Source organism: Klebsiella sp. G-Nf4, from assembly GCF_002810615.1.
Classification (GTDB): domain Bacteria; phylum Pseudomonadota; class Gammaproteobacteria; order Enterobacterales; family Enterobacteriaceae; genus Klebsiella; species Klebsiella variicola.
In genome coordinates this window covers 115344-171699 of sequence record NZ_PION01000007.1, presented here as the reverse complement: position 1 = coordinate 171699, position 56356 = coordinate 115344, and the positions used below count along the sequence as shown (strand labels likewise).

Annotated in this window: 51 protein-coding genes, 6 tRNA genes, 1 other RNA gene and 2 pseudogenes (2 of these 60 only partly in view); 29 read left to right on the top strand and 31 right to left on the bottom strand. The window is 57.9% G+C overall.

Annotated features, from left to right (window positions below):
• On the top strand, positions 1–1106 hold the 3' portion of the coding sequence (locus CWM57_RS15915; protein WP_100676065.1) for an ion channel protein. Its footprint begins 130 nt before the window's first position; the window shows 1106 of its 1236 coding nt (coding positions 131–1236); its start codon lies beyond the left edge, outside the window; it ends in the stop codon at positions 1104–1106.
• Here CWM57_RS15915 and CWM57_RS15910 read toward each other — a convergent pair.
• Complete coding sequence (locus tag CWM57_RS15910) at positions 1103–2764, bottom strand: alpha-keto acid decarboxylase family protein (protein ID WP_100676064.1); 1662 nt, start codon at positions 2762–2764, stop codon at positions 1103–1105. The two genes, CWM57_RS15915 and CWM57_RS15910, sit on opposite strands and share 4 nt — an antisense overlap.
• Before the next feature lie 180 nt (positions 2765–2944).
• On the opposite strand from CWM57_RS15910, the gene mgrA reads away from it, so the two are divergent.
• A complete protein-coding gene (gene mgrA / locus CWM57_RS15905) occupies positions 2945–3937 on the top strand; it encodes an L-glyceraldehyde 3-phosphate reductase (protein ID WP_074387910.1) in 993 nt (330 codons plus the stop codon).
• 130 nt (positions 3938–4067) lie between these two features.
• Positions 4068–4424: a DUF2502 domain-containing protein gene (locus tag CWM57_RS15900; RefSeq protein ID WP_074387909.1), complete on the top strand. Its 357-nt coding sequence runs from the start codon at positions 4068–4070 to the stop codon at positions 4422–4424.
• A gap of 57 nt (positions 4425–4481) precedes the next feature.
• Here CWM57_RS15900 and CWM57_RS15895 read toward each other — a convergent pair whose 3' ends face one another.
• Positions 4482–5723 (bottom strand): Nramp family divalent metal transporter, encoded by a 1242-nt coding sequence (locus tag CWM57_RS15895; RefSeq protein WP_061153738.1) that lies wholly within the window; start codon positions 5721–5723, stop codon positions 4482–4484.
• A 346-nt stretch (positions 5724–6069) separates the two neighbouring features.
• On the opposite strand from CWM57_RS15895, the gene nupC reads away from it, so the two are divergent.
• Positions 6070–7272, top strand: a complete 1203-nt coding sequence (gene nupC, locus CWM57_RS15890) for a nucleoside permease NupC (protein ID WP_012540950.1) — start codon at positions 6070–6072, stop codon at positions 7270–7272.
• 47 nt (positions 7273–7319) lie between these two features.
• Here the strand turns inward: nupC and CWM57_RS15885 are convergent, their stop codons facing one another.
• The 3 genes from CWM57_RS15885 to CWM57_RS15875 all read right to left on the bottom strand — a co-directional run bounded on the left by CWM57_RS15885 (position 7320) and on the right by CWM57_RS15875 (position 9893).
• On the bottom strand, positions 7320–9491 hold the full coding sequence (locus tag CWM57_RS15885) for an EAL domain-containing protein (protein ID WP_064160739.1): 2172 nt from the start codon (positions 9489–9491) through the stop codon (positions 7320–7322).
• Between the two features lie 209 nt (positions 9492–9700).
• A tRNA-Ala gene (locus CWM57_RS15880) sits at positions 9701–9776 on the bottom strand.
• Positions 9777–9817: 41 nt separating this feature from the next.
• A tRNA-Ala gene (locus CWM57_RS15875) sits at positions 9818–9893 on the bottom strand.
• 219 nt (positions 9894–10112) lie between these two features.
• Here CWM57_RS15875 and CWM57_RS15870 point away from each other — a divergent pair.
• Positions 10113–10466 carry a YfeC-like transcriptional regulator gene (locus CWM57_RS15870; protein ID WP_061153736.1) on the top strand — a complete coding sequence of 118 codons (354 nt, stop codon included), beginning with the start codon at positions 10113–10115 and terminating at the stop codon, positions 10464–10466.
• Between the two features lie 3 nt (positions 10467–10469).
• The gene (locus tag CWM57_RS15865) at positions 10470–10862 is read left to right on the top strand and encodes a MerR family transcriptional regulator (protein ID WP_100631051.1); all 393 of its coding nucleotides are present in this window, start codon (positions 10470–10472) and stop codon (positions 10860–10862) included.
• 52 nt (positions 10863–10914) lie between these two features.
• Here CWM57_RS15865 and gltX read toward each other — a convergent pair whose 3' ends face one another.
• Entirely contained in the window at positions 10915–12333 is a 1419-nt protein-coding gene (gene gltX / locus CWM57_RS15860) for a glutamate--tRNA ligase (protein ID WP_100631050.1), read from the bottom strand.
• Between the two features lie 259 nt (positions 12334–12592).
• Here gltX and CWM57_RS15850 point away from each other — a divergent pair.
• The 5 genes from CWM57_RS15850 (at position 12593) to CWM57_RS15830 (ending at position 13224) form a co-directional block, all read left to right on the top strand.
• Positions 12593–12668 (top strand) — tRNA-Val (locus CWM57_RS15850).
• 45 nt (positions 12669–12713) lie between these two features.
• Positions 12714–12789 (top strand) — tRNA-Val (locus CWM57_RS15845).
• Positions 12790–12835: 46 nt separating this feature from the next.
• Positions 12836–12911: transfer RNA gene (locus tag CWM57_RS15840), tRNA-Val, on the top strand.
• Between the two features lie 4 nt (positions 12912–12915).
• Positions 12916–12991: transfer RNA gene (locus tag CWM57_RS15835), tRNA-Lys, on the top strand.
• A 95-nt stretch (positions 12992–13086) separates the two neighbouring features.
• Positions 13087–13224, top strand: a non-coding RNA gene (locus tag CWM57_RS15830) — RtT sRNA.
• 84 nt (positions 13225–13308) lie between these two features.
• Here CWM57_RS15830 and CWM57_RS15825 read toward each other — a convergent pair.
• Positions 13309–14235 (bottom strand): LysR family transcriptional regulator, encoded by a 927-nt coding sequence (locus CWM57_RS15825; protein WP_100676063.1) that lies wholly within the window; start codon positions 14233–14235, stop codon positions 13309–13311.
• Between the two features lie 88 nt (positions 14236–14323).
• Here CWM57_RS15825 and CWM57_RS15820 point away from each other — a divergent pair, with 88 nt between their 5' ends.
• Positions 14324–15322: a bile acid:sodium symporter family protein gene (locus tag CWM57_RS15820; RefSeq protein WP_074387906.1), complete on the top strand. Its 999-nt coding sequence runs from the start codon at positions 14324–14326 to the stop codon at positions 15320–15322.
• Here CWM57_RS15820 and CWM57_RS15815 read toward each other — a convergent pair.
• The 3 genes from CWM57_RS15815 to zipA all read right to left on the bottom strand — a co-directional run bounded on the left by CWM57_RS15815 (position 15319) and on the right by zipA (position 18673).
• Positions 15319–15537 (bottom strand): DUF3820 family protein, encoded by a 219-nt coding sequence (locus tag CWM57_RS15815; RefSeq protein ID WP_002913440.1) that lies wholly within the window; start codon positions 15535–15537, stop codon positions 15319–15321. The genes CWM57_RS15820 and CWM57_RS15815 overlap by 4 nt on opposite strands.
• A gap of 1 nt (position 15538) precedes the next feature.
• A complete protein-coding gene (ligA, locus tag CWM57_RS15810; protein ID WP_100676062.1) occupies positions 15539–17554 on the bottom strand; it encodes an NAD-dependent DNA ligase LigA in 2016 nt (671 codons plus the stop codon).
• 69 nt (positions 17555–17623) lie between these two features.
• Complete coding sequence (zipA, locus tag CWM57_RS15805) at positions 17624–18673, bottom strand: cell division protein ZipA (protein ID WP_064171320.1); 1050 nt, start codon at positions 18671–18673, stop codon at positions 17624–17626.
• Between the two features lie 230 nt (positions 18674–18903).
• Between zipA and cysZ the strand changes: the two genes are divergently transcribed.
• The 5 genes from cysZ to crr all read left to right on the top strand — a co-directional run bounded on the left by cysZ (position 18904) and on the right by crr (position 23773).
• Entirely contained in the window at positions 18904–19665 is a 762-nt protein-coding gene (gene cysZ, locus CWM57_RS15800; protein WP_061153732.1) for a sulfate transporter CysZ, read from the top strand.
• Positions 19666–19839: 174 nt separating this feature from the next.
• Positions 19840–20811 (top strand): cysteine synthase A, encoded by a 972-nt coding sequence (gene cysK, locus CWM57_RS15795; protein WP_012967478.1) that lies wholly within the window; start codon positions 19840–19842, stop codon positions 20809–20811.
• Positions 20812–21191: 380 nt separating this feature from the next.
• Positions 21192–21449 (top strand): phosphocarrier protein Hpr, encoded by a 258-nt coding sequence (gene ptsH, locus CWM57_RS15790; protein ID WP_002913505.1) that lies wholly within the window; start codon positions 21192–21194, stop codon positions 21447–21449.
• Positions 21450–21493: 44 nt separating this feature from the next.
• On the top strand, positions 21494–23221 hold the full coding sequence (gene ptsI, locus CWM57_RS15785) for a phosphoenolpyruvate-protein phosphotransferase PtsI (RefSeq protein WP_061153731.1): 1728 nt from the start codon (positions 21494–21496) through the stop codon (positions 23219–23221).
• Positions 23222–23263: 42 nt separating this feature from the next.
• The gene (crr, locus tag CWM57_RS15780) at positions 23264–23773 is read left to right on the top strand and encodes a PTS glucose transporter subunit IIA (protein WP_008803873.1); all 510 of its coding nucleotides are present in this window, start codon (positions 23264–23266) and stop codon (positions 23771–23773) included.
• A 41-nt stretch (positions 23774–23814) separates the two neighbouring features.
• On the opposite strand, the gene CWM57_RS15775 is transcribed toward crr, so the two are convergent.
• Positions 23815–24054, bottom strand: coding sequence for a hypothetical protein (locus tag CWM57_RS15775; protein WP_012540941.1), 240 nt, complete (start codon positions 24052–24054; stop codon positions 23815–23817).
• Positions 24051–24917, bottom strand: coding sequence for a pyridoxine/pyridoxal/pyridoxamine kinase (gene pdxK, locus CWM57_RS15770; RefSeq protein WP_074387905.1), 867 nt, complete (start codon positions 24915–24917; stop codon positions 24051–24053). The genes CWM57_RS15775 and pdxK overlap by 4 nt, the downstream gene beginning before the upstream one ends.
• Positions 24918–24999: 82 nt before the next feature.
• Between pdxK and ptsJ the strand changes: the two genes are divergently transcribed.
• From ptsJ to CWM57_RS15755, 3 genes are all read left to right on the top strand, one after another.
• Positions 25000–26298: a transcriptional regulator PtsJ gene (gene ptsJ, locus CWM57_RS15765; protein ID WP_074387904.1), complete on the top strand. Its 1299-nt coding sequence runs from the start codon at positions 25000–25002 to the stop codon at positions 26296–26298.
• Between the two features lie 173 nt (positions 26299–26471).
• Entirely contained in the window at positions 26472–26846 is a 375-nt protein-coding gene (locus CWM57_RS15760; protein WP_100676061.1) for a YfeK family protein, read from the top strand.
• A gap of 22 nt (positions 26847–26868) precedes the next feature.
• Positions 26869–27264 carry a YybH family protein gene (locus tag CWM57_RS15755; protein WP_061153727.1) on the top strand — a complete coding sequence of 132 codons (396 nt, stop codon included), beginning with the start codon at positions 26869–26871 and terminating at the stop codon, positions 27262–27264.
• Here the strand turns inward: CWM57_RS15755 and cysM are convergent.
• The 5 genes from cysM to cysP form a co-directional block, all read right to left on the bottom strand.
• A complete protein-coding gene (gene cysM, locus CWM57_RS15750) occupies positions 27261–28172 on the bottom strand; it encodes a cysteine synthase CysM (protein WP_012540938.1) in 912 nt (303 codons plus the stop codon). The two genes, CWM57_RS15755 and cysM, sit on opposite strands and share 4 nt — an antisense overlap.
• A 118-nt stretch (positions 28173–28290) precedes the next feature.
• The gene (cysA, locus tag CWM57_RS15745) at positions 28291–29385 is read right to left on the bottom strand and encodes a sulfate/thiosulfate ABC transporter ATP-binding protein CysA (protein ID WP_032730874.1); all 1095 of its coding nucleotides are present in this window, start codon (positions 29383–29385) and stop codon (positions 28291–28293) included.
• Positions 29375–30250, bottom strand: coding sequence for a sulfate/thiosulfate ABC transporter permease CysW (gene cysW / locus CWM57_RS15740; protein WP_100676060.1), 876 nt, complete (start codon positions 30248–30250; stop codon positions 29375–29377). Before cysW ends, cysA begins: the two co-directional genes overlap by 11 nt.
• Positions 30250–31083, bottom strand: a complete 834-nt coding sequence (gene cysT / locus CWM57_RS15735) for a sulfate/thiosulfate ABC transporter permease CysT (RefSeq protein ID WP_074387901.1) — start codon at positions 31081–31083, stop codon at positions 30250–30252. The genes cysW and cysT overlap by 1 nt, the downstream gene beginning before the upstream one ends.
• A complete protein-coding gene (gene cysP / locus CWM57_RS15730) occupies positions 31083–32099 on the bottom strand; it encodes a thiosulfate/sulfate ABC transporter substrate-binding protein CysP (protein WP_008803866.1) in 1017 nt (338 codons plus the stop codon). The genes cysT and cysP overlap by 1 nt, the downstream gene beginning before the upstream one ends.
• 200 nt (positions 32100–32299) lie before the next feature.
• On the opposite strand from cysP, the gene CWM57_RS15725 reads away from it, so the two are divergent.
• A complete protein-coding gene (locus CWM57_RS15725) occupies positions 32300–32587 on the top strand; it encodes an endonuclease domain-containing protein (protein WP_074387900.1) in 288 nt (95 codons plus the stop codon).
• Between the two features lie 88 nt (positions 32588–32675).
• On the opposite strand, the gene CWM57_RS15720 is transcribed toward CWM57_RS15725, so the two are convergent.
• The 4 genes from CWM57_RS15720 to CWM57_RS15705 all read right to left on the bottom strand — a co-directional run bounded on the left by CWM57_RS15720 (position 32676) and on the right by CWM57_RS15705 (position 35168).
• Positions 32676–33575, bottom strand: coding sequence for a Dyp-type peroxidase (locus CWM57_RS15720; protein WP_061153722.1), 900 nt, complete (start codon positions 33573–33575; stop codon positions 32676–32678).
• A 94-nt stretch (positions 33576–33669) separates the two neighbouring features.
• A complete protein-coding gene (locus CWM57_RS15715; protein ID WP_008803863.1) occupies positions 33670–34245 on the bottom strand; it encodes an RpoE-regulated lipoprotein in 576 nt (191 codons plus the stop codon).
• A 61-nt stretch (positions 34246–34306) separates the two neighbouring features.
• A complete protein-coding gene (locus CWM57_RS15710) occupies positions 34307–34756 on the bottom strand; it encodes a DUF2919 domain-containing protein (protein WP_061153720.1) in 450 nt (149 codons plus the stop codon).
• Positions 34743–35168 carry a GNAT family acetyltransferase gene (locus CWM57_RS15705; RefSeq protein WP_002913637.1) on the bottom strand — a complete coding sequence of 142 codons (426 nt, stop codon included), beginning with the start codon at positions 35166–35168 and terminating at the stop codon, positions 34743–34745. The genes CWM57_RS15710 and CWM57_RS15705 overlap by 14 nt, the downstream gene beginning before the upstream one ends.
• 211 nt (positions 35169–35379) lie before the next feature.
• Between CWM57_RS15705 and amiA the strand changes: the two genes are divergently transcribed.
• Together amiA and hemF are read left to right on the top strand one after the other, a co-directional pair.
• Positions 35380–36252 carry an N-acetylmuramoyl-L-alanine amidase AmiA gene (amiA, locus tag CWM57_RS15700; RefSeq protein WP_008803861.1) on the top strand — a complete coding sequence of 291 codons (873 nt, stop codon included), beginning with the start codon at positions 35380–35382 and terminating at the stop codon, positions 36250–36252.
• Positions 36252–37151: an oxygen-dependent coproporphyrinogen oxidase gene (gene hemF, locus CWM57_RS15695; RefSeq protein ID WP_074387898.1), complete on the top strand. Its 900-nt coding sequence runs from the start codon at positions 36252–36254 to the stop codon at positions 37149–37151. Before amiA ends, hemF begins: the two co-directional genes overlap by 1 nt.
• Before the next feature lie 43 nt (positions 37152–37194).
• On the opposite strand, the pseudogene CWM57_RS15690 reads toward hemF, so the two are convergent.
• The 3 genes and pseudogenes from CWM57_RS15690 to maeB all read right to left on the bottom strand — a co-directional run.
• Positions 37195–37434, bottom strand: a pseudogene (locus tag CWM57_RS15690) (helix-turn-helix domain-containing protein); the annotation flags it as partial.
• Positions 37427–37639, bottom strand: a pseudogene (locus tag CWM57_RS15685) (BMC domain-containing protein); the annotation flags it as partial. The pseudogenes CWM57_RS15685 and CWM57_RS15690, both read right to left, overlap by 8 nt.
• Positions 37640–37714: 75 nt before the next feature.
• Complete coding sequence (gene maeB / locus CWM57_RS15680; protein ID WP_008803844.1) at positions 37715–39994, bottom strand: NADP-dependent oxaloacetate-decarboxylating malate dehydrogenase; 2280 nt, start codon at positions 39992–39994, stop codon at positions 37715–37717.
• A 294-nt stretch (positions 39995–40288) separates the two neighbouring features.
• On the opposite strand from maeB, the gene tal reads away from it, so the two are divergent.
• Both tal and tkt read left to right on the top strand, forming a co-directional pair.
• Positions 40289–41245 (top strand): transaldolase, encoded by a 957-nt coding sequence (tal, locus tag CWM57_RS15675; protein WP_061153706.1) that lies wholly within the window; start codon positions 40289–40291, stop codon positions 41243–41245.
• 16 nt (positions 41246–41261) lie between these two features.
• Positions 41262–43256 carry a transketolase gene (gene tkt / locus CWM57_RS15670; RefSeq protein WP_100631844.1) on the top strand — a complete coding sequence of 665 codons (1995 nt, stop codon included), beginning with the start codon at positions 41262–41264 and terminating at the stop codon, positions 43254–43256.
• Here tkt and CWM57_RS15665 read toward each other — a convergent pair.
• The 3 genes from CWM57_RS15665 to aegA form a co-directional block, all read right to left on the bottom strand.
• Positions 43246–44292, bottom strand: a complete 1047-nt coding sequence (locus tag CWM57_RS15665) for a DUF1176 domain-containing protein (protein ID WP_100631845.1) — start codon at positions 44290–44292, stop codon at positions 43246–43248. The two genes, tkt and CWM57_RS15665, sit on opposite strands and share 11 nt — an antisense overlap.
• A 63-nt stretch (positions 44293–44355) precedes the next feature.
• On the bottom strand, positions 44356–44952 hold the full coding sequence (nudK, locus tag CWM57_RS15660; protein WP_074387884.1) for a GDP-mannose pyrophosphatase NudK: 597 nt from the start codon (positions 44950–44952) through the stop codon (positions 44356–44358).
• A gap of 58 nt (positions 44953–45010) precedes the next feature.
• A complete protein-coding gene (aegA, locus tag CWM57_RS15655; protein WP_100676058.1) occupies positions 45011–46993 on the bottom strand; it encodes a formate-dependent uric acid utilization protein AegA in 1983 nt (660 codons plus the stop codon).
• Between the two features lie 373 nt (positions 46994–47366).
• Here aegA and acrD point away from each other — a divergent pair, with 373 nt between their 5' ends.
• Entirely contained in the window at positions 47367–50480 is a 3114-nt protein-coding gene (gene acrD / locus CWM57_RS15650; RefSeq protein ID WP_100676057.1) for a multidrug efflux RND transporter permease AcrD, read from the top strand.
• Positions 50481–50607: 127 nt separating this feature from the next.
• Here acrD and ypfM read toward each other — a convergent pair whose 3' ends face one another.
• A complete protein-coding gene (ypfM, locus tag CWM57_RS15645) occupies positions 50608–50667 on the bottom strand; it encodes a protein YpfM (protein WP_100181659.1) in 60 nt (19 codons plus the stop codon).
• A gap of 366 nt (positions 50668–51033) precedes the next feature.
• On the opposite strand from ypfM, the gene CWM57_RS15640 reads away from it, so the two are divergent.
• Genes CWM57_RS15640 through CWM57_RS15630 form a run of 3 tightly spaced genes read left to right on the top strand, consistent with a single transcriptional unit; the run spans position 51034 to position 52748 of the window.
• Positions 51034–51387, top strand: coding sequence for an ArsC family reductase (locus CWM57_RS15640; RefSeq protein WP_008803838.1), 354 nt, complete (start codon positions 51034–51036; stop codon positions 51385–51387).
• 3 nt (positions 51388–51390) lie between these two features.
• Positions 51391–52518: a succinyl-diaminopimelate desuccinylase gene (dapE, locus tag CWM57_RS15635; RefSeq protein WP_061153699.1), complete on the top strand. Its 1128-nt coding sequence runs from the start codon at positions 51391–51393 to the stop codon at positions 52516–52518.
• Between the two features lie 26 nt (positions 52519–52544).
• Positions 52545–52748: a YpfN family protein gene (locus tag CWM57_RS15630; protein ID WP_002913768.1), complete on the top strand. Its 204-nt coding sequence runs from the start codon at positions 52545–52547 to the stop codon at positions 52746–52748.
• 48 nt (positions 52749–52796) lie between these two features.
• Here CWM57_RS15630 and ypfH read toward each other — a convergent pair whose 3' ends face one another.
• The 3 genes from ypfH to CWM57_RS15615 all read right to left on the bottom strand — a co-directional run.
• On the bottom strand, positions 52797–53492 hold the full coding sequence (ypfH, locus tag CWM57_RS15625) for an esterase (protein WP_074387881.1): 696 nt from the start codon (positions 53490–53492) through the stop codon (positions 52797–52799).
• A 76-nt stretch (positions 53493–53568) separates the two neighbouring features.
• A complete protein-coding gene (locus CWM57_RS15620) occupies positions 53569–55572 on the bottom strand; it encodes a tRNA(Met) cytidine acetyltransferase TmcA (protein WP_100676056.1) in 2004 nt (667 codons plus the stop codon).
• 9 nt (positions 55573–55581) lie between these two features.
• Positions 55582–56356: the 3' portion of a neutral zinc metallopeptidase gene (locus CWM57_RS15615; RefSeq protein WP_004201945.1), read on the bottom strand. 101 nt of this gene lie beyond the right edge of the window; only the last 775 of its 876 coding nucleotides appear in the window; its start codon lies beyond the right edge, outside the window — the gene reads right to left on this strand; it ends in the stop codon at positions 55582–55584.

Sequence of the window (56356 nt, the reverse complement as noted above, 5' to 3'; positions counted from 1 at the left end):
ATCTGCCCACCCAGTTGGGGATGAGCGCTGACAGCCCGCTATGGATTATCGCCATGCTCACGGCGACAGGGATCGCCGTGGGCCTGGTCGTCCGCTACAGCCCGGGACACGCCGGGCCGGATCCGGCCACTGAATCGCTCATTGGCGCCCCCATTGCCACCGGCGCGCTGCCCGGGCTGCTGGCCGCGCTGATCCTCGGCCTTGCCGGCGGCGTCAGCCTCGGCCCGGAGCATCCGATTATGGTGGTGAATATTGCGCTGGCCGTCGCCGTCGGTTCACGGCTGTTTCCGCGCGTCAGCTCGCTGGACTGGACCATCCTCGCGGCCTCAGGCACCATCGGCGCCCTCTTCGGCACCCCGGTGGCCGCCGCGCTGATTTTTTCGCAAACCCTCAACAGCAGCAACGAGTCGCCGCTGTGGGATCGTCTTTTTGCGCCGCTGCTTGCCGCCGCCGCGGGCGCGCTGACGACCGGGCTGTTTTTCCACCCGCATTTCACGCTGCCGATCCCCCATTATGGCCAGATGCGCTTCGTCGATATCATCAGCGGCATGATCGTCGCCCTGATTGCTATCGCCGTCGGTATGGTGGCCGTCTGGTGTCTGCCGCGCCTGCACGCCCTGATGCATCGTTTGAAAAATCCTATCCTGACGCTGGGCATCGGCGGGCTGCTGCTGGGGATCCTGGGGACTATTGGCGGTCCCTTAACGCTGTTTAAGGGGCTGGATGAGATGCAGCAGCTGGCTTTCAGCCAGACGCTAACCGCCGCGGATTTTCTGCTCATCGCGCTGGTCAAACTGGCTGCCCTGGTGCTCGCCTCCGCCAGCGGTTTCCGCGGTGGGCGGATTTTCCCGGCGGTCTTCGTCGGGGTGGCGCTGGGGCTGATGCTGCATGCCCACGTGGATGCAGTGCCAGCGGCGATCACCGTCTCCTGCGCCATTCTCGGCATGGTGCTGGTCGTCACCCGCGACGGCTGGCTTAGCCTGTTTATGGCCGCCGTGGTGGTCCCGGATACGACGCTGCTACCGCTGCTGTGCATTGTGATGCTCCCGGCCTGGCTGCTGCTGGCCGGGAGGCCGTTGATGATTGCCAAACGCCATACCGACTAAACGCGGCTGTTTCGCTCCTCCAGCGCCTGCGTCACCACACGCAGGAAATCGGGGATATCCATTTTCGGTAGCATCACTTCGACCAGGGTAAGGGTATCGGAGGTGATGCTTTCCGCCATCGCTTCCCGTAACTCAGCCGTGTGCGTGACCCGCCAGCAGCGAGAAACAACGTCCGGGGCAAAGGCTTCCGGCAGTCGCTGCCAGTCCCACAGGGCGATGTCATTGTAGCGCTGCTCAGGGCCGTGAATCGCCCGCTCCACGGTATACCCTTCGTTATTCAGCAACAGAATAAGCGGTTTTTGCTTATCGCGAAGCATAGAGCCCATCTCCTGAATCGTCAGTTGGGCGGCGCCATCGCCGACGATCAGCACCACCCGCCGCTCTGCCGCCGCGGTTTGCGCGCCATAGGCGGCCGGGAGGGTAAAACCAATCGACCCCCACAGCGGCTGGACGATCAGCGACGCCTCTGACGGTAGCTTCAGCGCCGCGATGCCAAACGCCGCCGTCCCCTGATCGGCGAGGATAATATCGCCGGGGCGCAGCGCATCCTGCACCGTCGACCAGAAATTCTTCTGGGTTAACTCGCCTTCGGCCTCCTCTTCCACTTCCGGCGCCACGACCTGAGGCGCCGCCCACTCCGCCGCCAGCGGGGCGGAAAGCGTCATTAATGCAGCCAGAGCTTGATCCATCGGCACGCCGCTGAACCAGTGGTCGCCAACCCTGACGGCGAAGGGCTGGATCTCTATGGTCTTCTCCCGCGCCAGATGCTGGGTGAATCCCGCGGTGATAGTGTCGGTGAAGCGCGTGCCAATGCAGATGATGGCGTCGGCGTTTTCAATCGCCTCCCGGGTCTGTGGGGCGCTGGCGATCCCGCTGTAGGTCCCGACAAACCCGCGCTGCTGCTCATCGAACAACCCCTTGCCCATTAGCATGGTGGCATGGGCGATGGGGGTTTTCGCCACCCACTCCCGGAGCGTGTTCTGCAGGCCATAGCGTTGCGCCAGGAAATCCGCCAGCAGAGAAATGCGTCGGCTGCCCCGCAGCAGGCGGCTGGCATGTTCGCGGAACCCCGCGAGCTGGTTTTCATCCGCCGTCGCGGCCTCCACCAGCAAGCGCTGGGCCGGGGCAATCGCTGCCGCTCTGGCGACATCGGCCGGCAGCATCAGATAGCCGGGCCGATGATGCGTCAGCATATCGCGCAGAACACGGTCGATTTCATGGCAGGCATTGCCGGCGGTCAGCAGCGCCTGGCTGCAGGTGATCTGCTCGCTCATGCGGGCGAAATGGCGAAAATCGCCATCGCCGAGGGTATGGTGCAACAGTTCGCCGCGCTGCTGGGCGCCGGTAGAGGGCGCGCCGACGATATGCAATACCGGAATATGTTCCGCATAGCTACCCGCAATGCCGTTCAGCGCGCTCAGTTCACCGACGCCGTAGGTGGTCAGCAGCGCACCGGCCCCTTTGATGCGCGCATATCCGTCAGCGGCATAGGCCGCATTCAGCTCGTTGGCGCAGCCGACCCAGCCTAATGCGCTGTGCGCGATGACGCGATCGAGAAACTGTAAGTTGTAATCTCCCGGCACGCCGAACAAGCGGTCAATACCGCAGTCGACGAGGCGATCCAGCAGATAATCCCCAATAGTGTAGGTCGGTTGCATGTCCATTATCCTCATTTTGGTGCAGGTGTAATTTGAGTATTGAATAAGCGATCCGCCTGTCCAGAAGGGGGACGATAAAGCCGGTGTAAAGCAATAGTTACGCCCAAAAAGCAGTGTACTCCATGCAGAACATTGATTAGTGTAAACGTATACACACCCTGTTTTATCTGCGGAGGAAGAATGGTTTACCAGGCAAGCACCACGCGATATCAAACGATGGAATATCGTCGCTGCGGTCGCAGCGGCCTTCAGCTCCCGGCGATTTCTCTCGGCCTGTGGCACAACTTTGGCGACGAAACGCGAGTGGAGACCAGCCGGCAGATGCTCCTGCACGCGTTTGACCTTGGCATCACTCATTTCGACCTGGCCAACAACTATGGGCCGCCGCCGGGTTCAGCAGAGAGCAATTTTGGCCGCATTCTGAAAGAGGCGCTCCTGCCCTATCGCGATGAGTTAATCATCTCCACCAAAGCGGGCTACACCATGTGGGACGGCCCTTACGGCGACTGGGGTTCACGTAAATATCTGGTGGCCAGTCTTAACCAGAGCCTGCAACGCATGGGGCTGGAGTATGTCGATATTTTTTATCATCACCGTCCGGACCCACAGACCCCCCTGACGGAAACGATGCGTGCGCTCGATCACCTTGTACGCCAGGGGAAAGCGCTTTACGTCGGGATCTCCAACTATCCGCTGGCCCAGGCGCAGGAAGCGGTGAAGATCCTTAACGACCTCGGTACGCCCTGCGTCATTCACCAGCCCCGCTACTCAATGTTCGAACGCAGTGCGGAAGAGGGGCTGCTGGATTTTCTGCAGACGGAAGGGGTGGGAAGTATAGCGTTTTCACCGCTGGCCGGCGGACAGCTTACCGATCGCTATCTGAACGGTATCCCGGCCGACTCTCGCGCCGCCAGCAGCAGTCGTTTTCTGCAGCCGGAGCAACTGACCGCCGCCCGATTAGAAAAAATTCGTCAGCTAAATACGATGGCGGAAGAGCGCGGGCAGAAGCTGTCGCAGATGGCGCTGGCCTGGGTACTGCGCGAGGAGAAAGTGACCTCCGTGCTGATCGGCGCCAGCAAAACCACGCAGCTGGATGATGCTGTCGGGATGCTGCAGAATCGTCACTTCAGCGCCGAGGAATGCGCGGCCATCGATGCCATCCTTGCGCTGTAAAGCAAATGTTACTTTAGCAAAACGTGCTCTTTTCTGCGCTTTCGGAGTTCGTCCGATGCGGCGGGTCTTTACCGGCCCGTAATATCAGGTTATCAGGCCGCTTACGGCCCCGATCGTGAAGGAGAAGAGTATGTTCAGGTCACTGATTCTGGCAGCAGTACTGCTGGCCGCAGCGCCACTAGTTGCTAACGCTGGTGAAATCACCCTGCTGCCATCGATAAAATTACAAATTGGCGATCGTGACAATTACGGTAACTACTGGGACGGTGGCGGCTGGCGCGACCGTGATTACTGGCGTCGTCACTATGAATGGCGTGATAACCGTTGGCATCGTCATGACAACGGCTGGCACCGCGGCTGGGACAAGGGCAAAGATAAAGCCTGGGAGCGCGGCTATCGTGCTGGCTGGAGCGACCGCGACGACCACCGCGGCGGCGGCTGGGGACGAGGCCCGGGCGGACGTGGGCATGGACATGGCCATCACTAGCAGACTTAAAGGGGAGCCCATTGGCTCCCCTTAACGTTATCCAGCATGGGTAATGAACTACGCCACGCCGAGCAGCGATCCCACGATTAACCAGCCGTTCAGGCTCACGACAATAGCGACAATTGCCCAGCCAGTGCCTCTCACCCAGCGAGTGTTCACCAAATCCCCCATGAGTTTCGCATCGTTGGTGAATATCAGCAGCGGCACCAGGGCAAGCGCAATACCAAAACTCAGCAGCACCTGACTCATCACCAGGATACGCGTAGGATCCAGCCCCAGCAGGATCACCACAAACGACGGCAGCATGGTGACCGCCCGACGAAACCACAGCGGGATATGAAAACGGATAAACCCCTGCATCACAACCTGCCCTGCCAGGGTACCCACTACCGTCGATGATAAACCTGCAGCGACCAGGCTCAGACCAAAGATGGTCGCCGCCGCGTGGCTCAGCAGTGGCTCCAGCGTTCTGTAAGCCTGATCGAGATCGGCGACGCCGGTATGGCCGTTGAAATGGAATGCCGCCGCGGCGGTCGCCATCATCGCCAGGTTGACGAACCCGGCAATGGTCATGGCGATCGCCACATCCCAGCGGGTCGCGTTATAGCGTTCTTTCCGCGTACCGCCGTGCAGATGCTGGGTAAGCGAGGAATGTAAGTAGATAACGTGCGGCATAATGGTCGCCCCCAGTACCCCGGCGGCTAAGAATACCGCCTCGCCGTTGGGCAGCGTAGGGATCACCAGCCCTTTTGTCAGGGGGGCCAGCGCGGGCTGAGAAAAGATCAACTCCACGACATAGGCCACAGCGACAAACAACAGCAGCCCGCCAATCACCTTCTCCAGCGGTTTTTGCCCGCGCCGCTGCAGCATCAGGATCAGGAAGGTCGCCACCCCGGTCAGCACCGCCCCCTGCAGAAGCGACACGCCCAGTACTAGCTTAAAGCCAATCGCGGCGCCGATAAATTCAGCCAGGTCGGTGGCCATCGCAATGATTTCCGCCTGCACCCAATAGAACCACACCACCGGGCGCGGGTAATGGTCACGGATCTGCTCGGCCAGATTTTTGCCGGTGGCAATGCCCAGTTTGGCAGAGAGCACCTGGATCAGCATCGCCATCAGGTTGGCCCATACCACGACCCACAGCAGCTGATAGCCAAAGCTGGCGCCAGCCTGAATGTTAGTGGCGAAATTACCGGGATCGATATAGCCAATGGCAGCGACGAAAGCGGGCCCCATGAGGGCGAGCTTCACCTTGCGCGCGGCGCGACTACTGCTATTCTCAACGCGACTGCTAGTCATCTTCTGCCTCTGGAAATATAGCCTTTGCTATGTTTCATGCTATCAAAATGCGAATGATTATCAAGTTCATTTAAAATGGAGATAATGATTGCTGTGATAGGCGGGAACAATAGCTGGCCGGAAATGAAAAACGGGCGTTAGAACACGCGAGCGTGCCCAGTACTAAGAGTAGTACAAGAATGCAACTTTTAAAACCTTTACGTAACATAACAAAAGTGGATGTTTGATCACTATTTTTGCCATTGGTCACAGTTCCTTGCAATAGTGTGCAATTGATCTCGTTTTCTTTAAAGCCGTTGCATAGAATGTGCACGGAAATTTAACCTGCCTCATATTTGGAGCAACTATGGACCGCGTCTTGCATTTTGTCCTCGCGATCGTTGTGGTGGCTATACTGGCCCTGTTGGTCAGTCACGACCGTAAAAAGATCCGTATTCGTTATGTTGTTCAACTGCTTGTCATCGAAGTCCTGCTGGCCTGGTTCTTCCTGAACTCCGATATTGGTCTGGGTTTTGTGAAAGGCTTCTCTGAGATGTTTGAAAAACTTCTCGGATTTGCCAACGAAGGGACAAACTTCGTGTTCGGCAGCATGAACGATAAAGGTCTGGCCTTCTTCTTCCTTAAGGTTCTGTGCCCTATCGTCTTCATTTCCGCGTTGATCGGTATTTTGCAGCATATTCGTATCCTGCCGATTGTCATCCGCGCCATCGGTACCGTCCTGTCGAAAATCAACGGTATGGGCAAGCTGGAGTCCTTCAACGCCGTGAGCTCGCTGATCCTCGGTCAGTCGGAAAACTTCATCGCCTATAAAGATATTCTCGGCAAAATGTCGCGCAACCGCATGTACACCATGGCGGCGACGGCGATGTCCACCGTGTCGATGTCCATCGTAGGCGCGTACATGACCATGCTGCAGCCGAAGTATGTCGTCGCGGCGCTGGTGCTCAACATGTTCAGCACCTTTATCGTTCTGTCATTGATTAACCCTTACCGCGTGGAAGAGAGCGAAGAAAATCTGCAGATGTCGAATCTGCACGAAGGTCAGAGCTTCTTCGAAATGCTGGGCGAGTACATTCTGGCGGGCTTTAAAGTCGCGATTATTGTGGCGGCGATGCTGATCGGCTTCATCGCGCTGATCTCGGCGCTGAACGCCCTGTTCGCCACCGTGACCGGCTGGTTCGGCTACAGCATCTCCTTCCAGGGGATCCTCGGCTATATCTTCTACCCGGTTGCCTGGGTGATGGGTGTGCCGGCAAGCGAAGCGCTGCAAGTGGGCAGTATTATGGCCACCAAGCTGGTCTCCAACGAATTCGTCGCCATGATGGATCTGCAGAAAATCGCCTCGACGCTTTCTCCGCGCGCGGAAGGCATTATCTCTATCTTTCTGGTCTCCTTCGCCAACTTCTCGTCTATCGGCATCATCGCCGGGGCGATCAAAGGTTTGAACGAAGAACAGGGCAACGTGGTTTCTCGCTTCGGTCTGAAGCTGGTCTACGGCTCCACGCTGGTTAGCGTGCTGTCCGCTTCGATTGCGGCACTGGTTCTGTAACAGGCGCCAGTCATCTGAGCCGGGCAATGCCCGGCTTTTTTTACCCGTCATTCGCCCAACGGCTGAGGCTTACCGACCAGGTAACCCTGCAGATAATTCACGCCCAGTTCCAGCAAGCGCGCTTTTTGCGGTTCGCTTTCGACGTATTCCGCCACCACGCTCATCTGTTTCGCCCGCGCCATCTCGACAATTGATTTCACCATGATGGCATCCAGCGGGTCCGTCAGAATGTCGCGGACGAAGCAGCCGTCAATCTTAATGATATCGGCCTGCAGATGCTTCAGTCGTTCATAGTTCGCATAACCGGTGCCAAAGTCATCAATGGCGATAGCGCAGCCAAACGCGCGCAGCGCTTCGAGATTTTGCTGGCTGGTGTCGGCATTGGAGAAGGCCTGCTCTTCGGTCACCTCAATGGTGATAAGATCTGGCGAAATGCGATAGCGTTGAAACAGCGCGATAATCTGCGCTGCGCTGTCTTTTTGCATCAGGGTTGAAGGCAGCAGATTGACCGAGAACCGCTGGCCGGGATGCTGATGGAGCGAACTGAACAGGGTCTCCAGCACCAGCATGTCAAAACGCTGGCTGAGGTTAAACTGCACAATCAGCGGAATAAACTGATCCGGCATAATGACGCCGTCACCACAGCGCATGCGCGTGAGGATCTCATGATAGCCCTCCCCCTCCGCGTTTTGAATCGGTTGCGCATAGAGCACCAGCGCCCGCTCTTTGAGAACCTGCTTGACGCGCATCAGGAGGCGTACCTGCTCGGTGGTTTGATCCACCACCAGTTCCTGCTCCTCATCCAACGCCAGTACCCGGCGTTCACTGCCCGCCTGTTCGGAAAGCCAGCTGAGCTGGCCCAGCATCTGGTGCAGCGTCTCACCCTGACCGTCATCACGGCTCCATGCCGCGCCAAACTCAAGATCCAGCGGCTGATTATGCCAGCTGAACTTTTTGTGGTTGAGGATGGCGACCATATGGTTTAGCCGCGCCGCAGGGTCCGGCCCGTCAAGCACGAGGATCAATTCGCTGCCGGGAACCTGGAAGACTTTATCCGTTGCCCCCAACAGCGGCTGAAGCGCCCGGATGATTTGCCGTTTACAGTCCACGCCCATCATTAGCCCATAATGTCGGCTAAGAAAATCGAGATTATCGATACGCAAGCTGCAGATAGCCTGCAGAGGACTGCTCTGTAAATGGCTCACCAGCGCGCGCAGATTAGGTAAGCCCGTCAGCGGATCCTCTTCCGCCTGGCTACGCCAGCGGCGTTTATTGCGATCGCTGCGGGCATAGGTGTCTGCCATATAAAACAAACAGATAGTGAAGGAGATCAGGACTGACAGCACAAAGGATAATGAATACTCGCTCTGGACGCCCTGGAGAAAGTTTTTATTATACACCACCAGCAAAAAGGCTGAGACAGACCATGAAATACGCAGCAGCGCATGACCAATCCGGCTAATCCCGATAAAGTAGACAATAAATATCACCGGAACTAAATAACCGGCAATAAATTCAGACTGATACGGCGCACACAGTAAAGTTAATAAAAGCGCCAGCGAGATAAACCAATATAGGGTAAAAGAACGATGTTTGGGTGCCAGCCATGGTAAACATTCCTGACGCCAGAAACGTCGGGCATAGTGCGGACTGATAATCATCCGCATTGGATAATAAAGAAACGTCGTAAAAATTAATGCCGCGCTGATTAAACTTTGGATATCTATTACGGTATAAATCAACGGCATACTACCAAAGTAACTGGTAATAGATAATGGAAACGCAAAATATTGCCCGGCAAGGTACATGGTGATTTTCAACAGCACCGGCGCGAAGAAGCCGCCCCAGAAGATCCGCGCCCCCATATGTTTCGCCGTGGGGCCACACCGCCAGCGCTTGCCCACCATCAGGCGTAAAACAGCGCAGGAGACAAACACAGCAAACAGCTGACAAAAGAGCAGAATAAGCGCCTGTGACAGCGTTAATTCAATGAGAAAGCTATTGGTAATGGCAAACGCGAGAATTAATGGTGCGATCGCATAGCGGCCAAAGATAAAAATAACAGAAAACATCACGCTGATTGGCAGCCAGGCAATATAAATAAGATTGCCATCAATAACCGTTTGCGGTGAAATAAAACGAGCCAGCGGAATAGCGACTAAACTGACGAGAAAGGCCAACAGAGTTTTTTTGATATTAATGTTAATTTTATCAAGCATTATTGTTAATTAAAACTCCGGCAACCTCATTACGTTTAATGGGGGAAATGTTATGTTGCTTATTTAGGGCAGGCAAGGTGAATTATCAGGAAAAAGTCTGAAATTACTTTCGATTTTAATAGCTGGAGATTAACTGACTTAACCAGAAAGTGCTTTACATGAAAACAGCTAAAAACAAAAAACCCCGCCGAGGCGAGGGTTCTGAATTTTGGTGGAGCTAAGCGGGATCGAACCGCTGACCTCTTGCATGCCATGCAAGCGCTCTCCCAGCTGAGCTATAGCCCCACAGGACCTCTTTACGAACCAAATCTGCTGGGTGCAGAATTTGGTGGAGCTAAGCGGGATCGAACCGCTGACCTCTTGCATGCCATGCAAGCGCTCTCCCAGCTGAGCTATAGCCCCGTAACGTAAAGCGTGTCGTGTTGACGGGCGGCATAATATGAATTCCTCGCTCAGGTGTCAACGGCAAAATTATCCTTCACTATTCAATCGCTGAAAAAGCAGGCAACTCGCTGACATTGCGAGCCTTATCGCAGCCAGAAGTTAAACAGGTCACTTTTTCACGTAAAAGGATGCTATAACATGGGCAGCTAATTCCCATACATTTACTCAGGAAATAGTATGCTCAAGGAACGAATGACACCTGAAGAAATCGCCCATCTGACCGGCTACAGCCGGCAAACCATCAATAAGTGGGTGCGGAAAGAAGGATGGCAAACCTCTCCGCGGCCTGGCGTCCAGGGTGGCAAAGCGCGGCTGGTCCATGTCAATGAGCAAGTCAGGGAGTTTATCCGCAGCGCTCAGCGCGTGGCAGAGACACCGGGCGCCTATTCTACCCACGACAGCGATCTGGAATCGCTGCTGCTGACCCTTAGCAAAGAGCTCACTCCCAGCGAGCAGAAGCAGCTTATGTCGCTGTTGCTACGCGAAGGGATCACCGGATTACTGCTTCGGTTAGGGCTCCGCGATCGGTAAACCATGATGAAACTGAAAGATAAAATGACACCCGCAGAGCTCGCCGACTGCCTGGGACTCGCCAGACAAACGATCAATCGCTGGGTTCGCCAGCAAAAATGGCGCACGGAAGCGATACCCGGCGTCAAAGGAGGACGCGCGCGACTGGTGGTCATCGACAAACCAGTGCTCGAATTTCTGACCAATGCGCCTGCCAGGCGCCATCTGTTTACCGACAATCATTTGGCGGAATCGCCAGGCGCGTATCTGGTCAATGAGGCTGACGTGGTCTGGCGGCAAATCACGGAAACCCTGCAACTGATGACCCCGGCCGAACAGCTGCAGCTTCGCGATCTGCTGGCCCGGGAAGGGATTAGCGGCTTTCTTGCCCGCCTCGGCATCACCAGCCCGGCGTAACAGACAAAAAAAACGGCAGGAGTAACCTGCCGTTGTTTCATCCACGTCCCAATCAGGACGCCTGACCTTCACGTTCAGCGATAAAAGCCAGCGCTTTGTTGATACGCTCAACGCTACGGGATTTACCGATAGCGTGGACGGTGACATCAAGCGCAGGAGACTGCCCTGCCCCGGTAACCGCCACGCGCAGCGGCATACCGACTTTACCCATGCCGACTTCCAGCTCATCAGCGGTTGCCTGAATCGCGTGATGGACGTTCTCCGCTGTCCAGTCGCCGATCGCCGCCAGCTTGTCGCGAACCACTTCCAGCGGCTGACGCGCCACCGGACGCAGATGTTTCTTCGCCGCATCGGCGTCGAACTCAGCGAACTCTTCATAGAAGTAGCGGCAGCTCTGAGCAATCTCTTTCAGCGTTTTGCAACGCTCGCCCAGCAGTTTTACCAGCTCGGCCAGCTGTGGGCCATTACGGGTATCGATATTTTCCTGCTCGATGTGCCACTGCAGATGCGTCGCCACGTATTCCGCCGGCAGCGTATTGATGTAGTGATGGTTCAGCCACAGCAGTTTGTCGGTATTGAACGCACTCGCAGATTTGCTGACTGCGCCCAGCGAGAAGAACTCGATCATCTCTTCACGGGTGAAGATCTCCTGATCGCCATGGGACCAGCCCAGACGTACCAGATAGTTAAGCAGCGCTTCCGGCAGATAACCGTCGTCACGATACTGCATCACGCTCACTGCGCCGTGGCGTTTGGACAGTTTTTTACCGTCATCACCGTTGATCATCGACACGTGCGCGTAAACCGGCACCGGCGCATTCAGCGCTTTGAGGATGTTGATCTGGCGCGGCGTGTTGTTGATATGATCTTCACCACGGATCACGTGGGTGATCGCCATATCCCAGTCATCCACTACGACGCAGAAGTTGTAGGTCGGGGAGCCATCGGTACGGCGAATGATCAGATCGTCCAGCTCCTGGTTGCTGAACTCAATCGGTCCGCGGATCTGGTCGTCAAAAATAACCGATCCTTCCTGCGGGTTGGCGAAACGCACGACACACGGCTCATCATCAGTATGATGCTCGTGACTATGGCGGCAGCGGCCATCGTAACGCGGCTTCTCACCGTTCGCCATTTGCTCTTCGCGCAGCGCTTCCAGACGCTCCTTCGAGCAATAGCATTTATAGGCGGTGCCGGCTTCCAGCATCTCATCAATCACGTTGTTATAACGATCGAAACGTTTGGTCTGGAAATACGGGCCTTCATCCCATTCCAGATTCAGCCAGTTCATGCCATCCATGATGGCTTCAATTGCTTCCGGGGTGGAGCGTTCAAGATCGGTGTCTTCAATACGCAGCACAAACTCACCGCCGTGGTTACGAGCAAAAAGCCAGGAATAGAGAGCAGTACGCGCACCGCCAACGTGCAGATAGCCTGTTGGGCTTGGCGCGAAGCGAGTTTTGATTTTCATGAATTGGCCTTACGTTTAATAAAGATGCCGATAGCCGGCAATGTCCGGTGGAAATTATGGGTCAATATTCTAACACCGTGGGCTGATTCCTCAATGTTGTTCCCGTCGGAACGTCACGGTTTGCCATTTTTGTTTATAAATCATGCTATGCCGCCGGTTTTGCGATCGCTTTGTTTAATTTTACGACGAACGAACGAATTCTTTAGAAAAGGCGTTGACTCATTTTCAACTCTCCCTATAATGCGACTCCACACAGCGGGGGTGATTAGCTCAGCTGGGAGAGCACCTCCCTTACAAGGAGGGGGTCGGCGGTTCGATCCCGTCATCACCCACCACTACTTAACGTAGTCTCCGCCGTGTAGAACAGAAAATTGAGAAGTGGGTGATTAGCTCAGCTGGGAGAGCACCTCCCTTACAAGGAGGGGGTCGGCGGTTCGATCCCGTCATCACCCACCACTTTCTCGCCAGCTGGATTTTCTGTCAAAATGTGAAGTACCGAAGTGGGTGATTAGCTCAGCTGGGAGAGCACCTCCCTTACAAGGAGGGGGTCGGCGGTTCGATCCCGTCATCACCCACCACTTCGGGTCGTTAGCTCAGTTGGTAGAGCAGTTGACTTTTAATCAATTGGTCGCAGGTTCGAATCCTGCACGACCCACCAATGTAAAAAGGCGCCCTAAAGGCGCCTTTTTGCTATGCGCCGAACTCAACGATTCGACAAAATTGTCGGGAACAATTTTGAACAACGCGGCAGCGTTGGCCCGCAGGGCGAGTCTCAGGATGAGACGAGTTTCTCTGCCGCAGGTTCGGGTCGAACGCAGTGAGACAACGGAGCCGCTTGCGGCGACGGCCCGAAGGGCGAGGCGAAGCCGAGTCATCCTGCACGACCCACCAATGTAAAAAGGCGCCCTAAAGGCGCCTTTTTGCTATGCGCAGTTTGCGGCCCTGCCGCGAGTTCCCCCCGCAGCACTCCCCCTGTCAGCGCTGATACAGCGGATCTTCCACCCTCGCAGCGGTTAAGTTTGCCCCTTCTTCACGCACAATTTCCCATAACGCCTGAGCGGCGGTCGACAGCGAGCGATTTTTCCGGCATGCCAGCATCAGCTGCCGCTCCATCACCGGGGTCAGCCGCTTCACCGTCAGATGGTTCCCCTGCGGTAACGGCAGCGCCAGCGCCGGCAGAACGCTGATGCCAATTCCCGATTCTACCATCGGAAACAGCGTTGCCGGGTGACCAATCTCCTGCACAATGTTCGCCCGGATAGCCAGCCTGCTAAGGGCCGCATCAATCAGCGGACGGCTGCCGGAGGCATAGTCCTGCAGGATCAGTCTCTCATCCTGCAGGGCTTGCCACGGCACCTCCGTCAGGCTGGCAAAAGGATGATCCTCCCGGCAGAGCAGCAAAAAGGGTTCCGCGAGGACCACTTCACATTGCAGATCTGCCGCCGGGCCAGGGTCAATCACAATGCCGAAATCCACTTCCCCATGGCGAATACTCTCCAGCACCCACTGCTGTGGCCGGTCGTGCAACACAAAATCGATATCAGGATAACGACGGTTGCTGTGAGCAATACACTGCGGAATCAGGTGGGCGGAAATCGTCTGACTGGCGGCGACCTTGACGGTACCGCTCATCTGCTGGCCGACGCGCCCGGCGTCACGCAGGGTAATCGTCAACTCATCGAGCAAACGCTCCAGTCGCCCCGCCAGCTGCTGACCCGCTTCGGTAAGCACGACTTCGCGAGTGGTACGGTCGAGTAGCCGGACGCCGGTCTGGTGCTCCAGCTCCTTGACGCTATGGCTGACGGCCGACTGACTTAAGCCAATCATCTCCCCTGCCCGGCTGAAGCTTCTGGCCCGGGCGACGGTGACGAATACTTTTAACTGACGCAGAGAGTAATTCATCTTTTTTATTCATGAATAGATGCAATAAATCAATTTTATTTCTCAAATGAAAAAAAGCACAATAGCGCATCTCTTTTCAGGAGCGTTTATGAAACTTTTCCGCATTCTCGATCCGTTTACGGCAACCCTGGTCACCGTTGTCCTGCTGGCCTCATTCTTCCCCGCCCGTGGCGCTTTCGTTCCCTTCTTTGAACATCTGACCACCGCCGCCATTGCCCTGCTGTTCTTTATGCACGGCGCTAAACTCTCCCGGGAAGCGATTATCGCCGGCGGAGGCCACTGGCGTTTGCATCTGTGGGTGATGTGCAGCACCTTTATACTCTTCCCGGTACTCGGGGTTCTGTTTGCCTGGTGGGCGCCGGTGAATGTCGATCCGATGCTCTACAGCGGCTTTATCTATCTGTGCATTCTGCCGGCCACCGTGCAATCCGCTATCGCCTTTACTTCGCTGGCCGGAGGCAACGTCGCGGCGGCGGTGTGCTCAGCCTCGGCCTCCAGCCTGCTGGGGATCTTTGTTTCACCGCTGCTGGTGGGCGTCCTGATGAACCTTCATGGCGCAGGCGGCAGCCTGGAGCAGGTCGGTAAAATCATGCTGCAGCTGCTGCTGCCTTTCGTACTCGGTCACTTATCGCGGCCGTGGATTGGCAACTGGGTGGCGAAGCATAAGAAGTGGATTGGTAAGACCGACCAGACCTCGATTCTGCTGGTGGTTTACTCCGCCTTTAGCGAGGCGGTGGTGAATGGCATCTGGCATAAAGTCGGTCTGGGATCACTGCTGTTTATCGTGGTGGTCAGCCTGGTGCTGCTGGCCATTGTCATCGCCGTTAACGTGTTCGTCGCCCGCCGCTGCGGCTTTAACAAAGCCGATGAGATTACTATCGTCTTTTGCGGTTCGAAAAAGAGTCTGGCCAACGGCATCCCGATGGCCAATATTCTCTTCCCGACCTCCATCCTCGGCATCATGGTGCTGCCGCTGATGATCTTCCACCAAATCCAGCTGATGGTCTGCGCGGTGCTGGCGCGGCGCTACAAGCAGCAAACCGATGCGCGTCTCGCTGAGGAAAAGGCCAACGCCGCCAAAGCTTAACGCGCTTTCTTCAGGGGCTGAACCAGATCGCTCAGCCCCTCGGTTTTAATCAGCAGGGTCAACGCCATCAGCTCGCCGAGATGACCGGCAGGAAACTGATCCTTACGCGCAAACCACAGTAAATACTCTTCCGGGACATCGATTAAACGACGTCCCTTGTATTTACCGAACGGCATCTCGGTATTGGCTATTTCAACCAACTGCGCTTTATCCACGTTATTCTCCCAGCAGGCGCATCATTTCGGCTTCATCAATCACCTCAATGCCCAGCTCCTGCGCTTTCGCCAGCTTAGAACCCGCCGCTTCGCCGGCTATTACCAGGTCAGTTTTCTTCGACACGCTACCTGCCACCTTCGCCCCCAGCGCGACGAGACGCGCTTTGGCGTCATCCCGCGACAGCTGGCTCAGGCTGCCGGTCAGGACCACGGTTTTACCCGCAAACGGGCTATCAATCTCTTCCGCTTTCACCACGACTGGCGCTGGCCAGTGAACGCCTTCGGCCAGCAGCTGTGCGATGACATCGCGGTTGCTCTCTTCGGCAAAGAAGTTGAAGGTATGGGTGGCAACCACGATGCCAACATCAGGGACCTTTTGCAGCTCCTCAATGGAAGCCTGCTCCAGGGCTTCAAGAGTGCCGAAATGCGCCGCCAGGGCCGCCGCCGTCGCTTCGCCTACCTCGCGAATACCCAGCGCGTAGAGAAAGCGTGCGAAGGTCGTCTCTTTGGCTTTTTCCAGAGCATTGACCACATTTTGCGCGGACTTCGGCCCCATCCGATCCAGCCCGGTGAGTTTCCCGGCGCTCAGGCGAAACAGATCCGCCGGAGTATGGACGTACTCTTTCTCCACCAACTGGTCGATGATCTTGTCGCCCATGCCGTCAACGTCCAGCGCGCGACGGGAGACGAAGTGCTTAAGCGACTCTTTACGCTGCGCGCCGCAGATAAGGCCGCCCGTACAGCGGGCTACCGCCTCGCCTTCCACTCGCTCAACGTCGGACTGACATACCGGGCAGTGGGTCGGGAAGACAACATCCCGGGCATCCGCCGGACGCTCGGAAAGCACCACATTGACCACCTGCGGGATCACGTCGCCTGCCCGGCGAATCACTACCTTGTCGCCGATTTTCAGACCTAAGCGTTCGATTTCATCGGCGTTATGCAGGGTGGCATTGCTCACCAGCACGCCGGCGACATGGACCGGCTCCAGGCGCGCCACTGGCGTGATCGCCCCGGTGCGCCCAACCTGGAACTCCACATCCCGGACGAAAGTCATCTGCTCCTGTGCCGGGAACTTAAAGGCCACGGCCCAGCGCGGCGCGCGGGCCACGAAACCCAACTGCTCCTGGAGCGCCAGCGAATCGACTTTGATCACCACGCCATCAATGTCAAAGCCCAGATGAGGACGATCTTCCTCGACTTTACGATAGTAAGTGAGCACTTCCTCGGGAGTATGGCACAGGGTGACGCGATCGCTCACCGGCAGTCCCCAGGCTTTGAACTGCTGCAAACGGGCCGAGTGGCTGGCCGGCAGCTCACCGCCCTCCAGCACGCCAACGCCGTAGCAGAAGAAAGTAAGCGGTCGCTTCGCCGTGATGCGCGGATCGAGCTGGCGCAACGAACCCGCCGCCGCATTACGCGGGTTAGCAAACACTTTTCCGCCGGTGCGGCGCGCTTCTTCATTGATTTTTTCAAACCCGGCCTGGGGAAGGAAAACCTCACCACGCACCTCAAGACGTGCCGGGATATTCTCGCCATGCAGCTTGAGGGGGATAGTGCGAATGGTTCGCACATTGGAGGTAATATCCTCGCCGGTGGTACCGTCGCCGCGGGTCGCGGCCTGCATCAGTACGCCGTTTTCGTAGAGAATACTCACCGCGAGGCCGTCGAGCTTAAGCTCGCAGCAGTAGGTGAGATCGTCAGTGCTTTTCAGGCGATCCTGTACCCGCTTGTTGAAGGCGAGAAAGCTCTCTTCATCAAACACGTTGTCCAGCGACAGCATCGGCACTTCATGGCGGATCTGGCTGAAGGCAATCAGTGGCGCCGCCCCCACCCGCTGAGTCGGCGAGTCCGGGGTAATCAGCTCCGGATGTTGACTCTCCAGCGCGCGCAGCTCGCGCATCAGGCGGTCATATTCCGCATCGGGCACTTCCGGCGCGTCCATAACGTGGTACAGATATTCATGATGGCGAAGCGTGGTTCGCAGTTCAGTCAGTTGTTGTTCGATCAGTTCCATATCACACCATCAATGATAAAAAACCCCCGACAGGCGGGGGTTGAGAAGGAGTTGAGATAACGCGGGACGTCAGGCGTTCGCGTCTTTCACTTCGCGAATACGATCCTGGTATTCACGCAGTTTTTGCGGCGTCATCATGCGACGCTGATCGTCAAGCACCACGCCGCCCACTTCATCGGCGATATACTGCGCAGACTGCAGCATCAGCTTGAAGTTCTGCAGTTCATCACCGTAGGAAGGGACCTGCATAAAGATAGTCACCCCAGGGGTCATCATGTCCGCCATGCTGTCCGGATTGAACGTCCCCGGTTTCACCATGTTGGCCAGGCTGAACAGCACCGGACCGCTGCCATCCGGGCTCAGATGGCGGTGGAAAATATTCATTTCACCAAACTTGAAGCCGGCCTGCTGGATGCTGTTGATCAGCACCTCGCCGTTAAGCTGTGCGCCATGATGGGCGGCGACGTTCATCACAATGACCGTCTCTTTACGCTCTTTCGGCTGCGGCGGCTCTACCGGCTGCGGTTCGGCGACGGCTGGCTGCGGCGTGGCAACAGGCTGTGGCGCAGGCTGCTGCGGGGCAGCGGGCTGCGGCTGAGCGACGGTCGGCGTCACCGGCTGCGGTGCGACAGGCTGCTGCACAACGGGCTGCGGCTGATGTTGGGGTTGCACGGGCGGCTGCGCGGGCTGCGGCTGTTGCCAGCCAGGCTGCGCAGCCACATGCGGCGCAGGCTGCTGTCCCTGCGGTTGAACCGGGGCCTGACGCGGCGATTGCTGCGGCTGGCGAACCGGTTCTTCAGGACGCACAGGCTGCTGCATCTGGCGCTCGTAAGGCGGCTGGTACTGGTGCTGCGGCGCCTGACGAGGGGCTTCATGCTCCCCATGCGCGCCGTGCGGGGCGTGAGTGACCGGATGAACGCGGACTTCACCTACGCCTTCAACATTATCATCAAAGTCTTCGTTTTCCGACTCATCGTCGCGCGACTTCATACGTTTCAGTGGGCGATCGCGAAACATCGAAGAACGTTCTTTACGGCTGGTCCAGAAACCATGTACCAGTAAAGCGATTATGGCGATCGCGCCAACAATGATTAATATCAGACGCAAATCCTGCATCATTATATTCTCTGTTGTTCTAACACCTTGCCACCACGGCAAACATTTACTCACTAAGAGTATTTGCCGATTACCTCAAGTGCAAGTGCGTCGGTGGCTTTCACCACATAAAGATGAACTAAATCGTGCTTTTTGCTGTTTTTTCGAACATTTCCTAACTGGTTATTGTCTGGCGACCCGATAAAATAAGCGAGCATTCACACTGGATGTTAAAAAAGGAGCATTGCCTGGCTATGGTTTCATCATCCGCACCGACCCCGCGTAGCGGCGTTTATTATTTTTCGCAGGGCTGGAAACTCATCGGGCTGCCGGGCATACGGCGTTATGTCTTTTTGCCTTTGCTGGTTAACGTGCTGCTGATGGGCGGAGCCTTCTGGTGGCTGTTTACCCGTCTCGACAGTTGGATCCCGTCGCTGATGAGCCATGTGCCGGACTGGCTGCAGTGGCTTAACTACCTGCTGTGGCCGGTGGTGGTGCTCTCGATTCTGCTGGTGTTTGGTTACTTCTTTTCGACTATCGCCAACTGGATAGCTGCGCCGTTCAGCGGCCTGCTGGCGGAACAGCTGGAAGCGCGTCTGACTGGCGCCACCCCGCCGGACGTCGGCGTCTTTGGCATCATGAAGGATATTCCGCGCATCATGAAGCGTGAGTGGCAGAAGCTGGCCTGGTACCTGCCCCGCGCCATCGTGCTGTTGCTGCTCTACTTTATTCCCGGCGTGGGGCAGACCGTCGCGCCGGTACTCTGGTTCCTGTTCAGCGCATGGATGCTCGCGATTCAATACTGCGATTATCCCTTTGATAATCACAAGGTCCCCTTCAAGACCATGCGCGAAGCGCTGCGCAGCCGCAAAGTGATAAATATGCAGTTTGGGGCGCTCACCAGCCTGTTTACCATGATCCCGGTGTTAAACCTGGTGATCCTGCCGGTGGCCATCTGCGGCGCCACCGCGATGTGGGTCGATTGCTATCGCGATAAGCACGCGGTCTGGAAGTAGCGTCACGCGTCTGCCCGGGAGCGGCTGAGGCCGCTCCTTATATCTCGCTTATTCCTTCTTGCTTATCATTATTTCCCTTCCGCATATAGATATGCTAAATCCTTACTTCCGCATATTCTTTAAGCGGGTATGCTGATGCCGTACCCCCAAATTTCATACAGTTAAGGACGGGCCATGAGTAAGATTTTTGAAGACAACTCCCTGACTATCGGTCACACGCCGCTGGTACGACTGAACCGCATTGGTAACGGCCGTATCCTGGCAAAGGTAGAATCTCGTAACCCGAGCTTTAGCGTAAAATGCCGTATCGGCGCCAATATGATCTGGGATGCTGAAAAGCGCGGCGTTCTGAAACCTGGCGTGGAACTGGTCGAACCGACCAGCGGCAACACCGGTATCGCCCTCGCCTACGTGGCGGCGGCCCGTGGTTACAAGCTAACGCTAACCATGCCGGAAACCATGAGCATCGAGCGCCGCAAGCTGCTGAAAGCGCTGGGCGCCAACCTGGTACTGACCGAAGGCGCAAAAGGCATGAAAGGCGCCATTCAGAAAGCGGAAGAGATCGTCGCCAGCAACCCGGAAAAATTCCTGCTGCTGCAGCAGTTCAGCAACCCGGCTAACCCGGAAATCCACGAAAAGACCACTGGCCCGGAAATCTGGGAAGACACCGATGGTCAGGTGGATGTCTTTATCTCTGGCGTAGGCACCGGCGGTACGCTAACCGGCGTCAGCCGCTACATTAAAAACACCAAGGGCAAAAAAGATCTGATCACCGTCGCGGTCGAACCGACCGATTCGCCGGTCATCTCCCAGGCGCTGGCAGGTGAAGAGCTCAAGCCGGGTCCGCACAAAATTCAGGGTATCGGCGCCGGCTTCATTCCTGGCAACCTGGATCTGAAGCTGGTGGACAAAGTGATCGGCATTACCAACGAGGAAGCTATCTCCACGGCGCGCCGTCTGATGGAAGAAGAAGGCATCCTGGCGGGTATCTCTTCCGGGGCCGCCGTTGCCGCCGCGCTGAAGCTGCAGCAAGATGAGGCCTTTACCAATAAGAATATTGTGGTTATCCTGCCTTCCTCTGGTGAGCGTTATTTAAGCACCGCGCTATTTGCCGATCTCTTCACTGAGAAAGAACTGCAACAGTAGTGCCAGCTTGTAAATAATGTGTAAAAAAGCACCTTTTCAGGTGCTTTTTTGTGGCATACGTCAAAGTTTTACCCCTCCTGGCATTGATTCACCTCGTAGGGTCTGGTATTTAACCAGCACATTTATTTTGATGCGCGAAATTATTCAGAAGAGGATTTCCGCCAGCTGAATCGATTTTATGATTTGGTTCAAGTCTTCCTTTCGCGGCATAATGTTTAATGACGTGCTAGACGTCAATGGCCCGCAGGTCTTCGCAGCGCCAGGCGCTGCCGACGCCAAGGCCGGAAACGTAACGCCGGCGCTAACAATACAGGCTAAAGTCGAGTCGTTAGACTAGACTTTAGGTCCACAACACTAAACCTATAAGTTGGGGAAATATAATGTTCCAGCAAGAAGTTACCATTACCGCTCCGAACGGTCTGCACACCCGCCCTGCTGCTCAGTTTGTTAAAGAAGCTAAAGGCTTCACTTCTGAGATCACTGTAACCTCCAACGGCAAAAGCGCCAGCGCCAAAAGCCTGTTCAAACTGCAGACTCTGGGCCTGACCCAGGGCACCGTAGTGACCCTCTCCGCTGAAGGCGAAGATGAGCAGAAAGCTGTTGAGCATCTGGTTAAACTGATGGCTGAACTCGAGTAAGTTCACGGGTTCTTTTTCATATCAGTCACAAGTAAGGTAGGGTTATGATTTCAGGCATTTTAGCATCCCCGGGTATCGCCTTCGGCAAAGCACTGCTGCTGAAGGAAGATGAAATTGTCATCGACCGGAAGAAAATTTCTGCCGATAAGGTTGATCAGGAAGTCGAACGTTTCCTGAGCGGCCGCGCCAAGGCCTCCGCCCAGCTGGAGGTCATCAAAACCAAAGCTGGTGAAACTTTCGGTGAAGAAAAAGAAGCCATCTTCGAAGGGCATATCATGCTGCTGGAAGATGAGGAGCTTGAGCAGGAAATCATAGCCCTGATTAAAGATAAGCACATGACTGCCGACGCGGCAGCCAATGAAGTTATCGAAGGTCAGGCCACTGCCCTGGAAGAGCTGGACGATGAATACCTGAAAGAACGTGCGGCTGACGTACGTGACATCGGTAAGCGCCTGCTGCGCAACATCCTTGGTCTGTCGATTATCGATCTGAGCGCGATTCAGGATGAAGTCATCCTCGTCGCCGCCGATCTGACCCCGTCTGAAACCGCACAGCTGAACCTGAAAAAAGTGCTGGGCTTCATCACCGACGCGGGCGGCCGTACCTCTCACACCTCCATCATGGCGCGTTCCCTGGAACTGCCGGCCATCGTGGGCACCGGCGGCATCACGGCGCAGGTGAAAAACGGCGACTATCTGATTCTCGACGCGGTGAACAACCAGGTTCTGGTCAACCCGTCTAACGAGCAAATTGAAGCGCTGCGTAATCTGCAGGCTCAGGTTGCGGAAGAAAAAGCCGAACTGGCGAAACTGAAAGATCTGCCGGCGATTACCCTCGACGGCCATCAGGTTGAAGTCTGCGCCAACATTGGTACCGTTCGCGATGTCGAAGGTGCTGAGCGCAACGGCGCCGAAGGCGTAGGCCTCTATCGTACTGAATTCCTGTTCATGGACCGTGACGCGCTGCCAACTGAAGAAGAGCAGTTTGCGGCCTATAAAGCGGTGGCTGAAGCCTGTGGCTCTCAGGCTGTTATCGTGCGTACCATGGACATTGGCGGCGACAAAGAGCTGCCGTACATGAACTTCCCGAAAGAAGAGAACCCGTTCCTCGGCTGGCGTGCCGTGCGTATCGCGATGGATCGTAAAGAGATCCTGCGCGATCAGGTGCGCGCCATCCTGCGTGCCTCCGCTTTCGGTAAACTGCGCATTATGTTCCCGATGATCATCTCTGTTGAAGAAGTGCGTGCGCTGAAGAAAGAGATCGAAATCTACAAACAGGAACTGCGTGACGAAGGTAAAGCATTTGACGAATCCATTGAGATCGGCGTGATGGTGGAAACACCGGCTGCGGCGACCATTGCTCGTCATCTGGCCAAAGAAGTTGATTTCTTTAGTATCGGCACCAATGATTTAACGCAATATACTCTGGCAGTTGACCGTGGTAATGATATGATTTCACATCTTTACCAGCCGATGTCACCGTCTGTACTGAATCTGATTAAGCAAGTTATTGATGCTTCTCACGCTGAAGGTAAATGGACTGGCATGTGCGGTGAGCTTGCGGGCGATGAACGTGCTACACTTCTGTTGCTGGGTATGGGGCTGGACGAATTCTCTATGAGCGCCATTTCCATCCCGCGCATCAAGAAGATTATTCGTAATACGAACTTCGAAGATGCGAAAGTATTAGCAGAGCAGGCTCTTGCTCAACCGACAACGGACGAGTTAATGACGCTGGTTAACAAGTTCATTGAAGAAAAAACAATCTGCTAATCCAAGAGATGCGCGGCCCAAATTACTGCTTAGGAGAAGATCATGGGTTTGTTTGATAAATTGAAATCTCTGGTTTCTGATGACAAGAAAGACACCGGAACTATTGAGATTATTGCTCCCCTCTCCGGTGAGATCGTCAACATCGAAGACGTGCCGGATGTGGTTTTTGCGGAAAAAATTGTGGGCGATGGGATTGCCATCAAACCGACCGGCAACAAAATGGTCGCGCCGGTAGACGGTACCATTGGTAAAATTTTCGAAACCAACCATGCGTTCTCTATTGAATCTGATAGCGGCATCGAGCTGTTCGTTCACTTCGGTATTGATACCGTTGAACTGAAAGGCGAAGGCTTCAAGCGTATCGCTGAAGAAGGCCAGCGCGTGAAAGTCGGTGACCCGGTTATCGAATTCGATCTGCCGCTGCTGGAAGAGAAAGCCAAGTCTACCCTGACTCCGGTGGTTATCTCCAACATGGACGAGATCAAAGAACTGATCAAACTGTCCGGTAGCGTGACTGTGGGTGAAACCCCGGTTATCCGCATCAAGAAGTAATGCTTGCTGCATAAAAATGGCGCCGAAAGGCGCCATTTTTTTTATATCGCGCTGGTCACCGGCTGATAGCATTTCTCCCGGGACAAAATGCGCAATCCCTCCGGCGTGCTCTCCAGAATACGACGCTCACTGTCAGAGACCAGCAGATCGCACTGGTACCCTCCGGCCAGGCCGAACAGCGACCGCGCCACGCAGGCATCCTCCAGCGCCGCCTCCCCTGTGGTATCAAAATGACCGACAATGCGCCCCTGTTGGCGAATCACTAACCGATAGCTTTTCATCTGTTTTTCTCCCGTGGCGGCAGGATCAGTTCGTCACACCCCTGTGCGGCAGTCCAGTTCATGACCTCCAGCACGCGCCGGGCGGCAGCCTGCGTCGCTGCCCCCAGCGCCAGGCCGGTGAGCAGACCGCTCACCAGCTCTGCACAGAACAAATCGCCTGTTCCCTTTAAGTCCGTTTCCACCCGTGGGTGGGTCACCACCTCCACCGCATCGGCCGTCACCACCAGCACATTTATCGTCGAACGCGCCTCTCCCGGCGCGCTGGTGATCACCACCCATTTCAGGGTATCTGACAGCAGGCTTCGCGCCGCGGCGACCGCCTCCTGCTGATTGCGACAGCGCCTGCCGCTCAGCGTCTCCAGCTCAAACAGATTGGGGGTGATCCCTTGCGCCAGTGGCAGAAGATGCTGACGATAGGCGTCCGGGATCTCAGCCTTAACGTAGATGCCGCTGTCGACATCGCCGATGACCGGATCCACCAGAATGCACAGCCCGGGATGGCGGGCCCGCACCCGCGTCAGCCACTGCGCCAGACGTTCGATTTGCACGGCGTTGCCCATATAGCCGGTGGTCACCGCACGCAGTTCACGCAACGCGTCGCGCTCCTCCAGCGCCTGCAGATACCCGACAAACCACTCCTCCGGGATAATGCCGCCATAGAACGTCTCATAATGGGGCGTATTGCTGAACAGTACCGTCGGCACCGCCAGCACGCGCAAACCGTGCTGTTTAATCGCCGGAACCGCGATGCTGTTGCCAACGCTGCCATAGACTACCTGCGACTGCACGGCGACGATATCGACTTCCGACGCCCGGCTTTTGTCGTGAAAGAGCACTGATTGTATGTCATCTTGCTGGCCCATCTTTTCTCCCCCCGCTGGACAGCGGGTCACGCACTGATTATGATTCGTCCTATGCTAAATTTCATTTTGTCATAGGTCAATAATGTTTGCCGGAAAAACCGCCAGCGATATCTTCGATCATATCCGCCATCTGGTGCAGAGCGGCGGGTTGCGGCCCGGAGAGGTTCTGCCGCCGGTACGCGAGCTCGCCAGCCAGCTGGAGGTGAATCGCAATACCGTCGCCGCCGCCTATAAACGGCTGGTCACCTCCGGGCTGGCCGTCAGCCAGGGACGGAACGGCACGGCCATTAAAGCACGGGATCCGCTACCGGCGCTGGAGGGCGGTGACCCAACGACGCCGCTGAACGATATCTCCAGCGGCAACCCGGACCCCGCCAGACTGCCTGAATTAACCCATTATCTGGGCCAGCTTGCCCGCACACCACGCCTGTATGGCGATGCTCCCATCGAGCCGCGGCTTGGTCAATGGGCCGAAGCGTGGTTTGCCAAAGAGATAGCGGTTCCCTTTGCGGTGAATCTCGCCAGCGGAGCGATTGACGCCCTGGAGCGTCTGCTGTGCGCTCTGCTGCTGCCCGGCGACAGCGTGGTGGTCGAAGATCCCTGTTTTCTCAGCAGCATCAATATGGTGCGTTACGCCGGCTTTACCCCCTGCCCGGTGGCGGTGGATGCTGAGGGGATGGATCCTGACGGCCTGGAGGAGGCGTTACGCAACGGCGCGCGGGCGGTGATCTTAACCCCACGCGCGCACAATCCTACCGGCTGTAGTCTGACCGAAAATCGGGCGCATGCCCTGCGGGAGGTGCTGGCCCGCTATCCGCAGGTGCTGGCGATCGTCGATGACCATTTTGCCCTGCTGTCGGCCACGCCATGGTACTCCCCTCTTCCTGCAAGCACGCAACGCTGGGCGCTGGTGCGCTCAATGTCAAAAACCCTCGGGCCAGACCTGCGGCTGGCCTTTATCGCCAGCGATGCCGATACCTCAGCGGCGCTGCGCCTGCGGCTTAACGCCGGCAGCCAGTGGGTCAGCCATCTGCTGCAGGACCTGACGCTGGCGTGTCTGACCGATGAGGCGTTTATCGCCTCGATGACGGAGACCCGTCGTCACTATCGCCAGCAGAATGAGAAACTGGCGGCGGCGCTGGCCCGGCACGGCTACAGCCATGCTACGCCAGGCGATGGCCTCAATTTCTGGCTGCCGTTGCCAGCGGCGAGCCAGCCCTACGCCTTACGCCTGGCCCGCGCCGGCTGGCTGGTGCGCGAGGGGGAAGTATTTGGTGTCCGGACGCCTGCGCACGGGTTGCGCCTGTCGCTGGGCCGTCTGAGTGACGCTGAGATTTCCCGCCTGGCGGCCGATATTGCGCTGGTCTTAAACCAACCCTGACGCAGGCCTTATCATTCGGCATGTTGACCCGCCGACCACATCGGTGAGTGATGGACGTCCTCAGACAAATTGACGGAAAAATAACCGGAAACAGGCGCTTTTCTGAAAGCGAAATTTGCCTGGCGCGAAGAGAGTAGACTTTACCGGACAACCCAATCAGGAAGGGACGCAAAATGAAAAACCTACTCTGCGCGGTCATGGCGCTGTTACTCTCTTTTCCCGTCATTGCCAAACTCAATGCCTACCAGCAAGCGCGCATCAATGCGATGCTGGACGCTCTCGCGCAAAAACACGAGCTGACCTTCATGCGCAATGGCGATCCCCACAGTTGTGAAGAGGCGGTGGCACATCTGCGGCTGAAATTAAGCAATACACGGAACCGTATCGATACTGCAGAACAATTTATTGATAAGGTGGCATCATCGTCGTCTATCACCGGCAAGCCCTATATCGTCAGGATCCCCGGGGAAAACGATCAACAGGCGCAGTCTTACCTGCATACCCTGCTCGCCCGGACGGATAAAACAGTCCCGGTGGCGGACAAATAGCTCACAAGAAGGAGCACCAGAGATGCATCACACTGACCTGGCACTGAAAGCGGTCATTGAAGCCTGCGACCGCGCTATCTCGCAGGAAGATTACGATACCCTGATGGCCTATTACGCAGAAGACGCCGCACTGGTCGTCAAACCGGGCATGGTGGTCAGAGGGAAAGAGAATATCCGCAAAGCCTTTATCGCCATTGCCGACTATTTCCAGCACCGACTGGTGGTGACTCAGGGGAAAATGGAGGTTATTGAAGGCGGCGGCAACGCGCTGGTGATTATGGAGACCCGGCTGGATATCCCGACGGCGGACGGGATATCCCAGGTTACGCGGCGCGCCACCTATGTCTTTCAGAAACAGGGCGAGCGCTGGCTGTGCACCGTCGATAACTCCTACGGCACCGACCTGCTCGATGCTTAGATCCCTGCCCCCTGGCTGAAGTGTTCCTCGCCGAACACGCCGGTGGAGAGGTAGCGATCGCCGCGATCGCAGACGATAGCCACCACCACCGCGCCAGGATTTTCGCGGGCAATGCGTAACGCGCCCGCCACCGCCCCGCCTGAACTGACCCCGCAGAAAATGCCTTCCCGTACCGCCAGCTGACGCATGGTGTTCTCGGCATCCTGCTGATGAATATCCAGCACCGCATCCACCAGCGAAGCGTTAAAGATCCCCGGCATATACTCTGCCGGCCAGCGACGGATCCCGGGAATACTGCTGCCCTCTTCCGGCTGCAGGCCGACAATGGCCACCGGTTTACTCTGTTCGCGCAAAAAGCGCGATACGCCGGTAATGGTGCCGGTGGTCCCCATGCTGGAGACAAAGTGGGTGATACGCCCCGCGGTCTGCTGCCAGATTTCCGGCCCGGTGGTGGTGTAGTGGGCGTAGGGGTTATCCGGGTTGTTAAACTGATCGAGCAGTTTGCCCTCTCCACGCTGCGCCATCTCGAGGGCCAGGTCGCGGGCCCCCTCCATTCCCTGCTCTTTAGTGACCAGGATCAGCTCGGCGCCGTAGGCACGCATCGCAGCCCGGCGCTCCTGGCTCATGTTGTCGGGCATCAGCAGCTTCATATGATAGCCTTTCAGCGCGGCGATCATCGCCAGCGCAATACCGGTGTTACCGCTGGTCGCTTCGATCAGCACGTCGCCGGGCTGAATTTCGCCGCGCTTTTCCGCTTCGACGATCATTGACAGCGCGGCGCGGTCTTTCACCGAGCCGGCCGGATTATTGCCTTCGAGTTTGACCCAAACTTCACTGCCGTTGTCCGGACCCAGACGCTGAAGCTTGACCAGAGGGGTATTGCCGATGGTGTGTTCGAGTGTATTCACGATTTTTACTCAATAAAAAAGCCGGGTGGCGCTTCGCTTACCCGGCCTACAAGACGCGTAAAAATTCCAGGCCCGGAAAGCGTAGCCTTACCGGGCGATAGACCTGCTCAATAAGCTATCAGGCCGACTCCGCCAGAGCAAGCTCGCCGCGCGGCTCGATACGCTCGGTACCGTTATACAAACGCGCGTTTTGCAGGCCAACGAACAGGCGTTCGCCGCGTGACGGCGCCTCATCGCCCGCCAGCACCACGCTCAGCGGTTCGTCATACCACCCCAGGGGCTGGACAACTAATTGGGTGTAGTGCCCTTTCGGGCTGGCTTCCAGCACCTGCACCGGCAGCGGGGAATCCAGGCTGGTCCGGCGGCTGATGTCCACTTCCCACGGACGCAGGAACAGATCCACCGGCCCCTGATATGTCGGGGTATAGCCTAACGGCCAGCGGTGCGCGCCAACGTGGAACTGTCCACCGCGGATAATGCCCTGCAGGCGGTTTACTTCGCCCATAAACTCCAGTACGAAACGGGTCGACGGTTCACGCCACACGCGCTCCGGGGCATCGGCTTGTTCAATGTTGCCCTGACTCATCACCACCACCCGGTCAGCAACTTCCAGCGCCTCTTCCTGATCGTGGGTGACGAACACGCTGGTAAATTTTAACTCTTCATGCAGCTGACGCAGCCAGCGGCGCAGCTCTTTACGCACCTGCGCATCCAGCGCGCCGAAGGGTTCATCCAGCAACAGAATTTGCGGCTCCACCGCCAGGGCGCGCGCCAGCGCCACGCGCTGCTTCTGGCCGCCGGACAGCTGCGCCGGGTAACGTTCCGCCAGGTGGGACAGCTGCACCATCTCCAGCAGTTTGGTCACTTTGGCTTTAATCGCCGCCGCATTGGGGCGTTCGCGGCGCGGCAGCACGGTCAGGCCAAAGGCGATGTTATCGAACACCGTCATATGGCGGAACAGCGCATAGTGCTGGAAAACGAAGCCCACTTTACGGTCGCGGGCGTGCATCCGGCTGACATCGGTGCCGTGGAAGCGGATATGACCGCTGGTCTGATGCTCCAGCCCGGCGATAATCCGCAGCAGGGTAGTTTTTCCGGAGCCCGAGGGCCCCAGTAGCGCAACCATTTGTCCGGAAGGGATATCCAGCGAGATATCATTCAGCACCTGGGTGCGACCAAACGATTTCTTAATATTGGCAATCTCAATGCTCATGATTTCCCTCCTGTTGCGCGCGTTCTTTCTGATTGGCCAGACGCCATTGCAACATACTCTTTAAAAACAGGGTCAGAATAGCCATTAACGTCAGCAGGGCCGCAGCGGTAAACGAGCCAACGGTATTGTAATCCTGCTCCAGTAGTTCAATTTGCAGCGGCAGCGACAGCGTTTCTCCACGAATCGAACCGGAGACTACCGACACCGCGCCAAATTCGCCGATAGCGCGGGCGTTGGTCAACACCACGCCGTACAGCAGCGCCCAGCGAATATTCGGCAACGTCACCCGACGGAACATCTGCCAGCCGGAAGCGCCCAGCAGCACCGCAGCTTCATCTTCATGACTGCCCTGGCTCATCATCACCGGCACCAGCTCGCGCACCACAAACGGACAGGTGACAAAGATGGTCGCCAGCACCATGCCCGGCCAGGCGAACATGATCTGCAGGTTATGCGCATCCAGCCAGCCGCCCAGCGGGCCGTTAGAGCCATAAAACAGCAGATACACCAGACCGGCCACCACCGGCGAGACGGCGAACGGGATATCCAGTAACGTCAGCAGCAGCTGGCGGCCGGGGAAGGTAAAACGTGTCACCAGCCAGGCCAGCAGCGTACCGAACACCAGGTTCACCGGGACGGTAATTAACGCAATCATCACCGTCAGCCAGATGGCATGCAGCATGTCCGGGTTGGCCAGGTTATCCAGCACCGGCATCAGCCCTTTGCTGAAGGCCTGGATAAAAATATAGAGCATCGGCACCACGAGGATGAAGGCGGAGACCACCATCCCGACACCAATCAGAAACCATTTCCCCCAGTTGATGCGGGGCGCGTCGTAGCGTTTCAATTGAGTAACTTCCGCCATTAGTGACCTACCACGCGTCGACCAAAGCGACTCTGCAGGGTATTGATGGAAAACAGCAGCAGCAATGAGGCGGCAAGGATCACCGAGGCAATCGCGCTCGCCGCCGGATAGTCAAACTCCTGCAGACGAATAAAGATCATCAGCGAGGTCACCTCTGTCTTCCACGCGATGTTGCCAGCGATAAAAATCACCGCGCCGAATTCGCCGAGGCTACGGGTAAACGACAGGGCAATACCCGCCAGCAGCGCCGGCGACAGCTCCGGCAGCACCACTTTGCGAAAGCTCTGCATGCGCGTCGCGCCCAGCGTTTCCGCCGCTTCCTCATACTCGGGCCCCAACTCTTCCAGCACCGGCTGCACGGTACGTACCACGAACGGGATGCTGGTGAAGGCCATCGCCACGGCGATGCCGAGCCAGGTATAGGTCACTTTAATATCGAACTTCGCCAGCCATTCACCGTAAATTCCGTTAACGGAAAACAGCGAAGCCAGCGTCAGGCCGGCCACCGCCGTCGGCAGCGCAAACGGCAGGTCCATTAAGGCATCCAGCAGCGTGCGGCCCGGAAAACGATAGCGAGTGAGGATCCAGGCCATCAGCAGACCAAAGACGCCGTTAAAAATCGAGGCCACAAACGCCGACAGCAGCGTCACCTTATAGGCCGCCACCACCTGCGGATTGGTGATCACATCCCAGTATTGCGCCCAGCTCATCTGCGCCAGCTGCATCACCAGCGCGCTGAGCGGTAATAACAAAATCAGACAGACAAACAGCAGGCTGGTGCCGAGGCTCAGGGTAAAGCCCGGCAGCACGCGCTTGGACGACACAGCAAACATTACTTACGCCCCGCCGCCAGCAGTTTGTCCAGTTCGCCGCCGCTGGCGAAGTGGGTTTTCATCACCTCAGGCCAGGAGCCAAACTTATCCTCTACGCGGAACAGCTCGGTCTGCGGGAATTTATCCTTCAGGGCGTCCATCACTTTCGGGTTGTTTACCCGGTAGTAGTAGTCGGTAATGATGGTCTGCGCCTGCGGGCTGTAGAGCCAGTTTAGATAGGCTTTCGCCGCCTTTTCCGTGCCATTGGCTTTGACGTTTTTATCCACCCAGGCCACCGGGAACTCCGCCAGAATGTTGGTTTTCGGGATCACCACTTCAAATCCCTGCGCCTCATATTGCTTACGAATATTGTTCACTTCCGATTCGAAGCTAATCAGCACATCGCCCAGGCCGCGTTCAGCAAAAGTGGTGGTCGCCCCGCGTCCGCCGGTATCAAAGACTTCGACGTTCTTCAGAAACTGGGTCATAAACTGTTCGGTTTTGGCTTTATCGCCGCCATCGGCTTTATCCGCCGCGCCCCATGCCGCCAGGTAGGTGTATCGGGCGTTACCCGAGGTTTTCGGGTTCGGGAAGATCAGCTTGACGTCAGAGCGAACCAGATCGTTCCAGTCATGAATGTTTTTCGGGTTGCCTTTACGCACCAGGAAACCCATCGTCGAATAGAACGGTGAGCTGTTGTTCGGCAGGCGGCTTTGCCAGTCGGCCGGGATCAGGTTGCCCTTGTCATGCAGGATCTGCACGTCCGTCACTTGGTTGTATGTGACCACGTCCGCCTTCAGGCCCTGCAAAATAGCCAGCGCCTGCTTGGATGAGCCGGCATGCGACTGCTTAATCGTCAGCGTGTCCCCGCCATTGTCCTTCGCCCACTGCTGCTCAAAAGGCGGGTTAAGGGCGGCAAACAGCTCGCGGGAGACATCATAGGAGCTGTTCAGCAGCTCCGTCGCCTGCGCCTGCGCGGCCAGCAGCATGGAAGCCGCCAGCGCCAGATATCCTTTTTTCAGTGATTTAACGGCCATTGCGCACCCTTATCAACGTTGAACATTTTCTGATGATCATCATATTTATAACGGGTACGAAAGGAGTAACGGTTTTATATACCGTTTGGCGATTTGGAAGTCGAAAAGAGAATAAGCAACTGGCAAAGCTTTGCTGAAAGCGGCTCGCAAATAAGGTGATGGAATCGGACAAGGTGTGAACAGAGTGGCACACTTTGTTAATGGAAAACAGCACAAAGTACACCCGGCAGTTGCGCCGCCAGCATCCCGTTGGCCCCTGTATTCTCGATTTCGCCTGCTGCGCACGACGCCTGGTGATTGAGCTCGACGGCGGTCAGCATGATGAGAGGCGCGACTACGATGTTCGCCGCACCCGCTGGCTACAGAGCCAGGGATGGCGGGTTTTACGCTTCTGGAATAATGAGTTTGAAGAGTATGAAGATGCGGTGATGCAGAGAATACTTGAAGCGCTTGAGTCGCCAATGCCCTCACCCCGCCCCTCGCCCTGAAGGAGAGAGAGAGTCCGTATGCCGATTCCATAACCGCACCGAACGGCTCCCTCTCCCCTTGGGGAGAGGGTTAGGGTGAGGGGGGAAATTACAGCGCCTGGATACGCTCCAGCGACGGCGCGAAGTAATAACCGCCGGTCACCGGTTTGGTGAAGCGCAGCATCGCGTCGCGTTTACCGTCGGTATCGCCAAACATGCTCAGCAGCTGCTGCTCAATGTTATACAGGCGCGCGCAGTAGGCACAGAAGTAGAGACCGTTAGTGCCGCTGGCCGTGCCGTACGGCAGGCTCTGACGGACGATTTTCAGTCCTTTGCCATCTTCTTTTAAGTCAACGCGGCTCAGGTGCGAGGTGACCGGACGCTCGTCGCCATCGATCTCTTCGTTGGCTTCTTTGGTACGGCCGATCATCATCTCCTGATCCGGTACGCTCATGCGGTTCAGCTGTTTGAGATTATGCTCCCAGCGCTGGACAAACACGTAGCTGCCGCCCGCGTCCACACCGTCTTTAATGACCGCCACTTCGCGGCGGGTTTCTTCCCCCGCCGGGTTTTCAGTGCCGTCGACGAAGCCGCTGAGGTCACGTTCTTCCACCCAACGGAAACCGTGGATCTCTTCTTTCACGTCGATAGCATCGCCAAAGGCGGCCATCGCGGCCTGCGCTACCGAGAAGTTAACTTCATGGCGGGCGGATAAAATATGAATCAGCAGGTCATACTGGGTGGACGGCGCCAGCCCTTTGCCGTAGACCGGAAAATCTTTTAACTCTTCCGCCCCTTCGCCGCCGCTCAGCTGACGCCAGACGTTATTGCCGAACGCCACCACCGCCCCGAGTTTGGCGTCGGGGAATTTAGCCTGGAAGGTGGCTACGTTATCAACAAAATTTTTGCTCGCTTCGCGCAGGGCGTTAACGTCCCCTTTGACATTGGCTTCAATCCAAATCGCCGCGCGGCAATGTTCCGGCAAAATGCCGCTCTGAACCTGAGACATCGCTCCTCCTGAAATGATGCAACCGCAACGCTGTCGCGTTGCTAACGCGCCATTGTAACCGTTTTTCAGGGCTGTCGTGTCTCTTCAGATCAATTTAGCGACGCCAGATAATTTTGCTAACCTTCCAGTTTTTCAGGGTATCGTCGGAGGGCATCAGCTCGTCCGGGCCGCTCCAGTGGCCGGTAAAGGCATAGCTGATATGCTGGCTCCCCTCGGCCTGACACTCGACGACCGCGCCATTGTCATTGCTGCCTTTCTGGCAGTTGCCGAAGGCTTTGCTGTACAGGTCGCTAAACGGTGTGCCAATTTTCACGCCGCTGGCGGTTTTGATTTCGGCATCACGCACGTCAATCCGGCTGATGGTACCGTTGTCGCCATTGATGGTCAGCGCCACGCTGTTGTCTTTCAGCGCTTCAAAATAGTGGACGATATTGCCCTTATCGGTCTTCATCCCGCTGCGTAAACGGTAGTCGCTCCCCAGCGCATCGCTAATAGCCTGTTCATTGAGCGGCGTGGAGGCCGTCAGTTTACCCACTCCCTGCTCGGTCACCTCGGTGGAAGCGCCAAACCAGTTCCACGGATAGGCCGCCGACCAGTTGACTGCGCTCATCGTGGAGCAGCCGGTCAGCGCCAGCGGAAGCGCACAGAGCATTAAACGTAGCGATTTCATATCACAATCCTTTCTGAGTCATTCAACGCATGTTGGAGTTCACGATCGGCAAAAAGTGCCCTTAAAAGGTGGTCTGGCGAAAACAGGCGCCCAGGCGACGGCTGGTTAACAGCCACCACAGGGCATAACCATCCGCCACCAGCAGCCCGATAGTTAGCGAGGAGGGAGATTCGCCGCTCAGCCATAGCATCGGCTGCCACAGCAACAGCAGCACTTGCGATAGCACCAGCAGCCAGCGCATCGCCCGCCACACGCGCGGCAGGCGCTGACGATAGCCGCTAAGCAAAAAGGCCAGCACCGCCGGCACGCCGGGGAGTAAACCGAGCCAGAAGCGGTCGTGATCGGGATAGAACAGATTAAGAATCGCGTCGCCCTGCTGGCGCGATGCGCCGGCCATCAAAAACAGCACCCACGTGCGCGCCTGCAACAACAGCACGCACCAGAAGAGCAAAGGCAGGCGCAGACGGCCATGGGCATCAAAATCGGCGGGGATAAACTCAGTATTCTTCATCTTCGATCAGGCGCTTGCCCAGGGTCAGGACATCGGCGTATTCATAGCCCAGCCGCTCATACATTCCCTGCACCACGTCGTTGTCTTCACGGACCATAATGTTGATTTTCGGGCAGCCGCGGGCAATGAGCTTTTTCTCGAGCCGGTTGAGCAGCGCGTTCGCGATACCCCGGCCACGATATTCCGGATGGACGCCGAGATAATAGGCCGATCCGCGATGACCGTCATATCCGCCCATCACCGTGCCGACCACTTCGCCATTCACTTCCGCCACCAGAAACAGGCTGACGTCATGATTCAGCTTGCGCTCAATATCCATCTCCGGATCGTTCCACGGGCGCAGCAGATCGCAGCGCTCCCACAGCGTCACAACCTCTTCAAAATCCTGCTGGCGAAAAACGCGAATCTCCATGGTATTCCCCACCATTGACGGTTAAAAACAGTGATTATGGCGCGAATATAACTGATAGCCAATATCAGGCGAAATCAGCGGCAAAAAATGGCATAATATGACTTTGTCATGTATTGAAATGAAAAGTAAAACAATTCTTATTTTGAATGGTCGTAACGGCAAACGCGATACGATATAACATTGGACATCACTTGTTTACAATTCAGGCCGAATGAGCACTTTTAAACCCTTAAAAATACTTGCTTCGCGCCGTCAGGTGCTGAAAGCCGGGCTGGCTGCGATGACGCTGAGCGGCGTCGCCGCGCAGGTCAGCGCAAAAGAGCAGCCACTGAAAACATCAAATGGACACAGCAAACCCGCCGCTAAAAAGGCCGGCGCCCGCCGCGTTGTGATGCTCGATCCGGGCCACGGCGGTATCGACACCGGGGCTATCGGCCATAACGGTTCGAAAGAGAAGCATGTGGTGCTAGCGATCGCTAAGAACGTGCGCAGCATTTTGCGCAGCAACGGCATCGACGCCCGCCTGACCCGCACCGGCGATACCTTTATCCCGCTGTACGACCGCGTGGAGATTGCCCATCAGCACGGCGCCGATCTGTTTATGTCGATCCATGCCGACGGCTTCACCAACCCGAGCGCCGCCGGCGCCTCGGTGTTTGCGCTGTCAAACCGCGGCGCCAGTAGCGCCATGGCAAAATACCTCTCCGATCGCGAAAACCGCGCCGATGAAGTTGCCGGTAAGAAAGCGACCGATAAAGATCATCTGCTACAGCAGGTGCTGTTCGATCTGGTGCAGACCGACACCATTAAAAACAGCCTGACGCTGGGCTCGCATATCCTGAAAAAGATCAAACCGGTGCATAAGCTGCACAGCCGCAATACCGAGCAGGCGGCGTTCGTGGTGCTGAAGTCGCCTTCCATTCCGTCCGTGCTGGTGGAAACCTCGTTTATCACTAACCCAAACGAGGAGAAACTGCTCGGCACCACCGCTTTCCGGCAGAAAATCGCCACCGCGATTGCCAACGGCATTATCAGTTATTTCCACTGGTTCGATAACCAGAAAGCCCATTCGAAGAGACGTTAATGAAACCCGATGCCGCGCAGGTTAAAACCTTTCTGCTCCAGCTCCAGGACAGCCTTTGCCAGCAGCTGAGCGCTGTCGATGGCGCACCGTTTATTGAAGACGCCTGGCAGCGCGAAGGCGGTGGCGGCGGGCGCAGCCGGGTGTTGCGCGACGGCAACGTGTTCGAACAGGCCGGGGTTAACTTCTCTCACGTCCATGGCGATGCGATGCCCGCCTCGGCAACCGCCCATCGCCCGGAGCTGGCGGGACGCAGCTTTGAAGCCATGGGCGTCTCGCTGGTGGTTCATCCGCTGAACCCCTATGTGCCCACCAGCCATGCCAACGTGCGGTTCTTCATTGCCGAAAAACCTGGCGCCGACCCGGTGTGGTGGTTCGGCGGCGGTTTTGATTTAACCCCCTACTACGGCTTTGAAGAGGATGCCGTCCACTGGCATCGTACCGCCCGCGATCTGTGTCTGCCGTTCGGCGAAGCCGTCTATCCGCGCTATAAAAAATGGTGCGATGATTACTTCTATCTGAAGCACCGCCAGGAGCAGCGCGGTATCGGCGGTCTGTTCTTTGACGACCTGAACACCCCGGATTTTGACCATTGCTTCGCCTTTATGCAGGCGGTTGGTAACGGCTATGCTGACGCCTATTTACCCATCGTCGAACGCCGGAAAGCCACGCCGTTCGGCGAGCGCGAGCGCCACTTTCAGCTCTATCGCCGCGGCCGCTACGTCGAGTTCAATCTGGTCTGGGACCGCGGCACCCTGTTCGGCCTGCAGACCGGCGGGCGTACGGAGTCGATTCTGATGTCGATGCCGCCGCTGGTGCGCTGGGAATATGATTATCAGCCCGAGCCCGGCAGCCCCGAGGCGGCGCTGAGCGAATTTATTCAGGTGCGCGACTGGCTGTAACGGCCGGATGGCGGCTGGCCACCCGGCAGCGGCGTCGCTTCGCTCACACCCACTGGCGCAGGCGATGGTGCAGCGTCATCGACGGTTTCTCAGCAAACAGCTGCTGGTAGTCGGTGGCGAACTGCCCCAGATGCCAGAATCCCCACTGCATGGCCGCCTCCTTGACCGTCTCCCGCTCTGACCAGGGACTTATCAGCTCCCGGCGTACGGCGTTCAGACGGATCCGTTTGAGCCAGGCGTTGGGGCCAATCCCCAGAATCGCATGGAAGGCGTTTTGCACGCTGAACAGGATGACGGGCAATATCGAGAACGGCATCGGTAAAGGCGTTGCAGGCGGCTTTACAGGCCGCCGGGCTTCCCGTCAAAAAGGCGGCCGAACAGTTGGTTTCCGACGGCGGCGGGACGTAGGTCACCAGCCGAACGTCGGACGACTTCATCGCCGCATCGATGCCGAACGTCGCCTCCAGCGGCGGATTAAAAAGGCAGGCTCAGCGTTTTTACTCGCCGGCCTGCCTGATATTGTGCGCGGAAAACTCTCCGCGCATTAACATGAAAAAAAGAGATTACAGCGGTTCGGTTTGCGCTTCGACAACGGCCAGCGCCACCATATTCACAATGCGGCGTACGGAGGCGATCGGCGTCAGAATATGCACCGGCTTCGCCACCCCCATCAGCACTGGCCCGACGGTCACCCCTTCCGAACTGGAGACGCGCAGCAGGTTGTAGCTGATACGGGCGGCTTCCATATTCGGCATCACCAGAATATTGGCCGACCCCTTCAGCGGGCTGTCCGGCATGCGATCGTTGCGGATGCTTTCCACCAGCGCGGCGTCGCCATGCATTTCGCCATCGATCATCAGCTCCGGGGCGCTCGCCTTCACCAGTTCAAGGGTTTTGCGCATCTTGCTGGCTGACGGGCAGTCGGCGGAACCAAAGTTGGAGTGCGACAGCAATGCCACCCGCGGCTCAATACCGAAGCGACGCACGCTTTCCGCCGCCATCAGGGTGATCTCCGCCAGCTCTTCCGGCGAGGGATCGTGATTCACATAGGTGTCAGCGATAAAGGTGTTGCCGCTCGGCAGCAGCAGCGCATTCATCGCCCCGGCGGTGCTGACGCCATCGCGATAGCCAAACAGCGGCTGCACCACGCGGTAGTGGTCGTGGTACTCGCCGATAGTTCCGCAGATCATCGCATCCGCTTCACCGCGATGAACCATGATGGCGCCAATCACCGTGGTGTTGCTAATCACCGCCCGCTGCGCCTGCTCCTGGGTAATGCCGCGGCGCTTCATCAGCTGGTAGTACTCGCTCCAGTACTCTTTAAACCGCGGGTCGGATTCATTATTGACGATCTCAAAGTCAACGCCGGCCTTGATCTGCAGACCCAGCTTCTGGATGCGCATTTCAATCACGCTCGGGCGCCCCACCAGAATCGGTTTGGCCAGCCCCAGCGACACCAGCTCCTGAGTGGCGTGGAGCACCCGGGTCTCCTCCCCTTCCGCCAGCACCACGCGCTTCGGCTCTTTGCGCGCCTGAGAGAAGATAGGCTTCATAAACAGGTTGGTTTTATAGACGAACTCGCTCAGCTTCTCGATATAGGCGTCAAAATCGGCGATCGGGCGCGTTGCCACGCCGGAGTCCATCGCCGCCTTCGCCACCGCGGGGGCGATTTTGACGATCAGCCGCGGGTCGAACGGTTTCGGAATGATGTAATCAGGGCCAAAGCTTAAATCCTGATCGCCGTAGGCAGAGGCCACCACTTCACTCTGCTCGGCATGGGCCAGCTCGGCAATGGCATGCACCGCCGCCAGCTTCATCTCTTCGTTGATCGCCGTCGCGCCGACGTCCAGCGCGCCGCGGAAGATGAACGGGAAGCAGAGCACGTTGTTGACCTGGTTAGGATAGTCGGAGCGGCCGGTACAGATGATGGCGTCATCGCGGACCTGCTTCGCCAGCGGCGGCAGAATTTCCGGCTCCGGGTTAGCCAGAGCGAGGATCAGCGGCGCACGCGCCATCTTCTTCACCATCTCCGGGGTCAGCACTTTCGGACCAGAGCAGCCGAGGAAAATGTCCGCGCCGTCGATCACATCGTCGAGCGTGCGTTTGCCGTCGTCTTCAACCGCGTAGGCGGCTTTGGTTTCCGCCATGTTAGGCTCACGGTCTTTGTAGATGACGCCTTTCGAATCGCAGACCACGATGTTGTGCTTTTGCATGCCCAGCGCCACCAGCAGGTTCATGCAGGCGATAGCCGCCGCGCCCGCGCCGGAGACCACCATCCGCACGTCGGACAGGTTCTTCTCGACGACGCGCAGGCCGTTGAGGATCGCCGCGGTGCTGATGATCGCCGTGCCGTGCTGATCGTCATGGAAAACCGGAATATTCATGCGCTCGCGCAGCTGCTGCTCGATGTAGAAACACTCCGGCGCTTTAATATCTTCCAGGTTGATACCGCCGAAGGTCGGCTCGAGGGCGGCGACGACGTTAATGAATTTGTCCGGGTCCAGCTCATCGACTTCGATATCAAACACATCGATGCCGGCGAATTTCTTAAACAGGACGCCTTTACCCTCCATCACCGGCTTGCCGGCCAGCGCGCCGATATTGCCCAGCCCCAGCACCGCGGTGCCGTTGGAGACGACCGCCACCAGGTTGCCGCGGGCGGTGTATTTGTAGGCCGCCAGCGGATCTTTTTCGATTTCCAGACAGGGGGCCGCGACGCCCGGCGAGTAGGCCAGCGCCAGATCGCGCTGGGTGGCGAGAGGTTTGGTCGGCGAGACCTGGATTTTTCCGGGAACCGGAAATTCGTGGAAGTCGAGGGCGCTCTGTTTTAACTGCTCATCCATTTTATATTCCTTTCTTTCACGTATCGTTCGTAGGGGAAAAGCGTGATGACCATCCTGTCGTTCACCTTTCAGTGGCAGACAGTATCCCTCCTGGCGGGGCGATAAACTTTGAACACCGCCAAACTCTGGTCATCGCTATGATCTGGTTGTTATCAATTTATAGCGGTTATGTTACCCGGATTCGCCGCCAATAATAGCCCCGTCTGCTATGCTTTTTGGTTATGTACCTCATCAATATTTATACCGCATACCGGCAAGCACTCATGTAACACCTTGTTCCAGGAGGACTTATCCATGAATCAGCTAGACAGCATCAAGCAATTTACTACCGTAGTCGCCGACAGCGGCGATATCGAATCCATTCGCCACTATCATCCGGAAGACGCCACCACCAACCCCTCTCTGCTGCTGAAGGCCGCCGGGCTGGCGTCCTATAGCGGGCTTATCGACGACGCCATCGCCTGGGCCAAAAAACAAGGAGGCGGACGCGAAGCGCAGGTGGCTCACGCCTGCGATAAGCTGGCGGTGAACTTTGGCGCGGAGATCCTCAAAAGTATTCCGGGCCGGGTCTCCACCGAGGTGGACGCCCGGCTCTCCTTCAACCGGGAGAAGAGTATCGAGAAAGCGCGCCACCTGGTGGCGCTGTATCAGGAGATGGGCATTGATAAGTCGCGGATCCTGATCAAGCTGGCATCCACCTGGGAGGGGATCCGCGCCGCCGAGACGCTGGAGAAAGAGGGGATCCACTGCAACCTGACGCTGCTGTTTTCTTTCGCCCAGGCCCGGGCCTGCGCCGAAGCTGGGGTCTATCTGATCTCCCCTTTCGTCGGGCGTATTTATGACTGGTATCAGGCGCGTAAACCGCTGGATCCTTACGTGGTTGAGGAAGATCCGGGGGTGAAATCGGTACGCAATATCTATGACTACTTCAAACAGCATAAATACACCACCATCGTGATGGGCGCCAGCTTCCGCCGCACCGAACAGATCCTCGCCCTGGTCGGCTGCGATCGGCTGACCATCGCCCCGCCCTTGTTAAAAGAGCTGCAGGCCAGCGACGCCCCGGTGGTGCGCAAACTGATCCCTGCCAGCCAGATCCTGCCGCGCCCGGTGCCGCTCAGCGAGGCGGAGTTCCGCTGGGAACATAATCAGGATCCGATGGCAGTCGAAAAGCTGGCGGAGGGGATCCGCCTGTTCGCTGTCGATCAACGCAAACTGGAAGATCTGCTTGCCGCCAAACTGTCACTTTAGTCTCACGGAGAAAACTATGTCCCGAAGAGAGCTTGCCAACGCCATCCGCGCCCTGAGTATGGATGCGGTGCAGAAAGCCAATTCCGGCCACCCCGGTGCGCCAATGGGGATGGCAGACATTGCCGAAGTGCTGTGGAACGATTTTCTCAAGCACAATCCGCAGAACCCTGGCTGGGTGGACCGCGACCGCTTTATTCTGTCCAACGGCCACGCGTCGATGCTGCTCTACAGCCTGCTGCACCTGACCGGCTACGATCTGCCGCTGTCAGAACTCAAGCAGTTCCGTCAGTTGCACTCTAAAACGCCGGGCCACCCGGAGCATGGCTATACTCCCGGGGTGGAAACGACCACTGGCCCGCTGGGCCAGGGGCTGGCGAACGCCGTCGGCATGGCCATCGCCGAACGCACCCTGGCGGCGCAGTTTAACCGTCCTGGGCATGAGATTATTGACCATTACACCTGGGTTTTCATGGGCGATGGCTGCCTGATGGAGGGGATCTCCCATGAGGCCAGTTCGCTGGCCGGCACGCTCGGACTCGGTAAGCTGATCGGTTTTTACGATCACAACGGCATCTCCATCGATGGCAAAACCGACGGCTGGTTTACCGATGATACGGCGGAACGCTTCCGCGCCTATCACTGGCACGTTATTGGCGACATTGATGGCCACGATCCACAGGCCATTAAACAGGCCATTGCGGAAGCACAGGCGGTGAAAGATAAGCCGTCGCTGATCATCTGCCGGACCATTATCGGCTTCGGTTCGCCCAACAAAGCGGGGTCGGAAGAGTCTCACGGCGCGGCGCTGGGCGAAAAAGAGGTGGCCCTGGCCCGCCAGCAGTTGGGCTGGAAATATCCGCCCTTTGAGATCCCGAAAGAGATCTACCAGGGCTGGGATGCGCGTCCGCGTGGCGAGAAAGCCGAGCACGCCTGGAACGAGAAATTCGCCGCCTACCAGCAGCAGTTCCCGGAGCTGGCCGCTGAGCTGACCCGCCGCATGGATGGCGCCCTGCCGGAAGATTTTGCCGCGACGGCCCATCACTACGTGGCGAAGCTGCAGGCCGAGCCGGCGAAAATCGCCAGCCGCAAGGCCTCGCAAAACGCGCTGAACGCCTACGGCCCACATCTTCCGGAACTGCTGGGCGGTTCGGCGGATCTCGCGCCGAGTAACCTGACCATCTGGTCTGGCTCGACATCGATTAAAGACGATCCTGCGGGCAACTATATCCACTACGGGGTGCGCGAATTTGGCATGACCGCAGTGGCCAACGGCATCGCCCTGCACGGCGGTTTCATCCCTTATACCTCGACCTTCCTGATGTTCGTGGAGTACGCCCGCAACGCCGCGCGCATGGCGGCCCTGATGAAGGCCCGGCAGATCATGGTCTATACCCATGACTCCATCGGTCTGGGGGAAGACGGCCCGACCCACCAGGCGGTGGAACAGCTGGCCAGTCTGCGTCTGACGCCGAACTTCAGCACCTGGCGCCCCTGCGATCAGGTGGAGACCGCCGTCGCCTGGCAGGCGGCCATTGCGCGCCAGAATGGGCCAACGGCGCTGATCCTGTCGCGACAAAACCTGGCGCAGATGCCGCGCACCCCGGATCAGGTGCAGGCTATCGCCCGGGGGGGCTACGTGCTGAAAGATGCCGGCGGTAAACCCGACCTGATCCTCATCGCCACCGGGTCGGAAGTGGAGATCACCGTGCTGGCCGCAGAAAAACTGTTGGCGAACGGGGTGAATGTGCGGGTGGTCTCGCTCCCTTCCACCGATGTGTTTGATGCCCAGGATGAGGCCTGGCGCGAGTCGGTACTGCCGTCGGACGTCAGCGCCCGGGTGGCGGTCGAGGCCGGGATAGCAGACTACTGGTATAAATATGTCGGCTTAAAAGGCAAGATCGTCGGTATGACCGGCTATGGTGAATCCGCGCCTGCGGAGCAGCTGTTCCCGTTCTTTGGCTTTACGGTCGACCATATCGTCACCACTGCGGAGCAGGTGCTTAACGGGTGATCCACAGCGTGGGCCAGGCGTCTGGCCCCTGCCAGTTATCACACGTCGGCTGCTGCGCGTAGCGGGAGAGACTGAACCGCTGGCCGTCAAAACGCCAGCGGGTCTGGATCCCGCAATCGCCGGCCTCGCGGCCTTTATCCAGGGTCACCAGCTCATGGCGGCGATCATCGTAGCTGGCGTTGATAAGCTCAATCTCCCGCGGCGCCTCGCCCGGCGGCTGAAACGGCAGCGTCAGCCGCACCTGACGGGCGACATAGGGCCGCTGGCGGGAGACCAGCCAGGCCAGCCAGACGGTGTTGTACGCGCCGGATTCGCAGCTGGTCATCAGCAGCACTTTGTCATCCGTCAGCGCAGTAACGCGAATTTCGCGGCGGAAGGGATCGAGGGAGCAGTTACTGTTGTTCATCCGCTCATTACCGTAGTCCATCAGATCGTTGAGCTCCTCACGCCCCAGCGGCGACTGCGCTGTTTCCGCGGTCGCCACCGCGCGCAGCGCCGGAGCCGGCGGTACACTGAGCGGTGGCTCTTCCCCTTTGCCGACCCAGGCCGTTTCGCTGCCTACCCGTTTTTGCCGATCGTCGATAAAAAACAGGGCCGCTTTCAGCCCCTGCAGGGAGATGCTCTGCAGGCCATTGGCCAGCGAGAGCGTTTTCCCCTCCTGAACCTGCTGGAGAAACGCATCGATCGTCACGCTGTCGCTGGTTTTAATGAGCTTATCTTCAATGTGCCAGCGCTTGTCGGTCAGGGACAACGGCTTGCCATCCAGCAGCAGGCGCGGCGCTATTGGCGCGAGCGTCGCCACCGGATTGCCGGTGCCACCCAGTTCGATACGCAGGCTGGCGTCAGTCACCGCCCCGGCGCTGCGGCTGAGGGTCATCACCAGCCCATAATGCAGCCCCACGTTGCGGGTGACGCAGAAATTTTGGTTGTTACAGGTGACCTGCCAGTCGTTGAAGCGCTGCTGCGTCGGTGCCGACCATGCCTGCGAGCAAGGCAGCACCGCCAGAAAGAGGAAATAAATGATGCGAAAAAGCATGAACCGCCCGACCCCAGATAAACCCGACCACGGCGCCTATCCTGGACAACGGCAGCCGCTTACTCAATCGGATTTGTCAGAGTTCCCCGACATCAGGCCGGAGGTTTGCAGATACTGCAGCAGAATAACCGCCTTACCGTCGCGGATCTCCCCATTAGCAACCATCTGCAGCGCCTGGCTAAAGGGCAGCTCAAGCACCTCGATGGCTTCATCATCCACCCCGCCGCCGCTGGTGGTTCGCTGCGCATCGCTGTACTCAGCGATAAAGAAATGCACCACTTCGGTAACGCCACCTGGCGACATAAACAGCTCAAACAGCTTACGCACCTCACCCACTTCATAGCCGGTCTCTTCCACCGCCTCTTTACGAATGCACGCTTCCGGTTCGTCGTTGTCCAGCAGCCCGGCGCAGGTTTCAATCAGCATGCCGTCATGATTACCATTGACCCAGGTGGCGACCCGAAACTGACGCACCAGGACCACCGTTTGCTTGCGGCGATTGTACAGCAGCACGGTAGCGCCGTTGCCACGATCGTAGACCTCGCGCTTATGGCGCACGACGCTGCCATCCTCGCGCGTCAGCTCATAGGTCATGTTGCGTAACACGAACCAGTTTTCAGAGAGGATTTTATCTTTAATGACGTGAATATTGAGTGACATACCGACCCCACAGCGTAAAAGGACGTCCTCATACTACGCTGCGGGACCGGGTTTGTCGTCAGTGAAGCGGCGTCGTTTTCAGCGCCAGATAGTCCAAAATCCCCTGCGCCGCGTGACGGCCTTCCGCCATCGCCGTCACTACAAGGTCTGCGCCGCGCACGGCATCGCCGCCGGCAAAGATCTTCTCCTGACTGGTCTGGTAACGGTAACGGCTCTCGACGCCGGCTTTGATGCGCCCCTGGCTGTCCAGCGCCACGCCCGCCGCTTCCAGCCAGGGCATGCGGTGCGGGTGGAAGCCAAAGGCCATGATCACCGCATCTGCCGGCATAACAAACTCACTGCCGGGGATCGGCGTCGGGCGGCGTCTTCCTCCCGCGTCCGGGGCGCCCAGTTCGGTGCGCAGAAAACGTACCCCATTCACCCGCCCGCTCTCGTCCAGCTCCAGGGTCACCGGCTGGACGTTAAACTCAAAGACCGCCCCCTCTTCGCGGGCGTTTTTGACCTCTTTTTTCGAGCCCGGCATGTTGGCTTCATCCCGCCGATAGGCGCAGGTCACCTGGCGGGCGCCGTGGCGCAGCGCGGTTCGCACGCAGTCCATCGCGGTATCGCCACCACCCAGCACGACGACGTTCAGCCCGGCGGTGTTGATATAGGGCTCCTGAGCCGATGCCGCCAGCCCCATCACCTGTTTGGTGTTGGCGATAAGAAACGGCAGCGCATCGTAGACGCCGGGGGCCTCTTCGTTCGGCAGCCCCGCCTTCATGGAGCGATAAGTTCCGGCGCCAACGAACACCGCGTCATAATCGGCCAGCAGCGTCGCCATGGGGATATCTTTCCCCACCTCACAATTGAGCTCAAAGCGGATACCCATCTCGCTGAAAATTCCCCGCCGCCGGGCCAGCAGCGATTTATCCAGCTTGAACGCCGGGATGCCGAAGGTCAGCAGACCGCCGATCTCCGGATGACGGTCAAAGACCACCGGCTGGACGCCGTGACGCACCAGCACATCGGCGCAGGCCAGCCCGGCCGGCCCGGCGCCGATAATCGCCACCCGCTTACCGCTCGGCTTAACCTGCGAGAGGTCCGGACGCCAGCCGCTGGCCAGCGCCTGGTCGGAAATATAGCGCTCAATGTTGCCGATGGTGACTGCGCCGCTTTCATCGCGCAGGGTGCAGGCACCTTCACACAGCCGGTCCTGGGGGCAGACGCGACCGGTGATCTCCGGCAGGCAGTTGGTCTGATGGGAAAGCGCGACCGCGGCGGCGATATCCCCCGCCTTAACCAGCTCGACCCACTGCGGAATATGGTTATGCAGCGGGCAGGTCCATTCGCAAATGCTGTGTTCCCCACATGTGAGGCAGCGGGCGGCCTGCTGCTGCGCCTGCGTCGGGGTGAACGGCTGATAGATCTCCTCAAAGTGGCTCTTACGCACCTCCGCCGCCAGCTTATCCGGCTCCCCGCGCGGCGGCGTCATCGCCATTTGCCTGGCCTTCGCGCCAGCATTGGGCTGGCTGCAGGGCGGCGTACCGCGCTGCCACGGCTGCGCCTCCTGGCATGCCGAGCGCAAACGCCGCTGCTTCGCCAGCGTGGTCAATGTCTCATCATCGGCGAGGGTCAGCGCCTGCGCGGGACAGTTTTCCACACAGGCCGGTCCCGCCTCGCGGCCCTGGCACAGATCGCATTTCTGCGCGCTGGCCTTTACCTGACCTGCAGCCTGCGGCGTCACCACCACCTGCATCACCCCGAACGGGCAGGCCACCATGCAGGATTTACAGCCAATGCATTTCTCCTGACTGACCTGAACGCTGTCGCCGGACTGGGCGATAGCGTCGTTGGGACAACTGCGGATGCAGGGGGCGTCTTCACAGTGGCGGCAGGTGATAGCGTTACGCTGGCCCTCCGCTTTGATGACGGTGATACGTGGCAAAAAGCGCTGCGGGGTCAGCACGTGTTGCTCCTCGTTATGCGCCATTACGCAGGCCACTTCGCAGGCCTGGCAGCCGATACATTTTCGACTATCGCTCAAAATAAAGTGGTTCATGGCTTCCTTTTGTCTTATTGGTGAATAACCCCTCAATACGCATGCCTATTTATTACCCGACAAGACGGCGCCGGAACAATGTCCAAATGCCCAGGATAAACTTTTTCTGGAGAGAATCCGTTTTGGATCAATTTTTTTGACTTAACTGAAATGAGGTTTCACACCGGCAAGGGATAATGCGCCCCGGCTGCGGCAGAGAAGCTGAATGTCTGCCTGCTGACAGGAAAGTTCGATGTTTCTTTACGATACGGCAAAAGCAACATGATAAATTACACTATCTCCTTAATTTCTCCACGATTGCCGGAGGCGCTGGCGCTAAAGTGGCACAGGCTGTGCAAAAACAAAAAAATGTGCATATGAGGTCTTTATTCTGATGGCGAATTTCTTTATCGATCGCCCCATTTTTGCGTGGGTGCTGGCAATCCTGTTATGTCTGACGGGCACCCTTGCCATTTTGTCGCTTCCGGTTGAACAGTATCCCGACCTGGCCCCGCCGAACGTGCGGATCACCGCTAACTATCCCGGAGCCTCCGCGCAAACCCTGGAAAATACCGTCACCCAGGTTATCGAGCAGAATATGACCGGCCTCGATAACCTGATGTATATGTCATCCCAGAGCAGCGCCACTGGCCAGGCGACGATCACGCTCAGCTTTACCGCCGGTACCGACCCGGATGAAGCCGTGCAGCAGGTTCAGAACCAGCTGCAGTCGGCGATGCGTAAACTGCCGCAGGCGGTGCAAAACCAGGGGGTGACGGTGCGCAAGACCGGCGACACCAATATCCTGACCCTCGCCTTCGTCTCCACCGACGGCAGCATGGATAAACAAGATATTGCCGACTACGTCGCCAGTAACATCCAGGACCCGCTCAGCCGCGTCAACGGCGTGGGGGATATCGACGCCTACGGCTCGCAATACTCAATGCGCATCTGGCTCGACCCGGCGAAGCTCAACAGCTACCAGATGACCACCAAGGATGTGACCGACGCCATCAGTTCGCAGAACGCCCAGATTGCCGTCGGCCAGCTTGGCGGGACGCCTTCGGTCGATAAGCAGGCGCTAAACGCCACCATCAACTCGCAATCGCTGCTGCAAACCCCGGAGCAATTCCGTGATATCACCCTGCGCGTCAATCAGGATGGTTCAGAGGTGACGCTGGGCGATGTCGCCACCGTCGAGATGGGGGCAGAAAAGTACGACTACCTCAGCCGCTACAACCGTCAGGCCGCTTCTGGTCTGGGAATAAAGCTCGCTTCCGGCGCCAACGAAATGGCCACGGCGGAGCGCGTGATCAATCGCCTCAATGAGCTGTCGCAGTTTTTCCCCCACGGTCTGGAATATAAAGTTGCCTACGAGACCACCTCCTTTGTGAAAGCCTCTATCACCGACGTGGTCAAAACGCTGCTGGAGGCGATCCTGCTGGTCTTCCTCGTGATGTATCTGTTCCTGCAGAACTTCCGCGCGACCCTGATCCCTACTATTGCCGTACCGGTGGTGCTGATGGGCACTTTCGCGGTGCTGTATGCCTGTGGCTACAGCATCAATACCCTGACGATGTTCGCAATGGTGCTGGCAATCGGCCTGCTGGTGGATGACGCCATCGTGGTAGTGGAGAACGTCGAGCGCATCATGAGCGAGGAAGGCCTGTCGCCGCGCGAGGCGACCCGCAAATCGATGGGGCAAATTCAGGGCGCGCTGGTGGGGATCGCCATGGTGCTGTCGGCGGTGTTTGTGCCGATGGCCTTCTTCGGCGGCACCACCGGGGCCATCTATCGCCAGTTCTCGATCACGATCGTCGCGGCGATGGTCCTTTCAGTGCTGGTGGCCATGATCCTCACCCCGGCCCTCTGCGCGACGCTGCTCAAGCCGGTTAAGCCTGGTGAATCTCATGAAAGAAAAGGCTTCTTCGGCTGGTTCAACCGTACCTTCAACCGCAGCGCCAGCCGCTATGAAACCTTTGTCGGCAAAATTCTTCACCGCTCGCTGCGCTGGATGCTGATCTACGTCGTCCTGCTCGGCGGGATGGTGTTCCTGTTCCTGCATCTGCCCACCTCGTTCCTGCCGCTGGAAGATCGCGGGATGTTCACCACCTCGGTCCAGTTGCCGAGCGGCGCTACTCAGCAGCAGACGCTGAAAGTAGTGCAAAAAGCGGAAGATTACTTCCTCAATAATGAGAAGCAGAACGTCGAGTCGGTATTTGCCACCGTCGGTTCCGGCCCCGGCGGCAACGGGCAGAACGTGGCCCGCATGTTTGTGCGTCTCAAAGACTGGGACCAGCGCGACCCGGAAACCGGCTCCTCCTTTGCCATTATTGAACGCGCCACCAAAGCGTTTAATCAGATCAACGAAGCGCGAGTCATCGCCAGCAGCCCGCCGGCCATCAGCGGCCTCGGTAGTTCGGCAGGCTTCGATATGGAGCTGGAGGATCACGCCGGTAAGGGGCACGACGCGCTGATGGCGGCACGCGATACACTGCTTGAACTGGCCGGCAAAAACCCGCTGTTGACCCGCGTCCGCCATAACGGGCTCGACGACAGCCCGCAGCTGCAGGTTGATATCGATCAGCGTAAAGCGCAGGCGTTGGGCATCTCCATTGACGACATCAACGATACGCTGCAAACCGCGTGGGGGTCGAGCTACGTCAACGACTTTATGGATCGCGGCCGGGTGAAGAAAGTCTACGTCCAGGCAGCGGCGAAATACCGGATGCTGCCTGACGATATTAATCTCTGGTATGTCCGCAACAGCAGCGGCACGATGGTGCCGTTCTCGGCCTTCGCCACCTCACGCTGGGAGACAGGCTCACCGCGTCTGGAACGCTACAATGGCTACTCGGCGGTGGAGATCGTCGGTGAGGCGGCGCCGGGTATCAGTACCGGCACCGCGATGGACATGATGGAGAAGCTGGCCGCGCAGTTGCCAACCGGCTTTGGCCTCGAATGGACCGCCATGTCCTACCAGGAACGCCTCTCTGGCGCTCAGGCGCCGGCACTGTACGCGATTTCGCTGCTGGTGGTGTTCCTGTGCCTGGCGGCGCTGTACGAGAGCTGGTCGGTGCCGTTCTCGGTGATGCTGGTGGTCCCGCTCGGGGTGATTGGCGCCCTGCTGGCGACCTGGATGCGTGGCCTGGAGAATGATGTTTACTTCCAGGTGGGCCTGTTGACGGTGATCGGCCTGTCGGCGAAAAACGCCATTCTGATCGTTGAGTTCGCCAACGAGCTGAACGAGAAAGGCCAGGATCTGCTCAGCGCCACGCTGTCGGCCTGCCGTCAGCGTCTGCGCCCCATCCTGATGACCTCGCTGGCGTTTATCTTCGGCGTGCTGCCGATGGCGACCAGCACCGGTGCCGGCTCCGGCAGCCAGCATGCGGTCGGTACCGGGGTGATGGGCGGGATGATCTCTGCTACCGTACTGGCCATCTTTTTCGTGCCGCTGTTCTTTGTGCTGGTACGCCGTCGCTTTCCGCTGAAAGAGCGTGCGCAATAAAACCTCGGGCGTTGGCGGCGAGGCGTAATAACAGAAAAGGCGACCATTAAGGTCGCCTTCTTTATGTGTTCAGAACCATGACGCGCTTATTTACTTCGCGTTATTCCCCTGCTCACATTGCGGAAATTTATTTACGAAGCATGCCTTCAATAAAATCTTTCCAGTTCCCCAGTTCATGTTCAATCATAATAGCCTCTCTTATTATTATGGTCGATTCTATATAACTTCATTGCTGATGGGAAGTTGTGCTCCCCTATTGCTCTGATTGTCTAGTGGACCGCTGACAGAGATAAAACCTCTGGATGCCGCCACTATGCCGCCTCGCATGTAAAAATTATGTGACACAGAGCACCCTCAAACCACATTTTTGCAATATTGTTAATGACCTCACATCACGCCCGTGAGTGGGCAAAAATTAATCACCTGAGTCCATTGTCTGAGATCCCCGGTAAAAAGTTATATTTATTCATCTGAATCACGTATTATTTCATTAAGACTTATATATTCGGAAATATCTGAGTTAACCGCTTAATTGAATGTAAAAGGGTTATCTATGCTCACCATGTACGGAATTAAAAACTGCGATACCATTAAAAAAGCCCGTCGCTGGCTGGAAGCGCATCAGATTGCGTATCAGTTTCATGACTACCGCGCCGATGGCCTTGACCGCGCGCAACTGGATACTTTTATTGCCGAACTGGGCTGGCAGGCGCTGCTGAATACCCGCGGCACCACCTGGCGCAAACTCGACGAGTCGCTGCGCAACAGCATCGATAATGCCGACGCTGCCGCCGCATTGATGCTGGAAATGCCGGCGATTATCAAACGCCCATTGCTCTGCGCGCCCGGTCGTCCTATGCTGCTGGGTTTTAGTGAAGCAAGTTATCAGCAGTTTAACGAGGTATAGTCTATGTCTTGCCCGGTCATTGAGCTGGCTCAGCAGCTTATTCGCCGCCCTTCCCTTAGCCCCGATGATGCGGGATGCCAGGCGTTAATGATTGAACGCCTGCGTGCGATCGGCTTTACCGTTGAACCGATGGATTTCGGCGATACTCAGAATTTCTGGGCCTGGCGCGGCCACGGTGAGACGCTGGCCTTCGCCGGCCACACCGACGTGGTTCCGCCGGGCGACGCTGACCGCTGGATCAACCCCCCGTTCGAACCGACCATCCGCGACGGCATGCTGTTCGGCCGCGGTGCAGCAGATATGAAAGGCTCGCTGGCGGCGATGGTGGTGGCGGCGGAACGTTTTGTCGCGCAGTACCCGAATCATCGCGGCAGACTGGCGTTCTTGATCACCTCAGATGAAGAGGCCAGCGCCAAAAACGGCACCGTCAAAGTGGTGGAAACGCTGATGGCGCGTAATGAGCGTCTGGACTACTGTCTGGTCGGCGAGCCCTCCAGTACCGAGGTGGTCGGCGATGTGGTGAAAAACGGCCGCCGCGGCTCGCTGACCTGCAACCTGACCATTCACGGCGTGCAGGGCCATGTCGCCTATCCGCACCTTGCCGATAACCCTGTCCATCGCGCGGCGCCGATGCTGGCGGAGCTGGTCAATATCGAGTGGGATAAAGGCAATGAATTTTTCCCGCCAACCAGCATGCAGATTGCCAACGTGCAGTCCGGTACCGGTAGCAACAACGTGATCCCCGGCGATATGTTCGTCCAGTTCAACTTCCGCTTCAGTACGGAACTGACGGACGAGATGATCAAAGCCCGCGTGGTCGCCCTGCTGGAAAAATACCAGCTGCGTTACAGCGTGGAGTGGTGGCTCTCCGGCCAACCGTTCCTCACCGGGCGCGGCAAGCTGGTGGATGCGGTGGTGAGCGCAATTGAGCACTATAATGAGATCAAACCGCAGCTGTTGACCAACGGCGGCACCTCTGACGGACGGTTTATCGCCCGCATGGGGGCGCAGGTGGTTGAGCTGGGCCCCGTGAACGCAACCATTCACAAAATTAATGAATGTGTGAACGCCGCCGACCTGCAACTGCTGGCACGGATGTATCAACGCGTAATGGAACAGCTGGTCGCCTGACGAATTGACGTAAAGAGGAAGCGCGCATGGAATGGCTTATTAAACACTGGTGGATTCTGGTTCTGGTCTTTTTGGTGGGGGTGATTATCAACGTGATCAAAGATCTGAACCGCGTTGACCACAAAAAATTCCTTAACAACAAACCCGATCTGCCGCCGCACCGCGATTTTAACGATAAATGGGACGATGACGACGACTGGCCGAAGCACGACCAGTCGAAGAAACCGTAAGTTTGCCTTTATCGCGGTACAGCCCGCCTGTAACCCCGTCCGCCGGGGTTACAGCATTTCGATGATATCGTCCCCTTTTGGCGTACTGCCGCTCAGCGCCTCATCAAAATAGTGCTTCGGCACGGTATAACGCAGACGTTCGATCGCGAACTGCATGCTGCGATCGTCAATGGCATGCCCCAGATCGTCAACAATATCTAACGTCACGTCGCCGCCCGCCTGCTGTAATGCCTCCTGAGCCGACACCGCCCACGCCAGATCGATAACCCGATCTTCGCCCCCGTGGATCAGGTGAATGGTGGTGGCTGTCGTTGCCGTCACCGGCAGCGTCGCGTAGCGGCCATTAAAGGCAATCACTCTTGAAGCCAGAGCCGGCGCCGCTTTGATACTCTCCAGCGACATAATCGCCCCCTGAGAGAAACCGATCAGCGCGGTGGCCAGTGGGCTGACGCCGCTTTTCTCCTGCCAGTAGCGCACAATGTCAATGAAGGTCGGCATAATGGCATCAATGCGCTGCTGACGATTCTCTTCCGTCACTCCCTGCACCGAAAACCACTGCCGACCGTTGGGGCCGCAAGGTTCGACCCCGCCGATGCTGACAATTAGCGCATCGGGAAACTGCGGCGCGAACCAGCTGCCGATTTGCCCCATAGAGACCGGGTTATCACCCACACCATGAAACAGCAGCAACAGCTGTTGCGCAGGCGTCGCAGGGCTTTGAACAATAAAATGATCGTGTTTCATGGCTGTCTCCTTAGTGTATGCGGGCAGTTTACGCCGCTCGCCAGATATGACCATGTCATTTAACTGAATGAGTTAGTTAAAAAAATTGCAGATGCGCCACCTGCTGACGCAGCGCCTCAGCACGTGCTGCATCGAGGAAGCATAAGGCGTCAGCGGCCTCAACACGCCATCTCGCCAGCAGGGCTTTACGCCCCGTCAGCCGCAGCGCAGCGCACAGCGCAGCTTCCTCTTCTCCCTGCAGACGCCCGCGCAGGGCCGGTAACGGCATGTCGACCTGCATCAGCAGGCGGTTGAGGCAGCCCAGCGCCGCGGCCAACGGGCGATGGGCGAAGGCAAAGCTCGCCGCTTCCAGCCAGTCTTCATCACTAAGCATAGCGTCTGCGACGGCCGGCAGCGGCGCGGATTCCTCCCGCCATGGGCGAAGCCAGTGTTCATCGCGCTGCAGCCGCTGCGCCTCCCGCTGCGCGAGCTGGTGCCCCGTCGCGGTCAGCGGGAACAGAGCCATCGCGGTATAGCAGCCGCTGCTGGCCTCGCGATGGGTTCCCAGCCGCACGAGGATAAACCCGCAGCGTTGCCAGAAGCGCCACAGCTCAGGGGTATAGCCGAAGCTGACGGACAGATAGTCATAGCCTGCGGCAGCGGCGGCGATATCGGCGATCATCTTCTGCCCGAGACCTTCGCGCTGACGGGCAGGATGGACAGCGATCCGACTGACCCGCAGCCCGGACAGCGTCGCCGCCAGGGGACTGCCGCCATGGGCCGCCAGCGACTGAGCGACCAGATTACCGCGCGGCCGGCGAAACCCTGCCCACACCGCCCGGCTGAGTTCGGGAGAAAGTCCCCCCTCGGCCACCAGCCACAGCGCGCCCGCCACCGCGCCGCCGGCGCGAGCACAGTGAAAAGCCTGGCCCGGGGCATCCATCATGCGCCGCAGATCGAGCGGGGAAGTCCGGTAATGCGCCCCGGACAATAGCTGATACATCGCCTCCGGTAGCGCAGGCAGCGATTGCCAGCAGGACTGATTGACCGCCTCCAGCACCACCTCCCCCGTCGGCGCGTCGCGAAATGCCTCATCATTAAAGATCAGCAGTTGACGGATGGCTGACTCCAGCGGACAGCCCGCTGCCCAGCGGATCGGGGCGCTCAGGCTGAATGACTGCAGATGGGGCAAGCTGGCGCAAAATTTCAGCAGGAATCCGCGACCAGTGCCTTCATAACCCTGTACCGTCGTGGTGAGCAGCGTGCGGGGAAAACGGCTTACCAGCTGCCGGAGAAGCGGAGCCGGGATCGACGCGGCCTCATCGACAATCAGCCAGGCCGCCGTTTCTTGCGACGCCAACAGCGCATCCGGCGCCATAAAGCGAAACGCCTCGCCGGCAAAGCTCGCCAGCACCTCGACGGCGCTACGCGTTGGGGCGATGACGATGGCCTCGCCCCCAAGCTGGCGCAGCAGCATGCCCGCGAGAGCGGATTTCCCTCGCCCGCGCTCTGCCGTCACCGCCGCGATACCGGGCGGCAGCCGCGACAGTTGCTCCAGGATTAGCGCCTGCTCGGCCTGGGGGTGGCCATCGGCGGGATGCCAGTCAGGGCGCGGGGCGGCCAGCGGGAAGCGCGGCCGGTCCGACTGCTGCCAGAGCAGCACCTCCGGATCGGCGATAAACTGCCGGCAGCAGCGGTGAACAAAGTTGGGGGTAACGATAGGGTCGGGAGTATCGCTCCAGCGCAGGGAGTCCTCATCCGCCCGGGTCAGCCAGTCGGCGAAGGGGGGCGTCAGCAGCACCAGCCAGCTTCCCGCCCGCAGCGTTCCGCTCAGGGCCGCCAGGGCCGCCACGTCACACCCGCGCCGGGCATCGAAAAAGGCGTGCATCACTTCCCGCCCCAGCAGCGTCTTCAGGGCGCCGGGCGCCACGCAGGGCGCAAAAACCGGATCGGAGCCTACCCACAGACCATCGCCGCCGAGCCGCTCCCGTAGCGCCTGCGCCTGCTGCTGCGTCCAGGCCTCATCGCCGCTGAGCACCAGCAGGCGACGGATCCCCTCTCGCACCATCTGCGCGGTGAGGTTAAGCAGCGTGTCCATCATGGGCGAGGATTACAGCGCGCTGCCGAAGGTGTTGCACTGCGCCGGATCGCCGCTGTCGAAACCGCGTTTGAACCAGGTATAACGCTGTTTTGACGTGCCATGAGTAAAGCTGTCCGGCACCACGCGCCCCTGGCTCTGCTGCTGCAGACGGTCATCACCGATGGCTTCGGCAGCGTTCAGCGCCTCCTGCAGATCGCCGGTTTCCAGAATATCCTGCTGCTGCATATTATGGCCCCAGACGCCGGCGAAGCAGTCCGCCTGCAGCTCCATCTTCACCGACAGACGGTTGGCTTCGGCCTCGGTGGCATGCTGCTGTTGCTGGCGAACTTTCGGCTCAATGCCCAGCAGTTTTTGCACATGGTGACCCACCTCATGGGCAATAACGTACCCCTGGGCAAAGTCGCCATCGGCGCCCAGTTTATTTTTCATCTCATCGTAGAAGGACAGATCGATATAGACCGTGCTGTCGGCAGGACAGTAGAACGGCCCCATCACCGACTGGCCGGTGCCGCAACCGGTACGGGTCGCGCCGCGGTAGAGCACCAGTTTTGGCTGCGGGTACTGGCGGCCCATCTTTTCAAAGATCGGTCCCCAGGTATCTTCGGTGGTGGCCAGAATCACGGAAGTAAACTTCGCTGCTTCATCGTCTTTCGGACTGATGGAGCGCTGCGTGGAGGTCTGCTGCTGCGGCATCGGCTCCCCGGTCAGCATGCCGGTCAAATCCACGCCGTAGTAGCCCGCCACCAGCACGATAATCAGCAGCACAATGCCGCCCTTCCCGCTC

Coding starts and splice junctions, on each gene's coding strand:
- CWM57_RS15910 (WP_100676064.1), bottom strand. CDS start 2,764: ATGCAACCGACCTACACTATTGGGGATTATCTGCTGGATCGCCTCGTC.
- mgrA (WP_074387910.1), top strand. CDS start 2,945: ATGGTTTACCAGGCAAGCACCACGCGATATCAAACGATGGAATATCGT.
- CWM57_RS15900 (WP_074387909.1), top strand. CDS start 4,068: ATGTTCAGGTCACTGATTCTGGCAGCAGTACTGCTGGCCGCAGCGCCA.
- CWM57_RS15895 (WP_061153738.1), bottom strand. CDS start 5,723: ATGACTAGCAGTCGCGTTGAGAATAGCAGTAGTCGCGCCGCGCGCAAG.
- nupC (WP_012540950.1), top strand. CDS start 6,070: ATGGACCGCGTCTTGCATTTTGTCCTCGCGATCGTTGTGGTGGCTATA.
- CWM57_RS15885 (WP_064160739.1), bottom strand. CDS start 9,491: ATGCTTGATAAAATTAACATTAATATCAAAAAAACTCTGTTGGCCTTT.
- CWM57_RS15870 (WP_061153736.1), top strand. CDS start 10,113: ATGCTCAAGGAACGAATGACACCTGAAGAAATCGCCCATCTGACCGGC.
- CWM57_RS15865 (WP_100631051.1), top strand. CDS start 10,470: ATGATGAAACTGAAAGATAAAATGACACCCGCAGAGCTCGCCGACTGC.
- gltX (WP_100631050.1), bottom strand. CDS start 12,333: ATGAAAATCAAAACTCGCTTCGCGCCAAGCCCAACAGGCTATCTGCAC.
- CWM57_RS15825 (WP_100676063.1), bottom strand. CDS start 14,235: ATGAATTACTCTCTGCGTCAGTTAAAAGTATTCGTCACCGTCGCCCGG.
- CWM57_RS15820 (WP_074387906.1), top strand. CDS start 14,324: ATGAAACTTTTCCGCATTCTCGATCCGTTTACGGCAACCCTGGTCACC.
- ligA (WP_100676062.1), bottom strand. CDS start 17,554: ATGGAACTGATCGAACAACAACTGACTGAACTGCGAACCACGCTTCGC.
- zipA (WP_064171320.1), bottom strand. CDS start 18,673: ATGATGCAGGATTTGCGTCTGATATTAATCATTGTTGGCGCGATCGCC.
- cysZ (WP_061153732.1), top strand. CDS start 18,904: ATGGTTTCATCATCCGCACCGACCCCGCGTAGCGGCGTTTATTATTTT.
- cysK (WP_012967478.1), top strand. CDS start 19,840: ATGAGTAAGATTTTTGAAGACAACTCCCTGACTATCGGTCACACGCCG.
- ptsH (WP_002913505.1), top strand. CDS start 21,192: ATGTTCCAGCAAGAAGTTACCATTACCGCTCCGAACGGTCTGCACACC.
- ptsI (WP_061153731.1), top strand. CDS start 21,494: ATGATTTCAGGCATTTTAGCATCCCCGGGTATCGCCTTCGGCAAAGCA.
- crr (WP_008803873.1), top strand. CDS start 23,264: ATGGGTTTGTTTGATAAATTGAAATCTCTGGTTTCTGATGACAAGAAA.
- CWM57_RS15775 (WP_012540941.1), bottom strand. CDS start 24,054: ATGAAAAGCTATCGGTTAGTGATTCGCCAACAGGGGCGCATTGTCGGT.
- pdxK (WP_074387905.1), bottom strand. CDS start 24,917: ATGGGCCAGCAAGATGACATACAATCAGTGCTCTTTCACGACAAAAGC.
- ptsJ (WP_074387904.1), top strand. CDS start 25,000: ATGTTTGCCGGAAAAACCGCCAGCGATATCTTCGATCATATCCGCCAT.
- CWM57_RS15760 (WP_100676061.1), top strand. CDS start 26,472: ATGAAAAACCTACTCTGCGCGGTCATGGCGCTGTTACTCTCTTTTCCC.
- CWM57_RS15755 (WP_061153727.1), top strand. CDS start 26,869: ATGCATCACACTGACCTGGCACTGAAAGCGGTCATTGAAGCCTGCGAC.
- cysA (WP_032730874.1), bottom strand. CDS start 29,385: ATGAGCATTGAGATTGCCAATATTAAGAAATCGTTTGGTCGCACCCAG.
- cysW (WP_100676060.1), bottom strand. CDS start 30,250: ATGGCGGAAGTTACTCAATTGAAACGCTACGACGCGCCCCGCATCAAC.
- cysT (WP_074387901.1), bottom strand. CDS start 31,083: ATGTTTGCTGTGTCGTCCAAGCGCGTGCTGCCGGGCTTTACCCTGAGC.
- cysP (WP_008803866.1), bottom strand. CDS start 32,099: ATGGCCGTTAAATCACTGAAAAAAGGATATCTGGCGCTGGCGGCTTCC.
- CWM57_RS15725 (WP_074387900.1), top strand. CDS start 32,300: ATGGAAAACAGCACAAAGTACACCCGGCAGTTGCGCCGCCAGCATCCC.
- CWM57_RS15720 (WP_061153722.1), bottom strand. CDS start 33,575: ATGTCTCAGGTTCAGAGCGGCATTTTGCCGGAACATTGCCGCGCGGCG.
- CWM57_RS15715 (WP_008803863.1), bottom strand. CDS start 34,245: ATGAAATCGCTACGTTTAATGCTCTGTGCGCTTCCGCTGGCGCTGACC.
- CWM57_RS15710 (WP_061153720.1), bottom strand. CDS start 34,756: ATGAAGAATACTGAGTTTATCCCCGCCGATTTTGATGCCCATGGCCGT.
- CWM57_RS15705 (WP_002913637.1), bottom strand. CDS start 35,168: ATGGAGATTCGCGTTTTTCGCCAGCAGGATTTTGAAGAGGTTGTGACG.
- amiA (WP_008803861.1), top strand. CDS start 35,380: ATGAGCACTTTTAAACCCTTAAAAATACTTGCTTCGCGCCGTCAGGTG.
- hemF (WP_074387898.1), top strand. CDS start 36,252: ATGAAACCCGATGCCGCGCAGGTTAAAACCTTTCTGCTCCAGCTCCAG.
- maeB (WP_008803844.1), bottom strand. CDS start 39,994: ATGGATGAGCAGTTAAAACAGAGCGCCCTCGACTTCCACGAATTTCCG.
- tal (WP_061153706.1), top strand. CDS start 40,289: ATGAATCAGCTAGACAGCATCAAGCAATTTACTACCGTAGTCGCCGAC.
- tkt (WP_100631844.1), top strand. CDS start 41,262: ATGTCCCGAAGAGAGCTTGCCAACGCCATCCGCGCCCTGAGTATGGAT.
- CWM57_RS15665 (WP_100631845.1), bottom strand. CDS start 44,292: ATGCTTTTTCGCATCATTTATTTCCTCTTTCTGGCGGTGCTGCCTTGC.
- nudK (WP_074387884.1), bottom strand. CDS start 44,952: ATGTCACTCAATATTCACGTCATTAAAGATAAAATCCTCTCTGAAAAC.
- aegA (WP_100676058.1), bottom strand. CDS start 46,993: ATGAACCACTTTATTTTGAGCGATAGTCGAAAATGTATCGGCTGCCAG.
- acrD (WP_100676057.1), top strand. CDS start 47,367: ATGGCGAATTTCTTTATCGATCGCCCCATTTTTGCGTGGGTGCTGGCA.
- CWM57_RS15640 (WP_008803838.1), top strand. CDS start 51,034: ATGCTCACCATGTACGGAATTAAAAACTGCGATACCATTAAAAAAGCC.
- dapE (WP_061153699.1), top strand. CDS start 51,391: ATGTCTTGCCCGGTCATTGAGCTGGCTCAGCAGCTTATTCGCCGCCCT.
- CWM57_RS15630 (WP_002913768.1), top strand. CDS start 52,545: ATGGAATGGCTTATTAAACACTGGTGGATTCTGGTTCTGGTCTTTTTG.
- ypfH (WP_074387881.1), bottom strand. CDS start 53,492: ATGAAACACGATCATTTTATTGTTCAAAGCCCTGCGACGCCTGCGCAA.
- CWM57_RS15620 (WP_100676056.1), bottom strand. CDS start 55,572: ATGATGGACACGCTGCTTAACCTCACCGCGCAGATGGTGCGAGAGGGG.